At 47.2% G+C, this 57,671-nt stretch carries 49 protein-coding genes (2 of these 49 cut by a window edge); 18 read left to right on the top strand and 31 right to left on the bottom strand.

Features of this window, described 5'->3' with window-relative positions; all coding sequences use genetic code 11:
* On the top strand, positions 1–1,478 hold the 3' portion of the coding sequence (gene clpB / locus ACWIP2_RS01720; protein ID WP_448518165.1) for an ATP-dependent chaperone ClpB. It extends 1,135 nt beyond the left edge of the window; only the last 1,478 of its 2,613 coding nucleotides appear in the window; the start codon falls outside the window, past its left edge; it ends in the stop codon at positions 1,476–1,478.
* Positions 1,479–1,758: 280 nt separating this feature from the next.
* Here the strand turns inward: clpB and ACWIP2_RS01715 are convergent, their stop codons facing one another.
* The 8 genes from ACWIP2_RS01715 to ACWIP2_RS01680 form a co-directional block, all read right to left on the bottom strand.
* Complete coding sequence (locus tag ACWIP2_RS01715) at positions 1,759–1,959, bottom strand: helix-turn-helix transcriptional regulator (protein ID WP_448518164.1); 201 nt, start codon at positions 1,957–1,959, stop codon at positions 1,759–1,761.
* Entirely contained in the window at positions 1,956–2,435 is a 480-nt protein-coding gene (locus tag ACWIP2_RS01710; RefSeq protein ID WP_448518163.1) for a hypothetical protein, read from the bottom strand. Before ACWIP2_RS01710 ends, ACWIP2_RS01715 begins: the two co-directional genes overlap by 4 nt.
* Before the next feature lie 94 nt (positions 2,436–2,529).
* Entirely contained in the window at positions 2,530–4,209 is a 1,680-nt protein-coding gene (locus tag ACWIP2_RS01705) for a M61 family metallopeptidase (protein WP_448518162.1), read from the bottom strand.
* Positions 4,206–4,526, bottom strand: a complete 321-nt coding sequence (locus ACWIP2_RS01700; protein WP_448518161.1) for a hypothetical protein — start codon at positions 4,524–4,526, stop codon at positions 4,206–4,208. The genes ACWIP2_RS01705 and ACWIP2_RS01700 overlap by 4 nt, the downstream gene beginning before the upstream one ends.
* 60 nt (positions 4,527–4,586) lie before the next feature.
* On the bottom strand, positions 4,587–6,434 hold the full coding sequence (locus ACWIP2_RS01695) for a PAS domain S-box protein (protein WP_448518160.1): 1,848 nt from the start codon (positions 6,432–6,434) through the stop codon (positions 4,587–4,589).
* 15 nt (positions 6,435–6,449) lie between these two features.
* A complete protein-coding gene (locus tag ACWIP2_RS01690) occupies positions 6,450–7,520 on the bottom strand; it encodes an HU domain-containing protein (RefSeq protein WP_448518159.1) in 1,071 nt (356 codons plus the stop codon).
* Positions 7,521–7,565: 45 nt separating this feature from the next.
* On the bottom strand, positions 7,566–9,203 hold the full coding sequence (locus tag ACWIP2_RS01685) for a hypothetical protein (RefSeq protein ID WP_448518158.1): 1,638 nt from the start codon (positions 9,201–9,203) through the stop codon (positions 7,566–7,568).
* 121 nt (positions 9,204–9,324) lie between these two features.
* Positions 9,325–12,273, bottom strand: a complete 2,949-nt coding sequence (locus ACWIP2_RS01680) for a tetratricopeptide repeat protein (RefSeq protein WP_448518157.1) — start codon at positions 12,271–12,273, stop codon at positions 9,325–9,327.
* Positions 12,274–12,834: 561 nt separating this feature from the next.
* Between ACWIP2_RS01680 and ACWIP2_RS01675 the strand changes: the two genes are divergently transcribed.
* The 3 genes from ACWIP2_RS01675 (at position 12,835) to ACWIP2_RS01665 (ending at position 15,018) form a co-directional block, all read left to right on the top strand.
* Positions 12,835–13,212: a DUF3127 domain-containing protein gene (locus ACWIP2_RS01675; protein WP_448518156.1), complete on the top strand. Its 378-nt coding sequence runs from the start codon at positions 12,835–12,837 to the stop codon at positions 13,210–13,212.
* Positions 13,213–13,226: 14 nt separating this feature from the next.
* On the top strand, positions 13,227–14,372 hold the full coding sequence (locus ACWIP2_RS01670) for an aspartate aminotransferase family protein (RefSeq protein ID WP_448518155.1): 1,146 nt from the start codon (positions 13,227–13,229) through the stop codon (positions 14,370–14,372).
* Between the two features lie 70 nt (positions 14,373–14,442).
* The gene (locus ACWIP2_RS01665; protein WP_448518154.1) at positions 14,443–15,018 is read left to right on the top strand and encodes a DUF3109 family protein; all 576 of its coding nucleotides are present in this window, start codon (positions 14,443–14,445) and stop codon (positions 15,016–15,018) included.
* Between the two features lie 50 nt (positions 15,019–15,068).
* Here the strand turns inward: ACWIP2_RS01665 and ACWIP2_RS01660 are convergent, their stop codons facing one another.
* Genes ACWIP2_RS01660 through ACWIP2_RS01645 form a run of 4 tightly spaced genes read right to left on the bottom strand, consistent with a single transcriptional unit; the run spans position 15,069 to position 21,197 of the window.
* Positions 15,069–18,119 (bottom strand): efflux RND transporter permease subunit, encoded by a 3,051-nt coding sequence (locus ACWIP2_RS01660; RefSeq protein ID WP_448518153.1) that lies wholly within the window; start codon positions 18,117–18,119, stop codon positions 15,069–15,071.
* Positions 18,120–18,131: 12 nt separating this feature from the next.
* Entirely contained in the window at positions 18,132–19,175 is a 1,044-nt protein-coding gene (locus tag ACWIP2_RS01655) for an efflux RND transporter periplasmic adaptor subunit (RefSeq protein WP_448518152.1), read from the bottom strand.
* Between the two features lie 12 nt (positions 19,176–19,187).
* The gene (locus tag ACWIP2_RS01650) at positions 19,188–20,546 is read right to left on the bottom strand and encodes a TolC family protein (protein ID WP_448518151.1); all 1,359 of its coding nucleotides are present in this window, start codon (positions 20,544–20,546) and stop codon (positions 19,188–19,190) included.
* A gap of 39 nt (positions 20,547–20,585) precedes the next feature.
* Positions 20,586–21,197 (bottom strand): TetR/AcrR family transcriptional regulator, encoded by a 612-nt coding sequence (locus ACWIP2_RS01645; RefSeq protein WP_448518150.1) that lies wholly within the window; start codon positions 21,195–21,197, stop codon positions 20,586–20,588.
* Between the two features lie 231 nt (positions 21,198–21,428).
* On the opposite strand from ACWIP2_RS01645, the gene trxB reads away from it, so the two are divergent.
* From trxB to pheA, 3 genes are all read left to right on the top strand, one after another.
* Positions 21,429–22,367, top strand: coding sequence for a thioredoxin-disulfide reductase (gene trxB, locus ACWIP2_RS01640; RefSeq protein WP_448518149.1), 939 nt, complete (start codon positions 21,429–21,431; stop codon positions 22,365–22,367).
* A 71-nt stretch (positions 22,368–22,438) separates the two neighbouring features.
* Positions 22,439–23,683 carry a peptidoglycan DD-metalloendopeptidase family protein gene (locus ACWIP2_RS01635; RefSeq protein ID WP_448518148.1) on the top strand — a complete coding sequence of 415 codons (1,245 nt, stop codon included), beginning with the start codon at positions 22,439–22,441 and terminating at the stop codon, positions 23,681–23,683.
* A 27-nt stretch (positions 23,684–23,710) separates the two neighbouring features.
* A complete protein-coding gene (gene pheA / locus ACWIP2_RS01630) occupies positions 23,711–24,790 on the top strand; it encodes a prephenate dehydratase (protein ID WP_448518147.1) in 1,080 nt (359 codons plus the stop codon).
* 7 nt (positions 24,791–24,797) lie between these two features.
* Here the strand turns inward: pheA and ACWIP2_RS01625 are convergent, their stop codons facing one another.
* On the bottom strand, positions 24,798–25,433 hold the full coding sequence (locus ACWIP2_RS01625) for a MarC family protein (protein WP_448518146.1): 636 nt from the start codon (positions 25,431–25,433) through the stop codon (positions 24,798–24,800).
* 110 nt (positions 25,434–25,543) lie between these two features.
* Here ACWIP2_RS01625 and ACWIP2_RS01620 point away from each other — a divergent pair, with 110 nt between their 5' ends.
* A complete protein-coding gene (locus tag ACWIP2_RS01620; RefSeq protein WP_448518145.1) occupies positions 25,544–26,038 on the top strand; it encodes a 3-isopropylmalate dehydratase small subunit in 495 nt (164 codons plus the stop codon).
* Positions 26,019–26,531, top strand: coding sequence for a hypothetical protein (locus ACWIP2_RS01615; protein ID WP_448518144.1), 513 nt, complete (start codon positions 26,019–26,021; stop codon positions 26,529–26,531). The genes ACWIP2_RS01620 and ACWIP2_RS01615 overlap by 20 nt, the downstream gene beginning before the upstream one ends.
* A gap of 9 nt (positions 26,532–26,540) precedes the next feature.
* On the opposite strand, the gene ACWIP2_RS01610 is transcribed toward ACWIP2_RS01615, so the two are convergent.
* Positions 26,541–27,248: a deoxynucleoside kinase gene (locus tag ACWIP2_RS01610; RefSeq protein ID WP_448518143.1), complete on the bottom strand. Its 708-nt coding sequence runs from the start codon at positions 27,246–27,248 to the stop codon at positions 26,541–26,543.
* 102 nt (positions 27,249–27,350) lie between these two features.
* Entirely contained in the window at positions 27,351–27,485 is a 135-nt protein-coding gene (locus ACWIP2_RS01605; protein WP_448518142.1) for a hypothetical protein, read from the bottom strand.
* Between the two features lie 86 nt (positions 27,486–27,571).
* On the opposite strand from ACWIP2_RS01605, the gene ACWIP2_RS01600 reads away from it, so the two are divergent.
* Positions 27,572–28,696, top strand: coding sequence for a hypothetical protein (locus tag ACWIP2_RS01600; protein ID WP_448518141.1), 1,125 nt, complete (start codon positions 27,572–27,574; stop codon positions 28,694–28,696).
* A 14-nt stretch (positions 28,697–28,710) separates the two neighbouring features.
* Positions 28,711–30,402 carry a GAF domain-containing protein gene (locus tag ACWIP2_RS01595; RefSeq protein WP_448518140.1) on the top strand — a complete coding sequence of 564 codons (1,692 nt, stop codon included), beginning with the start codon at positions 28,711–28,713 and terminating at the stop codon, positions 30,400–30,402.
* Here ACWIP2_RS01595 and ACWIP2_RS01590 read toward each other — a convergent pair.
* Together ACWIP2_RS01590 and ACWIP2_RS01585 are read right to left on the bottom strand one after the other, a co-directional pair.
* Positions 30,399–30,869 carry a flavin reductase family protein gene (locus ACWIP2_RS01590; protein ID WP_448518139.1) on the bottom strand — a complete coding sequence of 157 codons (471 nt, stop codon included), beginning with the start codon at positions 30,867–30,869 and terminating at the stop codon, positions 30,399–30,401. The two genes, ACWIP2_RS01595 and ACWIP2_RS01590, sit on opposite strands and share 4 nt — an antisense overlap.
* Before the next feature lie 5 nt (positions 30,870–30,874).
* Positions 30,875–32,503, bottom strand: coding sequence for a S41 family peptidase (locus ACWIP2_RS01585; protein WP_448518138.1), 1,629 nt, complete (start codon positions 32,501–32,503; stop codon positions 30,875–30,877).
* A gap of 180 nt (positions 32,504–32,683) precedes the next feature.
* Between ACWIP2_RS01585 and uvrA the strand changes: the two genes are divergently transcribed.
* The gene (gene uvrA / locus ACWIP2_RS01580; RefSeq protein WP_448518137.1) at positions 32,684–35,566 is read left to right on the top strand and encodes an excinuclease ABC subunit UvrA; all 2,883 of its coding nucleotides are present in this window, start codon (positions 32,684–32,686) and stop codon (positions 35,564–35,566) included.
* 79 nt (positions 35,567–35,645) lie between these two features.
* Here uvrA and ACWIP2_RS01575 read toward each other — a convergent pair whose 3' ends face one another.
* The 4 genes from ACWIP2_RS01575 to ACWIP2_RS01560 all read right to left on the bottom strand — a co-directional run bounded on the left by ACWIP2_RS01575 (position 35,646) and on the right by ACWIP2_RS01560 (position 40,837).
* The gene (locus ACWIP2_RS01575; RefSeq protein ID WP_448518136.1) at positions 35,646–38,270 is read right to left on the bottom strand and encodes an AAA family ATPase; all 2,625 of its coding nucleotides are present in this window, start codon (positions 38,268–38,270) and stop codon (positions 35,646–35,648) included.
* A 75-nt stretch (positions 38,271–38,345) separates the two neighbouring features.
* Positions 38,346–38,957 (bottom strand): hypothetical protein, encoded by a 612-nt coding sequence (locus ACWIP2_RS01570; protein WP_448518135.1) that lies wholly within the window; start codon positions 38,955–38,957, stop codon positions 38,346–38,348.
* Between the two features lie 27 nt (positions 38,958–38,984).
* The gene (locus tag ACWIP2_RS01565) at positions 38,985–40,340 is read right to left on the bottom strand and encodes a M24 family metallopeptidase (RefSeq protein WP_448518134.1); all 1,356 of its coding nucleotides are present in this window, start codon (positions 40,338–40,340) and stop codon (positions 38,985–38,987) included.
* 71 nt (positions 40,341–40,411) lie between these two features.
* On the bottom strand, positions 40,412–40,837 hold the full coding sequence (locus tag ACWIP2_RS01560; RefSeq protein WP_448518133.1) for a DUF1573 domain-containing protein: 426 nt from the start codon (positions 40,835–40,837) through the stop codon (positions 40,412–40,414).
* Between the two features lie 103 nt (positions 40,838–40,940).
* Here ACWIP2_RS01560 and ACWIP2_RS01555 point away from each other — a divergent pair, with 103 nt between their 5' ends.
* Positions 40,941–42,221, top strand: a complete 1,281-nt coding sequence (locus tag ACWIP2_RS01555; RefSeq protein WP_448518132.1) for a sensor histidine kinase — start codon at positions 40,941–40,943, stop codon at positions 42,219–42,221.
* 5 nt (positions 42,222–42,226) lie between these two features.
* Positions 42,227–42,922 carry a response regulator transcription factor gene (locus ACWIP2_RS01550; RefSeq protein ID WP_448518131.1) on the top strand — a complete coding sequence of 232 codons (696 nt, stop codon included), beginning with the start codon at positions 42,227–42,229 and terminating at the stop codon, positions 42,920–42,922.
* On the opposite strand, the gene ACWIP2_RS01545 is transcribed toward ACWIP2_RS01550, so the two are convergent.
* The 9 genes from ACWIP2_RS01545 to ACWIP2_RS01505 all read right to left on the bottom strand — a co-directional run bounded on the left by ACWIP2_RS01545 (position 42,916) and on the right by ACWIP2_RS01505 (position 54,281).
* Positions 42,916–43,623, bottom strand: coding sequence for an FkbM family methyltransferase (locus ACWIP2_RS01545; protein ID WP_448518130.1), 708 nt, complete (start codon positions 43,621–43,623; stop codon positions 42,916–42,918). The genes ACWIP2_RS01550 and ACWIP2_RS01545 overlap by 7 nt on opposite strands.
* A gap of 92 nt (positions 43,624–43,715) precedes the next feature.
* On the bottom strand, positions 43,716–47,144 hold the full coding sequence (locus ACWIP2_RS01540; RefSeq protein WP_448518129.1) for an efflux RND transporter permease subunit: 3,429 nt from the start codon (positions 47,142–47,144) through the stop codon (positions 43,716–43,718).
* Between the two features lie 14 nt (positions 47,145–47,158).
* Positions 47,159–48,319 (bottom strand): efflux RND transporter periplasmic adaptor subunit, encoded by a 1,161-nt coding sequence (locus ACWIP2_RS01535; protein ID WP_448518128.1) that lies wholly within the window; start codon positions 48,317–48,319, stop codon positions 47,159–47,161.
* A 47-nt stretch (positions 48,320–48,366) separates the two neighbouring features.
* Entirely contained in the window at positions 48,367–49,749 is a 1,383-nt protein-coding gene (locus ACWIP2_RS01530) for a TolC family protein (RefSeq protein ID WP_448518127.1), read from the bottom strand.
* The gene (locus ACWIP2_RS01525) at positions 49,746–50,387 is read right to left on the bottom strand and encodes a TetR/AcrR family transcriptional regulator (RefSeq protein WP_448518126.1); all 642 of its coding nucleotides are present in this window, start codon (positions 50,385–50,387) and stop codon (positions 49,746–49,748) included. The genes ACWIP2_RS01530 and ACWIP2_RS01525 overlap by 4 nt, the downstream gene beginning before the upstream one ends.
* Before the next feature lie 62 nt (positions 50,388–50,449).
* Positions 50,450–51,025, bottom strand: a complete 576-nt coding sequence (locus ACWIP2_RS01520) for a hypothetical protein (RefSeq protein WP_448518125.1) — start codon at positions 51,023–51,025, stop codon at positions 50,450–50,452.
* 136 nt (positions 51,026–51,161) lie between these two features.
* Positions 51,162–51,896 carry a hypothetical protein gene (locus ACWIP2_RS01515; RefSeq protein WP_448518124.1) on the bottom strand — a complete coding sequence of 245 codons (735 nt, stop codon included), beginning with the start codon at positions 51,894–51,896 and terminating at the stop codon, positions 51,162–51,164.
* A gap of 24 nt (positions 51,897–51,920) precedes the next feature.
* The gene (locus ACWIP2_RS01510; RefSeq protein WP_448518123.1) at positions 51,921–53,363 is read right to left on the bottom strand and encodes a sodium:solute symporter; all 1,443 of its coding nucleotides are present in this window, start codon (positions 53,361–53,363) and stop codon (positions 51,921–51,923) included.
* Positions 53,364–53,471: 108 nt separating this feature from the next.
* Positions 53,472–54,281, bottom strand: coding sequence for a hypothetical protein (locus ACWIP2_RS01505; protein ID WP_448518122.1), 810 nt, complete (start codon positions 54,279–54,281; stop codon positions 53,472–53,474).
* Positions 54,282–54,515: 234 nt separating this feature from the next.
* On the opposite strand from ACWIP2_RS01505, the gene ACWIP2_RS01500 reads away from it, so the two are divergent.
* From ACWIP2_RS01500 to ACWIP2_RS01485, 4 genes are read left to right on the top strand one after another with little or no spacing between them, the layout of a single operon-like run.
* Entirely contained in the window at positions 54,516–55,289 is a 774-nt protein-coding gene (locus ACWIP2_RS01500; RefSeq protein WP_448518121.1) for a ParA family protein, read from the top strand.
* A gap of 3 nt (positions 55,290–55,292) precedes the next feature.
* The gene (locus tag ACWIP2_RS01495; RefSeq protein WP_448518120.1) at positions 55,293–56,210 is read left to right on the top strand and encodes a ParB/RepB/Spo0J family partition protein; all 918 of its coding nucleotides are present in this window, start codon (positions 55,293–55,295) and stop codon (positions 56,208–56,210) included.
* Between the two features lie 3 nt (positions 56,211–56,213).
* On the top strand, positions 56,214–56,891 hold the full coding sequence (locus ACWIP2_RS01490) for a DUF5683 domain-containing protein (RefSeq protein WP_448518119.1): 678 nt from the start codon (positions 56,214–56,216) through the stop codon (positions 56,889–56,891).
* Positions 56,892–56,907: 16 nt separating this feature from the next.
* Positions 56,908–57,099: a DUF6435 family protein gene (locus ACWIP2_RS01485; RefSeq protein ID WP_448518118.1), complete on the top strand. Its 192-nt coding sequence runs from the start codon at positions 56,908–56,910 to the stop codon at positions 57,097–57,099.
* On the opposite strand, the gene ACWIP2_RS01480 is transcribed toward ACWIP2_RS01485, so the two are convergent.
* Positions 57,080–57,671, bottom strand: the final stretch of a protein-coding gene (locus tag ACWIP2_RS01480; protein WP_448518117.1) for a glycosyltransferase family 4 protein. 614 nt of this gene lie beyond the right edge of the window; the window shows 592 of its 1,206 coding nt (coding positions 615–1,206); its start codon lies off the right edge, out of view; its stop codon occupies positions 57,080–57,082. The genes ACWIP2_RS01485 and ACWIP2_RS01480 overlap by 20 nt on opposite strands.

The raw sequence follows: 57,671 nt of genomic DNA, 5'->3' as shown, positions 1-57,671 counted from the left end.
ATATTTCCGACCGCTTCCTGCCCGACAAGGCGATTGACCTGATGGACGAAGCGGCAGCCCGCCTACGGATTCAAATTGACTCGCTGCCCGAAGAGTTGGACGAAGTGCAGCGCAAAATCATGCAGTTGGAAATTGAGCGCGAAGCCATCCGCCGCGAAAAAGACACCGAAAAGGAAAAAATATTGACCGCCGAAATTGCCGAACTGGAAAGCAAGCGCAACTCGATGCGCAGCCGCTGGCAGATGGAAAAAGACATCATCACAGCTATTCAGCAAGAAAAAGAGAAAATAGAAGCCTATGACAATGAGGTCAAACAGGCACAACGCGACGGCGACTATGGACGCGCTGCCGAATTGAGCTATGGACTCATTCCGGAGGCACAGAAAAAATTAGCCGCTTTGCAAAAGCAAATGGAAGAACTTTCCAAAGATAAATCGCTGCTCAAGGATGTGGTTACTTCCGAGCAAATCGCCGAAGTGGTTGCCAAATGGACAGGCATTCCCGTGAGCAAAATGCTGCAAAGCGAGCGCGAAAAACTGTTGCATTTGGAAGAAGAACTTGGCAAACGCGTGGCAGGGCAAGAGGAAGCCATTCGCGCCGTAGCCGATGCCGTGCGCCGCAGCCGCGCAGGTTTGCAAGACCCCAAGCGTCCGATTGGTTCGTTTATTTTCCTCGGCACAACGGGCGTAGGCAAAACCGAACTTGCCAAGGCCTTAGCCGAGTATCTCTTTAACGACGAAAACGCAATGGTGCGCATAGATATGAGCGAATATCAGGAGCGCCACAGCGTCAGCCGACTCATTGGAGCGCCTCCCGGCTATGTAGGCTACGATGAAGGCGGACAGCTCACCGAAGCCGTGCGCCGCAAACCGTACAGCGTGATTTTGCTGGATGAGATAGAAAAAGCGCACCCCGACGTGTTCAATATTCTCTTGCAAGTACTGGACGATGGTCGCCTGACCGACAACAAAGGCCGCGTAGCGAACTTCAAAAACACCATCATTATTATGACCAGCAACACCGGTTCGGACATTATTCGGGAACGCTTCGAGGATTTGAACGAGTTCAACGCAGAGGAAGTAACCGAACGCGCTAAGCAGGAGGTATTCCAGTTGCTCAAAGCCACTATCCGTCCAGAGTTCCTCAACCGCATTGACGAAGTGATTATGTTCCAGCCGCTCACACGCAAGCAAATGCGCAAGATTACGGACATCCAGTTCCGTCAGATTCAGCAGCGCATGAGGGAAAACGGCATCGAGATAGACGCAACTCGCGAGGCTTTGGATTACTTAGCCAACATCGGCTACGACCCGCAGTTTGGCGCAAGACCGCTCAAGCGTGCCATGCAACGCTACCTGCTCAACGAACTGAGCAAGGAAATTCTGGCCGGCAAAGTAACCAAAGAAAACCCCGTCCTCATCGAGTTGGAAGGCAACCAGCTGCGTTTTGTGAACATCACAGAAGTAGAACTAGATTAATCTGGGGCTTGTAGAAAAGCATAACGGGGCTGTCCAAAAAGGACGAATGTAGCACAGACTTCAGTCTGTAACGATTTGATTATCAAGCAACTAATAAATGACAGACTAAAGTCCGTGTTACTTTTTGGACAGCCTCTATTTATCTGTGTGTAAAATGCTAACGGGATGTAATACTAAGATGAATCATCTACCGGCAGTCTTTATCTCGTAGGGATGGCATATTGGTAGCATTGCTTGCAAGATCGGATGTTTTTTTTGCATAAGCCTTTACCGATACAAACTAATCGCTTTCTTCCAGAAAGAAAATACTTTCTACAGGCTTCTCAAAGATGCGAGCAATCTTTAGCGCCAATACGGTCGAAGGTACGTATTTCCCCGTTTCAATCGCATTGACAGTTTGCCGTGATACTCCTAACTGCTGTGCCAAATCTGCCTGCGTTATATTCTTGATGGCGCGTTCTACTTTCAATTGATTTTTCATGCCTGCGTCTCGTTTAGTTGTCGGCGTTCTTTCCAAAGCAGATACTCGAATCTGACAATGAAAATCATCAGGATTGAAAATAAATTAATCATCATTACTGTCAGAAAGGAGCTGGAATAAACGAAGATAATCGTCAGCGCTACAAAAATGGTATTCAGCAGCACACTCCAGAGCATCGCCTCCAGCCGCAAGTGTGTCGTCCACTCATCCTCGGTGCGGGTGCGGGCAAAGGCTACGAGCGACAGCCCCAGCAGCAAACCCAGACTGATCAACTCATCGGTAAAATTATTGTAGCGCAAGTCGAAAAGCCAATTGCCCGAGTCAAAGAATATGTTGTCTCCTTGCCGATAGGTCATAAAATCCCATTGCATTTCATCGGGGAAGATCAACTTCAGAACAGCCAGTACAAAAAAAGGTATCAGCAACACCCAGCCGATTATCTTGTAGCGGTTGGGCAACAAAGGAAGTGTTTTCATAAAATACAAATGTCATGTTTACTTGACAAAAGTAAGTTATTAGTTTTCAAAAGTCAAGTAAACACGACAAAAAGTTTTGAGAAGGCGACACTTGTCAAGTCCGCAACAGTCGCAGCCGCGTTCGCTCGAAATAGTGCTGTCCATCTGCCTCCAAAATCACCTGATGCACGCGCTCATCGCGATTGACAGTAAGTTTAATCACTGGCAAGTGTTCCATAATCAGCGACATCTCCGCCAAATCCTGAATAACTAAATCGTTGACTGAGAGTATTTTATCTTTGATTGCCAGCACTTTATCAGCCGGCGAATCGGGAATAACCTGTGCGACGCTCAGGTGTCCAGTTTGTTTTTGTAGGCTTAAACCGAAGCGCCTCTCCCACGCGTGCTGCGCAGGTACACGTTCAGCCTCGCAGTAGATCCAATGTGCCAGAGTGCTAATTGCATCGGCGAGGTCATCCGTTCCTTCGATGTAACGGTCAAAATACTCATCCATTGGTCGGGAGGCTACTTGGCTAACGACTTTCTTGTAGTCGTCGAGCGTGTAGCCTATGCCTTCTTTGCCATAGTTTTGCCAAAGCAAGCGCATCACATCATCGAGCGATTTTTTACCTGCTGTGGCATCGAGCAGCCACAGGTGCAACAGCAAGGCTGCAAGCGAACCTTCGTTGTAAATAGAGATTTTCCGATGAGGAATGCCTGCCGCGTAGCCGCCTGTCCAAAGGTCGAGGCTTGCATCGGCTAAAGACATAATTTTTCTGCCGAAATTTTCTGCATATTTTTTCAATTCTGCATTAATTTCTTCCAAAAAGCGCTCGAAAGTCCAGACCCCACTGCGGTAAAGCATATAGTCTCCGTAGAACGTCGTTAGCCCTTCTACAACAAATCCAGTTGGGAAATAAATTTCTTTGGTAAAATCATAAGGTGTTAGCTCTTTCGGACGGATACGAATCACGTTCCAGAAGTGAAAAAGTTCATGCGAGGCAATGCCTAAAATATGATCATAAAAATACTGCTCTTGAAAGTCTGTATCGGGCCCCAGTACAATAATGGTCGAGTTGCGATGCTCAACGCCGTGGTAAATCTGCCAAGGCGCGATAATGAATTGAAAGTGGAAATCAGTTGCCGGAAAATCGCCAAAAAGTTCGAGCTGTGCTTTTGTAAACTTCTGAAAATCAGTGATAATTTGCTGCCAGTCGGGTAAGCACTCGCCGTAGAACCAAATATGAAAGTCAGCATCCCAGCCCTCTACACGGTAGCTGCGATGCTGCAAATATGCAGATGCGAGCATGGGGGCATCAACTAATTCATAAAAATCGGCAGCATATAGCCGATGCAGAGCGGTCTGCAAAAGCCCGCAACTGATGCGGTAGTCTTCGGGCAGATGCAACTGCAACTCATAAGGCTCACTTATGCGTCCTTCCACGTAGAATACGCAGTTGATCCAGTTGATATACAGCAGTTGCTCGTCTAACCAGCTGCCGCCTGCATCCAGCTGCTTGGCGAAATAATTGTAATGCAGTGTTGCTTTTTTTGCCCCTTTAGTAGTAAGTTCCCATGTATTCCGGGCCACGCGGTGCAGCGGTAGCGGCTCTCCGGTTTCGGACACGGCGTATATCCTTTGGATATTGCGTACAAAATTTTGCAACTCATAGCGACCGGGTCGCCAAACGGGCAGTTGCAGGCGCAGCGTATCCGCCCCCTTCGTTGGGATATGAAGGGCAAAGTCTATCAGGTGCTTATGGGGTAATTGATAAGCAACGTCTAATTGCATCATGGTTTTTCGGCTTCGTAGGCAGCGCAAAACGGGAGTGTGTAGTTATCGAAAGACCCACTCTCTTCCTGCCACTGCATAATCAGTTCAAAGGTATTGTTTGAACGCTGATAATCCATGTAGCCCGACTCGGCTGTTACCCCAATGAGGCTGTTAAAAATGCGCTTTTGCTCTGCCGTCGGCTGTGCAGGCAAAAAACAGATTAGGTCGTACACGTTGTAAAGCGCAACCAATTGGTCAAATTTTTCTACCTCATAAATTTCGGCAAATGCGCGGTATTGTGCCAGCCAGTGGTCTTCGTTAGCAGGATTGTAAGCCATTTCAAAGGTGTGTTTTTGATCAGAAATTTTTTGGTGGAACACAAAAAAGCAGGGGAATGTTTAATTTCTTACAACCTCGTCGTCATAAGGAATCATCGCCGTTATGCGGCAACCGCTGCCTTGTACAGATTCTATTTGCAAAGAGCCGTTCAGCAGGCGGGTGCGTTGTGACATATTGGCAAGCCCCTGTCCGCGGCTGATCGTCTCCTCGTCGAAGCCTTTGCCGTCGTCTTCTATGATGAGCTCCAGATGGTTGCCCTCGTCGCGCAGTTCGAGATAAATGTGTTTTGCCTCGCTATGTTTGATGGCGTTGTTAAAAACCTCCTGCCCGATTCGGAAAATACAGGTTTCAATCGCGCTGTCGTAGCGCCTGTTGTTAATAAAAATACGCCGCTCTACCTCTATTGGGCTGTTCTGCTCGGTTGTATGGCACAAAAACTCTAAAGCCTCTGCCAGCCCGAAATCGTTGAGTACACTGGGCATGAGGTTGTGCGAAATACGGCGGATTTCCTGCTGCACCGCCGTAATACCGTCAATAAGCGATTGGAGGTTTTGCTGCTGCTCTGTTGATTCGGCTGTATTTCTGAGGTAGTCTGCCTGCAATCGCAGCGCGGTGAGAGATTGTCCCACGCCGTCGTGCAAGTCCATAGATAACCGTTTGCGCTCCTCCTCCTGCCCCTGAATAATTGCCAGCGAACGGATGCGTTCCTGTTCGCGTTCTTGTTCGCGCAATTGTTCCTCTATCCGGCGCTTTTCAGTAATGTCTTCTGATGTTACCAAAATACCTAAGATCTGTCTGCTGCTGTCGCGAAGAGGTACTTTGTTGCTTTGCAGCCAAAATTTATCGCCATGTATGGTAACTAACGGCTCGGTAATGGCAGGAAAAATTTTTCCACCAAGCGCCTGTAAAAACTCGCTTTGCGATTTTTTTGACCATTCAGGTGCAATCGGCAAATCCGAAAAATGCGTGCCTATGAGGTCGGATGGCTTGTCAAAATTCATCGCCTGTGCAAAATTTCGGTTGCAGCCGATGATTTCCAGCTCGCGGTTGAGCATGTAAATCCAGCCCGGAATGTTGTCAAACAGCAGATCTAAGGTTGTTTTCCACTTGTCGGCTTGCTCTTCGGCGGCAAAATAGGCGGAAATATCAGTCGCGGCAATCAGCACATCGGGCAGCTCATCGGGTTGCAGTGTAGGCAATAGGCGCATAGACAACTGCAAGGAACGCTGCCTTCCGCTACTAACGGATTGTTTTACCTCGCCTTGCCAGAATTTTTTTTGTAGTAAATCTTCGTAAATGGTTTCAAAATCAAGCCCGTAGCGGTAGTGCGTAGTAATTAGCTCTGTCCATTTTTTACCGACAGCATCTTCGGCGCTAATGCCGTATATCTGCTCAGCGGCGGCATTCCAAAACTCAACAATTAAAAGCGCGTTGATGACAATGATAGCCTCATTGGTGCTTTGCAGCAACTGCTGTAAACGTTTTTGGCTGCTGTCCTCCGCAGGAGGACTTATCTCGCGCAGAATGCCCCTGTAAATTAGGGGCTGTTTACCGACCGCATTTGCACGCAGCCCGATCCGGCGCACGGTAACTCTATCAGGAAGAAGAATGCGGTACTCGATACTCAAAGGCTCATATGAAGAAATTGCTTCTTTGAAGCGCTGCATTACCAAAGACACATCATCGGGATGAATGGTGTCGAAAAAATAGTTGCCTTGTAGATTTGTATGCACAGCAACGGATAAGCCAAACAATTGGTAAGCCTCTTCAGTCCAGCGAATTTTACGCGCCGTAAAATCAATTTCGATTGCTGCTGTGCCTGTAAGCGCCTGTAAGTCGCGCAGGGTCTGCTCTGCCGATGCCAGTTGCTGTTTCAGGCGAATGATTTCCTGCTCAGGCTGCTTCATGTGTTCGCGCTCAGATTACTGATTAGGACGAGCTACCCATGCACCCGGCACAACTTCTAACAGTTCCTCGCGTCGGCTCTTGGCAGCGCTCTCGCTCAAGCCCGTAACAGCAACTCGATATGTGTTTCGTTCACTATTGTAAATAATTTCTGTTTCAATTCCCTTTTTCGATAACTCTTTTTGCACCTTCTTGGCAGCCGACTCTTTGCTAAGGCTACCCAACACGACCATAAAGTTACCCGAAGGCGATGTAACAACAGGTCGAACAGGTTCAGGTTCGGGAGTCGGATCGGGGGCGCTGCTGTTATCAAATCCGCTGTTGAAATCAGTTTCATCTACAGCAGTTGTATTTTCATCTGTAGGGAAATTGGTGTCCACGCTTTCTTCCTGTGGCAGCACTGTTACAATTTCTTCCTGATCTTCTCCTCTGATCCATGCTCGAAACTGCAACTGTGCTGTTTCATCTACCATCAGATAAATCAGAAAAATAAATAGCATGATGAGCGGTATCATGGCTAGCCACCAGATCTTATCTGCACTCTTTGCCGCTACTTCTTCCTGCAATTCCTCTTGCCGCTCTTTTGCAGACGCCGCCAACACAGGCTGCTCGTGGGCTGTTGTTTGCTTAACAGGCTCATCTTTGATGGCTGTCCCTTTCTGTATCGGGGGATCTTGTAGCGGATGTACCGATAATTTCGGCAGTCCGTAGCTCGTATTGAGTAAGTTATAGTCGGTATTATTTTCAATAAATAGCTTACCCTCTGCATCGCGTTTCAGGAAACCAACCCCAGGTATTTCATAGATCCCATACAGACTGATTTGCTCGTTAATTTTATGAATATAGGCTTGTAAATTCGCCTCAAATTCGTCAGCGCCAATCTGTTCGGTTTTCATCACGTAGTTTTGGAAGGCATGTTCGCTGTCTTCCTGTTCTACAACATCCAATGTAACCTGTTTGCGCGGCGGCAGGATTACACCTTCCTCTTTGAGGATTTGTGCAGTAATGTGGTGGGTGGCAAATGTACCTAATTGCGGCACAGTCAGACGATTTTCTTCACTTAACAGTTGGCGAATATGGTTATCCATGTTGTTCAAAACCCGATTTCATTTTCAAATTAAGCCAAACGGCAATTAAAAAGCAATTCCGACACCACCCAATACGGTGAGTTGGCGCATGTCGTAGTTCAGGAAGCGTTGGTAGCGCTGCGAAAACAGGTTATAGCCACCCAGAAACACCGAAAACTGATTGTTGATAAAGTAATCAATTTGCAGGTTCATATCAAAAATAGGGCGCAGGTTGACTTGTGCTCCCGTGCGCGGGCTGAATGCGCGAATGCCCGCCAGATGCTGAAAGTCTGAACTTACACGCAACTTGTTCTCTATCAGGTAGGAAGCGTTGAAACCTGCTGTAAACAGCGGACGATGCCAGGGGCGTGCCAAATCTTGCGTGTTGTAGCCGAAGAAGCCCGTTCTGCCGATGAGTTTTAAGCCGCCCGTTGCATAGCTCAACTCGCCATTTACTTGAAGCACAGGTACTTTGCTTCTGTCATACAGGATGGTGAATTGGCTGGAATCGGCAGCGCTGTTGGCAAAAAAATGCAGGTTGCGGTAAACGCCGTAGCTGCCTTTGATTTGGTAGCCAACCTGCGCGGAAATATTGCCCCGCAAACCGCCCGATACCTCCCACAACTGGTTGGTATGCGCCAGCACAACGTTGGGCGCTAAAAACGGATTTTCTTCTGCCATCGTGCGGAAGGTGCGGCGGATGGTGTTGCCTTCAAAGGAAGCAAAAGCCGTGAGGCGGTCTTCCACCAAATCGGCGGAGGCATGGATAACGGGATAAAATCTGCCCTTCGGCTGGTTGGTGAGTGAGTCGCCGTCGGCAACTACGCGCACCCCTGCGCTTACAGAGAGTCCTTCCTGCCGCATTTCGTATTTGGGTGTGAAAATGAGCAGGTTACGGGTTTGTGCACCTGCTTCGTCGCGGCGGTTGATGAGGTCTAACGAGACATCGGTCGTCAGGAAAGAAGCATCGCCGAGCTTGACATCTAAGTTGCCGATTGCCTGAAAAGCGGCTTCGTTGGCTTTGTAGCGGTCGGTAAAGAGGTAAAAACCGCCTTCGCCTTTGTAGCGGAAAGCTGCATCGGGGTCGGTGCTTTCGTAGCCCGCCCTAATTTCGGTCAGCGAAAAGGTTTGGCGGATGTCGCTGCGCTCAACTGTCCCGCTCAAAGAAGGGCTGTAACCATAGAAATGCAGCCCGTCGCGGCGATAGGTTGCGCTGCCGTAGATTTTGCTGTTGTCTAAAAATTTTGCCAGTTCGCCGTGAATTTTGTTGAGGCTGTTGCCCGAATTTCTGCCATCCACCGGACCAGTGCGCGAAGAAAAATGCAGCCCGTGTACTTTGTACAGCCATTCCGAATCGCCGGGCGAGGTCAAGAACAACTCTGCATAGGGCGAGTTGTAGTTGCCAAAACCTGCTTTGGCAAGATTGCGAAAGGGATTTTCCTCCCTCCTTGCAGCGACCTGCTGGCGCATCGGCGAGGTACTGACCGCAAGCAAAGGCAGGGCATAGTTGAAGCGCGGCAGTTGGTACTGCTGTACCGTATTGCCCTCCGAAAGCTCGGTTCGGGGCATCCGTTCAAAACTGCGGGCGACTTTGGAAAGTCGCAACACACGCTCCTTTTCTATGTCAAACTTTCCGTCGTCTAACTTTTGTGCGGCTACCGAAAACGGCATAGCCAGCCACAAGATCATCAGAATTTTTTTCATACAATTAAATAATCAGGCAAATTAAATGTATCGTACCCTTTAGGGTGCGCATTAGTTAGATTCTGAATATCAATTAACTACACACCCTAAAGGGCATGTTACATCTTGCGCGTGCTTACAATCATATCTCATTCAGCCGCTTGCGGGCGCGTTGTTTGGCTGATTCGTCTTTACTGTTTTCTATGATGGAATTCAAGGTAGCGCGTGCCTGAAAGCGGTTGCTTAAGTCTATGTAGTTCTCTGCAACCAACAAAAAGGCTTCGCTGACCCACTCGGGGTGGTGGTCAAAGCGGTTGCGCACTTGCAGCAGTTCGGTGATAGAGGCGTTGTAATTCTTTTGCAGCCGCAATGTTTCGCCTGCGCGGAACTGTGCCTCTGCGCCGCTTGCATCGGTGTAGCCGCTTGCTACTTGTCGGAACTGCGCCAATGCCTGCTCTAATTGGGCGCGTTCCAGCATGATTTTACCTAAGTGCAACTCTGCCACGCCACGCGCCCCACCAGCGGAAAGATTGCGGCTGATAACCTCGTTGCAGAATCCTTCGGTTTGGTTGATTTGTCCTGCCTGAAAAGAGGAGCGAATCAGTCCTATCATCACCCGCGCCAGATTGCGGTTATCGGTTGCCTGCGGTTGCAAGCTGCGGTAGCGCGTGAATGCCGCCTGCGCATCGCCGAGTTCCAGTTCCAGCTCGGCAGCGCGTAGCCCTGAACGCAGCGCATTGCTGCCGCGCACGAGGCTGTATTGCTGAATGGCATTGCGCTTATCGCCCGTTTCATCCATTGAAAAAGCCAGCATAAAACGCGCCTCATCGGTAAATGCGGAACTTGGATAGCGCGTCAGGAAGTCGTTCAGGGTACGCAAGGCGAGCGTGTAGCTACCGTTGTCATAAGGCGCACGGGCACGGTTAAACTCTACCTGCACGGCTGCCTGACTGTTCGGGTTGTTGCGGCTGAACGCCAGCAGGTAGCGTTCCAAATCGGGTACGCGAATGCCGCGACTGTCCATTTCCTGCAAAGACTGAATGGCTTCGCCCGCCTTTGGATGCGTCGGGAATTGGTCTAATATTGCTTTGTAATCGGCTATCGCTTGGTTGTTTTGTCCCAAAATGCTTTGCGCAAGTCCGCGTTTAAAAAGCGCTTCGGGGATAAATTCGCTGTTTGGATGCTCATTGATGAGTTGCGAATAGCTGCGCACGGCGAGGTCTTTGCGGTCGGCTTCAAATTGCAATTCTGCCTTCAAAAAAGCGGCAGATGCTGCCATGCGCGAATTTCGGTTCGCTATCAGGCGGTCTAAAACCCGGATAGCATCGTCGCGGCGTTCCAGCCCGACATGGCAAAGGGCAATCTGGTAGTTGATATAGTCTATATCTGCGCCTGCACCCGTCAGCGCCTGATTGTAGAAACTAAGCGCTCCGTTAAAATCGCGGGCGATATAGCGGCAATCTCCAATGCGGGTTTGTGCATCAGCGCGGTTCTGGCGCGTATTCAGATTCAGAAATTGGCGGAACAACTCCTCTGCCTGTGCATAATTTTCGCGATCAAAGGCAATGTAGCCAAGCCCGTAAATAGCGTTCGGATATTCTTTAGCGGCGGCAGGAACGCGGTTGTAGACAATGCTCGCCGAGTCTAATTTATCCTGCCGCACGAGGCTTTCACCCATCCAGAAGTGTGCCGCGTGGACAAGTTCACCCGCCACCGGTCGCCGCAGCGACTTGTGCAGCGCAGCCACCGCCTGTGGGAATTTTTCCTCATTATATAAAATAGCTGCAAAGTTGAAGGCGATGCGCTGATAAGCCGCCTGCAATCGCTGGTTGGGATTGCGGATTTGCTCAATGTAGCGCAGCGCTCCGGCATAGTTGCCGCCGCTGATGAAGGCTTCACTTTTCAGATAATTGATTTCGTCCATGTATTCGCCTTGCGGAAACTGCTGCTCGTAGAAGGTCGCGCCGTCAATCACTTCGCCGAAATTTTTCATTTCAAAATTGACTTTGACAAAATTGTACGCGCCCAGTTCGCGGAGGCGGCGGTCAAAATTCAGGTCGCGGGCGCGTTTGAAGGCATTGGCTGCTGCCTGCTGCTGCCGCAGGTCAATATAGTTGAGCGCCATTTGGTAGGCTGCCATTTGCGCGAGTGAGTCGTTGCCGTCTGCCACTTTGCCAAAGGCATTGGCTGCCTGTTGCGGCTGTTTGTTCAGCGAGAGGCAGTGCCCGAGGCGGTAGTACATAGAGCGATCGCTGCTGCGCTGGCGAGCAAGCGCTTCCAGCAGGGGCAGCGCGCGGTCGCAGCGGTTGGTAGAGTAATAACTGTCGGCGAGAGCTGCCCGCAAGTTGTTAGGGATTTTTTTGCCCTGCCGCTCCAACTGTTCGGCAAAACTAATGACGCGGTTATAGTCGCGACGCAGGTAATAAATACTGAAAATCAGCGCATTAGCCTCATCCGCATAGCGATTGTCTAAAGCGGCGCGTTCCAAATCGGACAGCGCTTCGCTGTACTGTTTGTCTTGAAAGGCAATGTAGCCCGCGTAGTAGCTTGCCGCCGCCGCATAGCTGCTGCCGCCACTTTTCAGGCGGTTGAAAATCGCTTGTGCCAACTGAAATTTTTGTTCGGCAAAGTAGCTGTAACCTAATTTGAAGGCAACTTCAGCGTCTTCTTCCGACCTACCCGAGGGGCGATAGACCCGCTCCAAATGCTGATAGGCTTCGGTGTAAATCCCTTGGTCGTAATACGACAAGCCAATGGTGCGATACGCATTCCGCGCCATGATGTGCGTAGGGTATTTGCGCACAAAATTTTCCAGCATCAAGTTGAAATCGGGGCTATTTTCCTTCATTGCGCACATGCAGGCGTAGTATTCCGCCTCAATGTGGCGTTCGTCCTGCAAATTCATGCCGATGTAGGCTTCAAACTGCTGCCTTGCGCTGCCATAATGACCGCGCTCATACAAATCCATGCCTTTGCGAAAAGCAAGTGCGGGATCGGTAAAGTAGAGCGTTTGTTGGGCAAAGGCTGTCAAAGCAAGAAATATCCAGCTTAACAGCAATAGGTAAACACGTATTGCCGATTTTCTATACATCTGATTGTCGGGTAATTGTTGTCAAACACGGGTTTAAGTCATACAAATCTGCCTTGTTGCAAGAGTTACGTACGCACGACTGCGTCTATGCCAAAGTTGTCTAAAAGGTAATAAATACCGGCTCATTAATAGCGGTCAGATCGAGAGCCACCTAAGTCTGACCCTAAGGGTCTGACAGGGATAGCGTATTGGTTTGTACCATCTGTCGTAGTTTATGTCCGCACAAACTATTCAAAGGCTATGTCATGCCTACGGCATTTGGCGATGAGAAGATGAATTACATGCTACAAAGGTACAGCCCTACGGGCTTGCTTTGTAGCCATTTAACACCTATTCATCTGCCCTAAACGCCGTTAGGCATGGCATCTTTTCATACGATGATACAAACTGCATTACAGGTAAATCTGTGTCATGTGCGAGTCGTTGTTGCATGCAATCATTCAAAAATTGGGCAAAACTAAGAAAAGTTGCTATTTTTAAGCGATTTTTGCCCAATCAATCGCAGAATCATACATTCGCGAAATGACATCATCATACAAATCACTCAACTTATAAATCAGCATGTCGTACGAAGCTAAAGGGAAACTTACCGTTATTTATGATACACAACAGGTAACCGAAAAATTTCGCAAGCGTGAGTTCGTTTTGGAACTGCCTAACGGCGCATACAGCGAATTTATCAAATTTCAATTGACGCAAGACAAGTGTAGCCTGATAGACGGGCTGTCTGTTGGCGATGAGGTAAAAGTAAGTTTTACCTTGCGCGGCAGACCTTATACCAAAGACGGCAATACTACTTATTTTACTAATTTAGAAGCGTGGCGCATAGAAGCCGCTGCTCCTGCTGCCACCAGCGGCGGGCGCGATGTGCCGCCACCCGATGAAGATTTCGGCGGCTTTCAGTTAGTTTCCGGCGGCGATGAAGAGTTACCTTTTTAATTTGAACGATTGTCATGCACCTTTTTGACGTTTATCAACTCAACCCAATTGCGCCTGTCCGCGCTTTGGGTTCGCGCCTCTGGGATGAGGCTGGCGTTGAATACTTAGATTTGTACGGTGGTCATGCCGTCATTTCTATTGGTCATACGCATCCGCACTATGTCAAGCGCATTAGCGAACAACTAAATAAAATCGGATTTTATTCCAATTCTATCATCAATCCTGTACAGGAAGCCTTTGCCAAAAAGCTGGGCGAAATGTGCGGGCATCCCGATTTCGCGCTGTTTATGTGCAATTCGGGCGCAGAAGCCAACGAAAATGCCCTGAAAGTGGCTTCGTTTTACAACGGACGAACCAAAATTGTCGTGCTGAAAGGCTCGTTTCACGGGCGCACAGCGGGCGTAGTAGCCGCTACGGACAACCCTACCATCGTTGCGCCGATTAACTTTAACCAACACGTCGTTTTTATCCCACACAACGATATTGCAGCGCTGGAAGCGGCTGTTGACGATGAAACCTGCGCTGTTATGATTGAAGGTATGCAGGGAGTCGGTGGTGTGCATGTGGCAAGCGACGAGTTTTGGCAAACTGCCCGCCGCCTTTGCGATGCGCACAATGCCGTGCTGATTTCCGACAGCGTGCAGTGTGGCTACGGACGCTCCGGCAAGTTCTTCTCACACCAATTCAGCGGCGTAGAACCTGACCTGATTTCTGTCGCCAAAGGCATGGGTAACGGTTTCCCTGTGGCGGGCTTGCTGATTCACCCGAAATTCAAGCCCAAATACGGCATGTTGGGCACTACTTTCGGCGGCAATCATCTGGCTTGTGCGGCTGCGCTGGCAGTCTTGGAAGTTATGGAAGCCGAAAACCTGATAGCACACGCTGCCGAAATGGGCGAGTACCTCAAATCTGCCATCAGCCAAATGCCCGGCGTGGCAACAGTGCGCGGCAGAGGGCTGATGCTCGGCGTGGTGCTGGAAATCCCTTGCGGCGCTGTGCGCGACGAACTGCTCTACAAGCACCACATTTTCACAGGCTCTTCTTCCGATAAGTTTACCATGCGCCTGCTGCCGGCGCTCAACCTGAAAAAAGAGGACGCGGACGTGTTCCTTGAAAAATTCAGATTAGTGATGCAAAAACACGTGGCAACTGTGGCGTAATTTTGCTGTAAAATCATCCAAACCTGTCAGGTCTTGGAGACCTGACAGGTTTTTTTAAGCGCTACTCCTTATGTTTATCGTAGGACAAACCGTATTGAGCGACGACATCGCCGAAAAATTCTTCACATGTCACATAGAAAAATGTAAAGGCGCATGTTGCGTAGAAGGCGATGCCGGCGCGCCTTTGTCCGAAGACGAACTGCCCGTTCTGGAACAGATTTTTGACAGTGTGAAACCTTTTCTGACCGAAGAAGGCATTGCAGCCATTGAGTCGCAGGGGGCTCACGTCATAGACCAAGACGGAGAACATGCTACTCCTTTGAAACCTTCGGGAGCTTGCGCCTATGCCATCACCGACGAAAAAGGTGCGCTTAAATGCGGCATTGAGCAAGCGTACTTAGCCGGTAAAACCACTTTTCGCAAGCCGATTTCCTGCCACTTGTACCCCATTCGCGTTAGTAAGTTTGGCGACTATGACGCGCTGAACTACCATCGCTGGCACATTTGCAGCGATGCCTGCACATTAGGCGCTCAACTGGGCGTTCCTTTGTACGTTTTCCTGAAAGATGCGCTCATTCGCGCCTATGGCGAGAATTGGTATGCTGAACTTGTGCAGGCGATTCAGCAGCGGGCAGAGGTGCAGTAAGTACTTAATACATTTTGATGGATGTGAACGAAACGCCCGTGGCGTTGCACCTACCCTTCCCGCACCTGTACGCGTGGCGGTAGCAATTTGTACATCACGGGCGTAACCAATCGCGAAAGCAGCGTGGAACTGATCAAACCACCAATCAGTACCAGCGCCAAAGGAGAATACAGCGGACTAAATTCAAGCACCAACGGAGTCAGGCCGCCAATGGCAGTTAGCGAAGTCAGCACAATGGGTACAAAACGAATTTCACCTGCTTTTTGTATCGCTTCGTCTAATGGAATACCCTCTTCGCGGAGTTGATTGGTAAAATCTACCAGTAGGATGGAATTTTTGACTTCGATTCCCACAAGTGCAATCAATCCGATAACGGCAGTAAATGAAAACGTATTGCCTGTCAGCAAAAGAATCAAGATTGCGCCAATAATCCCCAATGGAATAACCGACAGCACGATAAAAGTACTCTTGAAGGTTTTAAACTCCAGTACCAGAATACCAAAAAAGCCAAAGGCAGTAATCAGGATAATTGTACCCAGCCCACCGAAACTCTTCTCTTTGTTTTCTTGCTCGCCTGCAACCATATAGGTGTAGCCCTGCGGCCAAGGATAGGCAGCCAGCTTTTGAACAAATTCGTTATTTACATTGTCCGTCAGATAGCCGGTGTTCAGGTAAGATGAAATAGTAACAAAGCGAGTCTTATTAAAGTGGCGGATCTGATTGGGCGATGTTTCCATCTGAATATCAGCGAGTTGCCGCAATGGAATAGATGTACCTTGTATGTTATTCACATACAGCCGCTCAAAAACGCTCAGATCCTGTACGCTACCCTTTCGGGCAAGAGTAACCTTGATGTTGGCTTCGTCGCCTTTGTCGTCGCGAAACTTCCCAATATTCAGCCCTGCGATACCCAGACGCACCATGCGGTCTATTTCACTGACAGGTACTCCCAAAAGTCCTGCCTTTTCTTTATTGGCAACCACACGAAAATCGGTCGGCATAGTTTTGATCGGATTATTGACATAAATTGTTCCGTCTGTAGCCAGCAGCATTCGCTCGACTTCGGCAGCAAGCATTTGCAGCGTGTCTAAGTTGTCGCCCATGATGCGGTAGGCAAGTGGGGCTTCCAGCGGTGGGCCTTGCTCAAAATCTTTTACCTCAATGCGGGCGTTGGGGTAGCTACCCAATTGCCGGCGCAGTACCTCAATCAGGGCCACTTTCTCGTCTGTGCTTTGGGTATTGAGTTGTACAAAAATCTGGGCAAAATTTTCAGCATCTTCCCGCTGAACTACATTGTAATAAATGCGCGGATTGCCTTTGCCCACATTGGTTGCAAAGTTTCTGATTTGAGGATGTGTTGCCAGTATGCTGTCCACATATTGCACGACCGTATCGGTTGCTGCCAGATTTGTCCCTACAGGCGTTTCTACGTTAATCAGAAACATGGGCTTTTCAGATTTGGGAAACAAACTGAAGCCTACAACAGGAATAAGCAGCAAACTCCCCCCAAAAATCAATGCGGCTATCAGCAGTGTCAGCGCAGGGTGTTTCAGCGCCCAGTTCAGTGCGCGGCTAAACGATCCGGAAATGATCCACTGCAAACCACGCATAAAAGGATTGCCGCTCTGACTGTGTTTTTCAGACAAGAGCCTCCCCGACAGAAAGGGTACGATGGTCAGCGATACGATTAAGGAGGCGAGTACCGTGAAAATTACCGCTGCAGGCATACTTCTGACAAAATCGCCGGCCGCTTCAGGCAAAAACATCAGCGGCATAAATGCAAAACAAAGCGTTGCTGTACAACCTACTACTGCCAGCCCGATTTGCTTAGTACCCATTACGGCTGCCTGCATACGGCTGTAGCCTTCGCGCATGTAGCGTTCAATATTTTCTACAACTACGATGCTATCATCTACCAAAATGCCGAGCGCTACGATCATCCCGACGATACTCAACTGATTGATCGTATAGCCAAACAAGTTGAGCAGGATCAGCCCGATTGACAGCGAAAGCGGAATGGAGATCATTACTACTACAGAAGCGCGGTAGCCCAAAGGCAGCAGCGTAAACAGCACCAGCCCGATCGCAATAAGAAAATCAATACCAAAACGAGAGAGGCGCTTTTCCACACTCTTGGTTTGGTCAAAAACTTTGGCAAAAGCAATGTTGGCGGGCAGCTCGCGCTCAAATTCGGCGATGATAGGCTCTACCATATCTCTGACTTTGAGGATGTTCTGTCCATCTTTCTGCGCGGTTGTTACAAAAACAGCGCGGTGCCCGTTGTAACGCGTCAGGTGCTTTTCGTCTTCATAGCCTAAGTAAACATCAGCAATGTCTTTCAGGTAAACAATCTTGCTGCCGTTGCTGCCGACAATCGTATTTTTGATTTCTTCTACCGATTCATAGTCGCCGCTCGACTTGACGTTAAACTTGCGCGTTCCGGCATTGATACTGCCGCCGGGGATGTTCAGATTTTCGCTTTGGATAGCCCCAATTACGCGCGATACGGGCAGATTTTGCTGTGCCATTTTTTCCAGATTCAGCACAATCTCTACTTCGCGCTCAGGGTAGCCCCATGTTTTCACTTTTTTGAGCGCTGTAATTTTCTCTAAGCGCTTTTCCAATTTTTCTGCCCACTCCTGCATTTGGCTGTAGGGAGCATTGGCGCTAATCAGGGCAAACTGATAAATATTTACATCGGAAGGCGATACGCGCCGAACTTCCATGCTGAAAATATCGGCGGGTAAATCTTTGCGTGCGCTTTCTACTTCGCGCACCATTTCTTGATATTTTGTATCGGGATCTTCGCTGTATAAAAACTCAACGTTGATAAGCGCTAATCCATCGTAAATGGTAGATTGAATGCGCTTCAGGTTGTCTAATTCGCTAATGCGCTTTTCTAAGGGATTGACGACCAGCTCCTCCATGTCTGCCTGACTGGTTCCGGGATAGACTACCACTACGGGGAACTGGGGGCTTTTCAGTTCGGGATCTTCGCCACGGGGCATGTTCAACAGCGTGAAAATACCTAAGGAAAAGATACCTAAAAATACAACTAAGGTAAACTGATAGTTCTTGACTGCATACTCTGAAATCTTCATGGCTGGCGCTGTTTAGGGCATGACAGAAATACGGACATTTTCGGTCAGGTAGGCAGAACCTGCTGTGATTACCTGCTCGCCGCCTTGCAAACCGCTGCTGAGGTAGGCTTCTTTATTGCGCAAAAAAGCAATTTTAACGGGTATCTTCCGCGCCTTGCCGTCTTCGGGTACAAAAACAAATGCCTCGCTGCCGCGCCCCTCGATAATTGCATCAATCGGCACAGCTACAAGCGAACTGCTTTGTGAAGGCGTAATTGTTACCGATGCAAAAAAACCGGCAACCAGCGCAGGTAAATCGGTATCGGTGAGTTTGATTTCGATCTGGTAGAGGCTGTTCATTGGGTCGGCAGCTTGCGCCAGATTGCTGACCTTTGCGCGCCACTCGCGCCCCGGATACGCATCGAAACGCACCACCGCAGGATCGCCGAGGCGCAGGCGCACCCAATCTTTGTCTGCAACGCCAACGCGGATCAGTTGGTTTTGGTTGCCTACCGCCTGAAAGAAAAGCACAGGTGTACCCGGCCCTGCAAACTCGCCTTCGTTCATCAGTTTGCGGATAATCTTACCCGATGCCGTAGCTCTGATTTCGGAATAACTCTGGTTGAAGCGCACTACCGCCAGTTGCTGTTGTGCGATATTGTAAGCAGTAGTTGCGTTTTGCAACTGTTCTAAAGTAGCTACGCTATCGCTGTAAAGGCGCGTGATGCGTTGCAAATCGCGCTCGGCCTTTGCCAAGTTTTCGGTAGCTTGTAAGGCTTGTGCATTAATTTCTGTCAGATCGAGCGATGCCAGCAATTGGCCTGCCTGTACGCTTTGCCCCTCTTCTACATAGATTTTGCGAATAATTCCGCCCGTTTTGAAGGACATCCGCGCCTCCGTTTCCGAAGCGACCAAACCTGCTGCCGCTACTGGCTCTGCGACCTCGCGGACAGTAGCCGAGGCAAGCCTTACGGGAATCACTTCACCTCTGGCAGGTACTTCGCTAACGGTGGCTTGCTTGTCTGCACAAGCCGCAGCTATGCAGGCAAGCAGCAAAAAAAAGCATATTTTTCTCATAGCCAAAAGATTTTACAAGGGATAGGTTGCCTGCGCCCGTTCAATTTCGGCAAGGCGGATTAGAATATTTTCCTGAGCGATTGATAGTTGGATTTGCGCATTTACCAATTGCGTTTGTGCGTCCAGCACCTCCAAATAGTTTGCCTGCCCCTCTTTGTAACGTTTGAACGTGTCGCCGTAGAACCTTTGGGCGGCAATCATCTGTGTTTCATTGGCTTTATAGACTGCTACTGCTGTCTTGTAATTATTAATGAGCAGTTGCAACTGCAATTTCAACTGATCCTCCACATAGCGCTGCTCTGCCTGCATGGCAGCCAGATCTTTGTCCACCTGCTTGATTTTATTGACATTTCTAAAGCCCGAAAAGATAGGAATATCAATCGTCAGGTTGAAAAGCAGGTAGCGCGTCTGGTCGTTGAAGGCGAAGTCGAAGCCCTGCGAACCCAGATCGAGTGCTACGCCCACTTTGGGCATCCAGTAGGCACGGTTGAGTTTGAGCGCCAACTGATTGATTGTAACAGCGCTTTGCAGTTTTTGCAGTTCCTCGCGTGCAGCAATTCCTACATCGGCAGCGCTAAGAACAGCCACACGGCCAACAAGCGTGGTATCCCTCAGGACTTCTGCCTCTAACTCTCTGTTGATCAGAAAGTTAAAATAGGCAATTGCATTGCGCTCATTATTGGCTGCTTCCTCTGTCTGTGCCTTTATGCGAGCAATTTCGCTGTCTATGCGCGATAGAACCGTCGCGTTGGCTACCCCATTGCGCACCAGACTTTCGTTGACGCGGCGATTTTCTGCCAGTAGCTCCAAGGCATTGCGGTAGATCGCCACCGCCTGCCCTGCCTGCAAATAGCGGTAGTAAGCAGTCTTAATATCAGCTACTAACTGCCGCTTGTACACATTAACTTCGGCTTGCTGTAGGCTGACCTGCTCTTTTTTGATCAGGTAATTGTAAGTAATTTCAGCATTAATGAGTGGCATAACTGCTCTCATGCGCACATCGTAGAAATTGCGCGGAAAAAATTGTTCGTCTACGTTGGCAATTTGAGGAAACTGGGTGCTATTTGTCAGTCGGTTGAGGGTATTGTAAACAGGGTTGAGCAGATCGCCCACCGGAAACTCAATCCGCCGGCCGCCCGTAGCCGTTGTATAGGTGCTGCCAACACTGGCCTGTGGCAGGAAGAACCCACGCGCTTCTTTGAGTGCATAGAGACTTTTTTCTAACAAAAAATTTTGTCGGCGAATAGCGTCGTTTCTCTCTAATCCTTCTCTGATATATGCCTCAAGGATACTTTCTTGCGCAGCTGCAAAAGCTGCGGGCAGCATAATCAGTCCAAGAACTAACACTGATATTTGTAACTGTCGGGTCATTGCTTACAAGGTGATAGGCAGGTTTGTCTATGGTACAAATCAGGTTTTCATCAGGTCTATCATGTTATCTAAAGATTGCTCCAGTAGCGGTCTGAGCGTTTCGGGCTGGTATATCAGAAAGCGGTCGCGAATCATCATCGAGGTAAAACCATGAATAAAAGACAGAATACTCAAAGCTGCCACATCCAGATTCATTACCTTCATCAGACCTTCGTTCATGCAGTCAATAATTGTTTTGCGCAAAAGCTCAAACGAACGCGGGCCATAGTCCCAAGCGGTGCGGTTTTCTTTTACAGCCTCCATTGGCGCACGCATAATAAACATCAGATCGTAGAGTTCAGGATTTTGAAAGGCGAAATCAATGTACAACTCGCCCATGCGCCGCAAACGCTGGATCGGGTGGCTCACTGCTTCTGCGGCTGATAAGTGCGCAAAAAATTGCTCAAACGCCCGCTCGTGAATAGCGTAAAAAAGTTCTTTCTTGTCTTTAAAATACAGATAAATCGTAGCGGGGCTGTATTCTATCCGCTCGGCAATATTGCGGATAGAGGTCTTATCGTAGCCTTCTTCTACAAACATATGCGTGGCGGTGCGCAGAATCAGATCGCGCATTTCCTGTTTTTCCCGCTCTTTTCTTTCCGAGACCCCCATCAATTAAACACTGTTGCTATTATGAACGCCGCAATTTTACTAAACGTTGTTTAGTATTGCAAATCACTATGTAAATTTTGCAGCGGAGGTATTCTTCAGCCTACTTACGATGTTTGTTTTAGTACACTATTCTTACTTTCGTTCGTTTTTATTCCAACGAAGAACTACTTTTGCAAGCATTAAATTTTCGGCTGTACAGAATGCAGTCGTCATAATTGGGAAAATAAACCTATGACCAGAGAAACTACCAAATGCCTCATTATCGGTTCGGGGCCTGCCGGATTTACTGCTGCTATTTACGCTGCCCGCGCAGGGCTAAGCCCGATTCTTTATCAGGGTGGACAGCCGGGAGGCCAACTGACGATCACTAACGAAGTGGAGAATTACCCGGGCTATCCGGACGGGATTCAGGGCCCGGAAATGATGATGGATTTCCAACGTCAGGCAGAGCGTTTCGGCACACAAGTACGCTCAGGGCTTGCTACTAAGGTTGATTTTTCCTCATATCCACACAAAGTGATCATAGATGATTCGCACATGATAGAGGCCCACAGCGTTATCATCTCCACGGGCGCTTCTGCCAAATGGCTGGGGCTTCCTTCCGAACAACGATTAAACGGGCGTGGTGTTTCTGCCTGCGCAGTTTGCGATGGTTATTTCTACAGAGGTCAAGACGTAGCCGTTGTCGGCGGTGGGGATACTGCGGCAGAAGAGGCTACTTATTTGTCCAAACTTTGCACAAAAGTATATTTGCTCGTGCGTAGAGGCGAGATGCGCGCCTCTAAGATCATGCAGGAGCGCGTATTCAAAACACCAAATATTGAGGTTTTGTGGCACACGGAAACCGTAGAAATTTTGGGCGAAAACGAGGTCGAAGCCGTGCATGTGCGCAATTTGCAAACAGGCGAAGAGCGCAAAATTCCGATCAAAGGATTCTTTGTAGCTATTGGGCATCAGCCTAATACTGATATTTTCAAAGATTTTTTGGATCTGGATGCCAACGGCTATATCAGAACCAAGCCGGGAACTACTCTTACAAACATTGAAGGCGTATTCGCCGCCGGCGATGCACAGGATCACGTGTACCGTCAGGCAGTAACCGCTGCCGGTACAGGTTGTATGGCCGCCTTAGATGCTGAGCGTTTTCTGGCTGCAAAAGGATTACACTAAAGTAATCTGTTGTCTCGAATTACCCCGATCTACAACATCTTGTGTGTGTCATTCACTACCCAACCTGCTTTATGAAAAAAAGCCTTGTACTTACTTTTTCTGTTTTGCTTTTCCTAGTAATGCCTGCGGGAATGCTGCTGGCACAGAAAAAAACGATAAGAAAAAGCAGTTCCGGCGAATTTACAGAGTTCACCATTCAGGACGGACGCTGGCGGCCCTCAGCTGAGGCCAATATCAATGGTAGGCATTCAAAAGCTACACAGGCAGGCAAGGAAACACAAACCCCATTTGATTCTCTGGTAGCCGGCGTAAGCGGCAGCCAAACGATCAACATAATGGCAACAGGTGGATCGAGCGGCATACAAGATGGCAATGCCGCGCAAACCGAACAAATGCGTCAAGCACTCAGGAGCTATCTGCAATCGAAAGGTTTTGATAATGACTCCCTGATCATCAGAGACTTATTCAACGAAAACCGCCCGCCGCTCGATTTCATAGACTTAGGTATTAAGCGCTCGATGCTGCGCGAAGACACAACCGATCTATACGACGTAGCCGAGGAAGACATCGTCATTGTTTCTGAAGAAGTAAACATAGATTCCACATGGATCACCATTAGCGACTACTACTCTATTTGGGACACAGAGGTTATCAACCCTTACCGATTCGACATCAGGCAGTTGCGTGATACTATCCCTTTGGTTTTGTTCGATTCGCTTAAAGAGCAGCGCTGGTCGCCGCCTTTGGCTACTATCAAACTCACCTCCAATTTTGGGATGCGCGGCTGGCGATGGCATCACGGCGTAGATCTGGACTTGAACACCGGCGACCCTGTCTATGCCTCCTTTGATGGTGTGGTGCGCATTAGGCGCTATGAACGCGGCGGCTATGGCAACTTTGTTGTACTACGCCACAGCAACGGATTAGAGACACTTTACGCTCACCTCAGCAAACACATGGTTCAGGTGGGAGATACGATTTCGGCAGGGCAGTTGATCGGACTTGGCGGGAGTACAGGCAGAAGTACCGGCCCACACCTACACTACGAAGTGCGCTACAATGGCTATGCCTTCGACCCAAAATACATCTATGATTTTGAACAAGGCGAAATTATCAGTAATATTTTTCACCTCAACCCTGGACACTTTCAGCACTTGCTCAATCAGCGACAAGTTGTTTCGCATATCATCAGAAATGGCGATACGCTTTCGCGTATCGCACAAAAATACCGCACCACTGTTCGCCAATTAATGCAACTCAACGGTATTTCGGCTTCTACCGTTCTACGGCCCGGTAGAAGAATCAGAGTACGCTAACCACCACTGTCCAAATGCTTAATTTTTATGGAAAAAAAGCTCGTAGCAATCAGAGAGCATATAGATGCGATTGATAACCAGATATTAGACCTACTCAACCAACGCATGAAACTTGTGCGCGAAGTAGGTCATCTGAAGCACAGCAGTAATGCAGTCATTTATCGCCCGGAGCGTGAAAAAGCAATCTTAGACCGCCTCAATAAATTCAATTGCGGGCCAATTTCCCAGCGGGCAATAGAGGCAATTTTCTTAGAAATATTTGCAGCCAGTCGAAATTTTGAACTCCCTGAGCGCGTAGCTTATTTAGGCCCTGAGGGCAGTTTTACCCACCAAGCCGCAGAAAGCCGTTTCGGCGCTATTAGCGACTACATTTCGCTAAGCACCATTCAGTCTGTTTTTGAGAGCGTGGAAACAGAGAGGGTGCGCTTTGGCGTGATTCCAATTGAAAATAACCGCGAAGGTTCGGTACACGAAACCATTGACCTGCTGATCAGCAGTGATGTGAGGATCGTGGCTGAAATCCCGATGGATATTCACTTTACCTTTGCCTCTATGGAGGACAGGCTGTCGCGAATCAAGAAAATCTACTCGAAAGACATTGCCTTCCGCCAGTGTAAGAAATTTCTCGACGAATACTTCGGAGACAGCGACGTAGAACTGATTCCTGTAGAATCTACCTCGAAAGCTGCTAAATTAGCATCGGAAGAACCGCACACAGCTGCTATTTGCGCCCATGTAGCTGCAACCATTCATAGATTGCCGCTACTATTCGAGAACATTGAAGACAGTTTTCACAATCGCACCCGCTTTCTGATCATCAGTAAAAATTTCGATAATCAGAAAGCCAACGGCTCTAAAACCAGCCTCGTTGTCAAATTGGACAATGACACAAAACCGGGTACGCTGGCCGGTTTCCTGAATGACTTCAACGAGGCAGGTATCAACCTGACTAAGATTGAAAGCCGCCCTGCCAAAGAGAAAGGCAAGTTCAACTACTGGTTTCTCATTGATTTTGACGGACACTACGCAGATGAGCACATTGCCCCCATCCTATCCAAGCACGGTGAACACATCAAACTGTTGGGTAGTTATGTAAAGTTGGTCTAAAAATCAGCTAAATCTTAAAAATTCCTTGCAAGATGGGTCGAAGTCCGCTGAAGAAAAACTCGACAGCAATAACCATCATAATCAGCCCCATCAGGCGCATGAGGATTTTATTACCCGTATCGCCGAGAGCTTTGCTGATGCCTGCCGACCCCCAGAGTATAAGAAACACAATACCATTGACAAGTGCCATAACGGCAATCAATACAGTTTTTTTTTCAAAACTGACCGCACTTTCCATTAGTACAATCGAGTTGGTGATAGCACCAGGGCCGCAGATCATCGGAATTGCCAGCGGGGTAATAGAAATATCGGTTACGTACCGTTTAACATCTTCCTCGCTTACTTTCATGCGAGAAATACGCGCCTGTAGCATCTCATAACCCATAGAGAAGAAGATAATCCCCCCCACAACCCGAAAACTATCTACAGAAATGCCAAAAAATTGAAATAACAGCTTGCCCGTAAAAGCAAAAGTAACCATCGTGATAAAAGAGGTCAGCGCCGCTTTGCGAGCGGTTTTATTTTTAGCAGTTTTGTCCAATTCTGCGGTCATAGTCATAAAAACAGGCATTACCCCAATCGGATTCAGAATTGTAAAAAACGAGGTAAAGCACAGCAAGGCAAAAGTTGCTAAGTCAGACATAGGTACGGATGGATTTTTTCGAGCCGAAATTAGACAAAAGCCCGCATACAACGGTTATTTTATTGCAAAGCCCTTAAATTTGAAAAACATTTTTTGTATCCGCGTATAAGATGACAATTCAAGGAAGAGCGCACAGCTACGGCGACAACATAGACACAGACCGAATCATTCCGGGTAAATACACCAAAACATTGGATATCAGCCAGTTGGCTGCGCATGTACTGGAAGATCTGGATCCTGAGTTTCGCCAACGCATGCAAGTTGGAGATATTATTGCCGGTGGCAACAATTTTGGTTGCGGCTCCTCGCGCGAGCAAGCGCCCATAGCTATCAAAGCAGCAGGCGTTTCGGTAGTTATTGCCCGATTCTTTGCACGCATTTTCTATCGCAATGCCATTAACATTGGCTTGCCGCTGCTCGAAGTTCCCGATCACGATATCCAAACAGGGCATATCTTAGAAATAAACCTTGCTGAGGGCAAAGTGCATAACAAAACTACAGGCAAAATGCACCACGCTGCCCCATTGCCACAGGTGATGATAGATATTCTGGCAGAAGGCGGATTAGTTAACTACCTGCGACGGCATGGGGATTATAAACTTTAGATACAAGACAGTCAGCGGACAGTTGCAACGGCAGTGGCGCTATCACTACACCTACTACTACCCGTGGTTGCAGCAGCATGAGAATACTATCTGCGACTATCATACCGACGGGGGGCAATACTTCAAGCTCACAGCCAAACGCTTGCAAATAAAAGCCAAAAATCTAAGGCGCGATTTGCCATTGCAAAAGATCAAGGCTCTTACCTTACAATTCAGGCGATTAACCCTTCCTCTGATTGTAGGTGCTGTTGTAGGATCCTTTGCCGCGCTGGCTACTTACAAGGATATATTAGACTACTGGATAGGCATATCGCTGGCAATTAGCGGCTTTACATTGGCCTACTACGGCTGGTTAGGTAGTTGGCAGATCAACGTTGAACTGGTAGGGCAGCACACCCTACGATACTTTACCGACCGCCGAACGCCTCGCTTGGACGAGTTCATCCGCACTGCTAACCGACAGTTGGCATGGTTCAAAGTAGAGCAGCTATAGTTGCAGCAACTATTGTGCTTTGCGCGCCGCCAGCCTGCCGTCAATCAGATCAAGAATGTATTGCAAATCTTCGTCACTCTTGCGCCAGTCCAGATGGTTGGCATTGATCGTGAGCAGTTCAGAAAAATTATAGTGCTTGAAATAAGTAGAGTAGTGGTAGTTGAGCGCTTCCCAATAGTCGCGTGGGACGATTTGCTCGTAGTCTCTGCCGCGTTCCTTGATGCGCGAAATGGCATTGTCGGTCGTAATTTCCAAATAGACCATCAATCTAGGCGGGCTGACATGCTCCAACATATTATTGAGCAGTTCTTCATAAAGCGCAAATTCTTCCTGCGACATATTACCGCCCAGCATCAGCAGTTTGGCGAAAATTATGTCGCCGTAGATGCTTCTGTCCATCACGCAACCGCTCAATTCTGATGCCTGCTTGATCATACGGAAGCGCTTATTGAGGAAATATACCTGTAAAGGGAAACTGTATCTTTTCTGGTCGTAGTAAAATTTGTCTAACAGCGGGTTATCGTCTACAGGCTCACGGAAAAATTCCAGCCCAAATTCGCGGGCAACAATTTCACCAAGCGTGGTTTTGCCGGCACCTACAACGCCGTCTATACAGATAATGGCTTCCATTAATTGCTTGTTTAACAGGCTCTTGCAAAAAAAATACTCGTAGTACTGCTCCATTGGGTTGGCATCAGGGGCAACAAAGGTACGCAATTATGACTGAGCTAAAAAAGCCGAACGAAACTTGCTTGTTTCCATAATTTGATTAACTTGGTTAACTAATACCATTATGAATTGCATGATGGGTAAATCACCCTAGCGGGGTTCAATATCGGTAGCATGATAATTACCCTCCTGTGTCATTGCTCGATTAAGCGCTTCACCAATTGCCAATGGAGCAGAAAAAGGGGCAGGGATGACTTCAATGCTACTGCATGGTATATGATTCATTTTAGTATAATTCTCTGTTCGAGGCAGTTTATGCCTGCTGCATCTATCGAAAAACAAGTAAGTAAGATCACTAACCTATAACAGACATGAACAAATTTTTTGCATCCGCTATGCTTGCCCTTGTTACAGTTTATCGGGCAGCAGCACAAACCAATGCCACACCTCCCCTGCCCGATACAGGAATCAGCGGTGTTTACGAGGTAATGGTAGGCACTACGCAGCCGCAATATCACATCCGATACTTTGGTGAGTTTGGATTTCGCGTAATAGACAGTGCATCGCTGACTGCAGCACAAGCCAAAGCTATCTATGGGGTAGATTCTCCGCTGAAAAGCTATCGGCTGCAGAACGGCGAGGTGGACAGCCACGGGCTTTTGCGCCTGCTTGCATGGGAAAGACCACTTGGCCCGGGCGTAGGCTACAGCGTTCCCGAAACCATCGGGCAGCGCATGGCCGTCATGATGACCAAAGATATTACCCGCATTGTGGACATTTATCAGTTGGAGCGCGCCAACGGAGAAAAATGGCTACCTATTGAACCCATTTTTGACGACCTCTACAACCTAAGCAGCGGTAAACCCGGATTTTTCAACCGCCCTGCCGGAGTGCGCGAAACTGCGATCTACGGAGAGTGGTTCGTGCATGTATTCTATCAGCGATATGGCTACCAAATTCCGGGCTATGGAACTATTAACCCTGAAGCACCGCTGCAAACCAGTGAGTTTACACACCACGACTTTATCATCAAAGGCGATATGGCAGCAGTTACGCGTTATTACAGCGAAGCACTGGGCCTACAGCCCGAAGAACCATCCCCTGTAATAGACGGCGACTGGCAAAAAGGCCCCCGTCGCGTTTTTGACATGCCTGCCGGCTACAGCCATTACTATCGCGGATTTGTTTCGCCCAATAATATCTGCGGCAAGCTCAAATTTTTTGTTCCGCGCGCCCCCAAGCCCGATCGCAGCGAAAATCAACGGATTGGAGAACTGGGCATTACGCTGCATTCACTATATACCCCCCGCCTCGGGATGGTACATGACCTGATCAGGAAACAAAACATCCGCACTTCCGGTATCCAGAAAAACGAATTTGGAGAAAACAGCTTCGTTTTTACCGGACCGGATGGTGTAGCGTGGCAAATAATTGAGAAAACAAATACTAAATTTAAGCCCGAAACCAAACGCGAGTTTAAGCCTACCGGGCAATAAAAAATAAATAATATATGCGGCAACTCATTGTACGCTTGTCTGAAGCAGGGATCAACTATTTAGAGGGCAAAGAGACAGATCTGATTACCCGCATCAAAGTTGCTAACGTGAGTATATTGCTCATCATGTCGGCTTTTTTGACGCTGGGGATAGCGAGTGTTTTCCTTGTTCCTGCCATTTCTGTTAATATTATCATACAGATTATTGGCTTGATTGCAGCATACACTCTCAACTTTGTAGGTCAGCACCTGCTCGGGCGCATTCTTTTTTGTTTTGTGTTTAGTATCGGAATGTTCTTGCTGCATGTCCAAATAGTTAATGTAGGCGAAGAGTTGCTTCCTGCTACATTGATATTCCAAATGACTTTCTGGATTATTCCGCTTAACCTTTTTCATCCTAAGCGCGAACGTCTTTGGCTCATGCTTACGTTCTTTTTAAGCGTGTTTTTGGTTGCTATTCTGCCCTATTCGCTGGGAATCATTGAAGATCCTGCGATTAATATTGAGATATTTAGATACCCCTCCTACTTTATGATCGGAACTTTTGTTTCGAGTAGCGTTATTGCTGCCTTCCTGTTGCAAAGTAACACTTTTTATCAACAGGCAAAGCAAAAGTATATCCAGTCCCAAAATAATTTAAGCGCTCAAAATCAGCAGTTGATTGCAGAAAATGATTCCTTGAAGAAGTCTCTTTCCGAGTTGAGAGTCCTGCAAGCAAGCGAGGAGATACGCAAGAAAAGCATTACGTATCAGGCAGAGCTTTCTGAAGAGTTGCGCGCACACAGTAATGATCTGAAAATGGCTTGCGACAGAGCTATCTCTCTCATTACTCGTTACATAGATGCAAACGCAGGAGCTTTATTTCTGCATGAAGGCACGGCAGACAAAGGCTACCTTGAAATGGTTGCCTGCTATGCCAACGGAAGACGCAAGTATATCAATAAAAAAATTGCATGTACCCAAGGGCTGGTTGGACAGGCCTTTATGGAAAAAGCCTATATAGTAGCCAATAATATACCCGAAGAACATATCAACATAGCCTCAGGGCTTGGTGAGGATAACCCTACGCATCTGCTACTGATGCCCATGATTCAGAACAACGAAGTGTCGGGTGTGATGGAATTTGCTTCTTTCCGCCCCTTTGACCCGCTGGTGATAGAAATGGCAGAAAAACTTGCTAATTTGACAGGCTCTATTATCGTTGCAACGCGCGTTAATCAGCGTACACAAGAGTTGCTTGCACAAAGCCAGCACCAGACAGAAGACCTACGAGCAAGAGAAGAGGAAATGCGCCAAAATATGGAAGAACTTGCCGCAACGCAAGAAGAATTAGCCAGAATCAACGACGAATTATCTAACAAAAGTATAGCTGTAAGTATTCTACTGGCAACAGTAGAGATGGGAATAGACAAGAAGATCCTCAGTTGCGACGATAATTTTGCAGAGATGATGGGCTACACAAAAGAAGAGTTATTGACGCTTACACATCCCGATCTTGTACCTTTCGATGTTTACGATCGAACCGAATATGAAATCTGGTGGGATAGCCTGATCGCGGGTAAGGTATCCCATGATAAATTCATCAGGAAGACCAAGAGCGGTAAGAAAATCACGCTTAATTGCTGCTATCGCCCTATTTTCTCAAGCGCAACCAAAGATGTTATCAGGGTTGTAAAGTACTGCTACCCTATCAATTCAGACGCTTAACGGATCAAACCTGCCTCCTTTAAATAACGATGTGTAAGCACTTCTTTGTCAGGATGTAATACGACTTGCCGCAAAATACGGCAAGTAAAAATATCGTGGTCGCCTGAGTCGGCAGTGTCGTGTACTTGGCAGGCTACATAGCCGATCGCCTCGGTCAGGTATGGGCATCCGCGTTCGTCTAAGGCATGGGGCAGGTTCTTGAACTTATCGCTGTCTCTGCCGCTTTTCCTGCCTAATTTATTAATCAGGTTCTTTTGCTCAAGGCTCAGCAGATTGATATTCAGAATACCACTTTGGCGGACAAGTTCAATCGTATAGTCAATTTTATAGAGTGCAATGCTCAGAAAAGTTCCCTTCATACCGCTCTGCATCATCCAAGTAGCGATATTGGCGTTTTTCTTTTCCTTGAAAACAGTAGTTACCGAATGGACTTCGTAGTTTTTGAACTTGAGCAACGAACGTTTCATGCAAATCAGTTATTGATACTTACAGGCTCTCCCTTTTCGATTTTCTTGGCAACCTCAAACATTGTCAGCGCTTTTTGCAGCAGTTTATCCTGATCATTCATCACTCTGTAGAAGCCTTCTTCGCCATAAATACCTCTGGCAATCATTGCTTTAAGCAAGTTTCCAAGATAGTTCTTAGACTTCGCCCATTCGACTGGGCTGTATTTAATTTTTTCCTTGACTGCCGCCTCTACAATTGTCTGCAACATGCTTTCTGTAATTGTAAACTGCGTTACAAATACAGCCACAGGCTTAGACTGCCACTGGCTTTTGTAATTAGCAATGTAATTAGCCATGAACTCGCGATGCAGGTTTGCACTCAAAATACTATTGAGATAGGCTGTTTGGAAAGAGGTATCCGCAGGCACGAATACGTCGGGCATAATGCCGCCTCCACCATAGACCGTCCGCCCGAGTGAGGTTTTGTATTTCAACTTTTCGTCAAAGTGATTGCTGTCTGCTACGAACAATTCGCCATTGGCTAAACGGCGGGAGTAATCCTGTGCGTATTGTCCCAGATTTCCTTCTTGGTAGGGCTTCTGAATTGAGCGGCCGCTTGGCGTGTAGTAGCGCGAAATAGTCAGACGCAGTTCTGAACCATCGGAAAGCATGATCGGGCGTTGTACCAGTCCTTTGCCAAAAGATCGCCTGCCTACCAGTAGCGCACGGTCGTTGTCTTGCAAGGCTCCGGCAACAATTTCGGAAGCAGAAGCGCTCTCTTCGTTGATCAATACGATGAGACCGCCTTTTTCAAATAATCCGTTCTTAGAGGCATTAAACGCTTCGTTTTGATTGCTGTCTCTGCCCTTAGTGTAAACAATTAGCTTGTCGTCGCTGATCAATTCGTCTGCAATTTTAACTGCCCGATCCATATAGCCGCCGCTATTGCCGCGAAGATCCAAAACGAGTTGTGTCATTCCCTTTGAGATCAGTTGCTCAAGTGCACTTTTGAACTCGTCATAGGCACTTTCGCCAAAGCGCGCAAGTTTGATATAGCCCACTTTTTGATCAATCATATAGGCTGCCTCGAGGCTGTATTGCGGGATTTTATCGCGTACCACCACATAGCTCAGCGTATCCGGTACACCTTTTCGCACGATAGCAAGGTGTACTTTGCTCCCCTTCTTACCGAGTAACTTTTCGTAAACCATCCGATTGGAGATACCGATGCCTGCAATACGCTCGCCATTGACATAAACGATTTTATCGCCTGCGCGAATACCTGCTGTCTCTGCCGGACCACCGGCAATCGGCAGCTCCACCTGAAGCGTATCGCGCAAGATAGAAAACTGCACCCCGATCCCTTCAAAATGGCTTTTCAGCTGGTTGCCCATGATCTTCATATCCTTTGCAGGAATGTAGGTCGTATGTGGATCTAACTTCTCCAGCATCCGCTTGATAGCATAGTCCGTCAGTTCGTTGGTATTAGCCGAATCAACGTAATATTTATCAATGTAATTAAGTACTTCGCGCAGTTTATTGGTGCTTACGACTATATCGCCCGTTGTCTTACCCGATTGCGTGCCAAACATTTTTGCACCAATAAAAATGCCCGCACAAGTAGCCAAAGCAATAAAAATAGGGATGCGTATCATAAGTTGAGAGTAACGACTATCGCTCATACAAATTTGAAATGATGAAGGATGTTTCTATAACATTAAATTTAAGCAAATGTATGTTAGCACGTGCATTTTTATCAAACAAAAAAGATGCGTACAACTTATTTTCCTCTGAATCATCGGCTACCTTTGCGATTTCAACCATCTAAGTAAGGTATGTCTGCACACAACGGTACACCTTCCTCACCAGCTAAGGAAGAACTTATTGAAATTTACGGCGCACGTGAGCACAACCTGAAAGATATTGACGTAACCATTCCCCGCAACCGATTAGTTGTATTTACAGGTATCAGCGGCAGCGGCAAGTCTTCGCTGGCTTTCGATACGATCTACGCCGAAGGACAACGCAGGTATATGGAAAGTTTTTCGGCATATGCGCGTAGCTTCATTGGCAATATGGAGCGCCCTGATGTTGATAAAATTAGCGGGCTGAGTCCTGTTATCTCCATCGAGCAAAAAACGACCTCGCGCAATCCGCGCAGTACCGTCGGCACAACTACCGAAATCTACGACTTCATGCGCTTGCTGTTTGCCCGTGCAGGCGAAGCATATTCTTATGTAACGGGTAATAAGATGATCCGACAAACGGAGGATCAGATTATTGAGCTGCTTCTGACGGAGTTTGCCGATAAAAAATTAACTATTCTTGCACCTGTAGTCAAAGGCAGAAAAGGGCATTATCGCGAGCTGTTTGTCCAGATTAGCAAAGCGGGCTACAACAAGGTGCGCATAGACGGCGAAGTGCTGGATATTGTGCCCAAAATGCAACTCAACCGCTACAAGATCCACGATATAGAAATTGTGATTGACCGCGTAATTGTGCGCGAAGCAGACCGCTTCCGCATCACGCAGTCGCTCAAAACTGCACTCAAGGAGGGCAAGGGCATCGCAATGACGCTCGATGAAAACGGCAAAACGCGCTTTTACTCCAAATATCTGATGGATCCCGAATCGGGTATTGCCTACGACGAACCTGCGCCGAATATGTTCTCGTTCAATTCGCCCTACGGTGCCTGCGAAACCTGTAACGGGCTGGGTGTGATTGAGGAGTTTACGCGCAACTCGGTAGTTCCCGATGAAAGTCTGAGCATCAGTCAAGGCGCGATCGCTCCTTTGGGCGAGTATCGCGACATCTGGATTTTCAAGCAACTGGAAAGTATTCTGAAAAAATACAAGCAAAGCATCAGCACGCCCTTCTACAAACTGCCGGAAGAAGTTGTACAAGCAATTCTCTACGGTACGGGCGAAGAAGTTCCCGTTAAGTCGGTAAAATATCCGGGACAGGACTGGTATACCAAATTCGAGGGGATTATCAACTTCCTCCAAAAACAATTGGAAAGCGGCGGGGACAGCACATCAGAGTGGGTAAAAGAATTTATGGAGTCTAAAACTTGCCCGACTTGCAACGGCGCGCGCCTGAAAATTCAATCGCTGCATTTTCGAATCGCTGATAAAAATATTGCCCAACTGGCAAATATGGATATTCGCGAACTTGCCAAGTGGTTCGCCGAATTGCCGCCGCGCCTTTCTGAACGCCAGCGAGCCATTGCCGCCGAAGTACTGAAGGAAATCAATAAGCGCATCGGTTTTTTGCTGGATGTAGGGCTTGAATACCTGACGCTCAACCGCACTATGCGCACTCTTTCCGGTGGTGAGAGTCAGCGCATCCGTTTGGCTACGCAAATAGGTACGCAGTTAGTCGGCGTACTCTACATCTTAGATGAACCCAGTATTGGACTGCACCAGCGCGACAACATGAAGCTCATCAAGGCACTAAAAGACCTTCGCGATCTGGGCAATACCGTTCTGGTGGTAGAACACGACAAGGATATGATGCTCGAATCGGACTATGTGATAGATATTGGCCCCGGCCCGGGTATTCACGGCGGGCGCATAGTGGCAGCAGGCCCCCCAAAAGAGTTTCTGACACAGAAAAGTCTGACTGCCGATTTCTTGAGCAATCGTCTGCAAATTGCCGTACCTCAAAAAAGACGCAAGGACACTAATAAGTGGTTGATACTGAGGGGGGCTAAAGGACATAACCTCAAAAATGTAACGCTCAAATTGCCGCTGGGCAAAATGATTTGCATAACAGGCGTTTCGGGCAGCGGCAAATCTTCGCTGATCCACGAAACCCTATATCCCATACTAAGTCGCCACTTTTTCAATGCTAAAAAGAATCCACTGCCATACGAAGCCATAGAAGGGCTGGAGCATATAGACAAAGTGATCGAGATAGATCAGACACCTATCGGAAGAACACCGCGCTCCAATCCTGCTACCTATACGGGGATGTTTACCGATATTCGTAGCCTATTTGCCGAACTGCCCGAAGCAAAAATCAGAGGTTACAGGCCCGGACGCTTCTCGTTCAATGTCAAAGGCGGACGATGTGAAACCTGCGAGGGTGCAGGTAAAAAAACGATCGTCATGGAGTTTCTGCCCGATGTACTTGTAACATGTGAAACCTGTAAGGGCAAGCGCTACAACCGCGAAACGCTGGAAGTACGCTTCAAAGGCAAATCTATTGCCGACGTGCTGGACATGACTGTAGAGCAGGCTGTGGAATTCTTTGAGTTTCAGCCTTCTATCCTGCGCAGAGTAAAGGCGCTCAACGATGTCGGCTTGGGCTACATTACCCTCGGACAGCACGCAACTACACTTTCCGGGGGCGAAGCGCAGCGCGTCAAACTGGCTACCGAACTTTCCAAAAAAGATACGGGCAATACGCTTTACATCCTCGACGAGCCTACCACAGGGCTACACTTTCAGGACATTCAGCACCTGCTCGATATACTCAACAAATTAGTGGACAAGGGAAATACAGTACTGGTCATCGAGCATAATATGGATGTAATCAAGATGGCGGATCACTTGATAGATATGGGCTTAGAGGGTGGCGAAAAAGGCGGCTCTATCATTTTTGAAGGTACACCTGAGGAAATTATTCACCACCCAACCAGCTACACAGGACGTTTCCTAAAAGTTGAAATAGAGCTGTCTAAAAAGGCTACATGTAGCACAAACTTCAGTCTGTAGCTGTTTGATTATCAAGCATTTGATCAATCACAGACTAAAGCGTGTGTTACTTTTTTGGACAGCCTCTGTGCGAGGTGTTCTATCTGAAACCAATTTTTCGCTGCCCTATCAGCGCCTCTTCATTGGCATTGATGTTTTGCATATCGCTAAGGATGATTGTTTGCAGGGCTTCTTCAGTACGCGCACTCCGATCGAGCGTAGTCATGCGCAGGTGCTGTTTGCGAATCACCTCACTGATGAATTTGCGCACCGAACGGGCGTTGCCGAAGTATTTGTCGCGTTTTTCGTGCATCAGTTGCAATTGCTTGCGCAAATATGCTTGGCTTTCTGCGTCCATTTGTAGATTTTCGGAAGCAAGCATCGCTGTGGCAATCTGGTACAACTCGTCAACCGAATAATCAGGAAAGATCATTGTTTTATCAAAACGCGATTTTAATCCCGGATTGGACTCGATGAACCTGTCCATATTTTCGGGATAGCCGGCTACAATGACGATAAACTCGCCACGGCGGTCTTCCATTTGTTTGAGAATCGTCTCGAGTGCTTCGTGCCCAAAGTCATTACCGATGCCGTTAGATGCAAGTGCATAGGCTTCATCTACAAACAATACACCACCAATGGCTTCATCTATTTTCTCTTTCGTTTTGAGTGCAGTCTGCCCAACGAAGCCCGCCACCAACGACTGCCGATCGCACTCGACCAGTTGCCCGCGCTCTAAGATGCCCAGCGCCTTGTAGATTTTGGCAATAATACGAGCTACCGTTGTTTTACCTGTACCCGGATTTCCCTTGAAAACTGTATGCAGTGAAAAACGGTTGAGAATGTCGCGCCCGGTTTCGCGGTAGAACCGCACGAGTTTAATCAGCTCATGGATCTGATTCTTGATTTCAGTAAGCCCTGTAAGTGCATTAAGTTCCGATAGCGCCTCTTCAAGCAATATCTCATCTTCCTGAATATCAGGCAATAAGCGAGAGTCTTGCTGGAAAATACGCTGTACATCTGCCAGTTCTACGGTTTGCAGCATATCGTGCGTTACGTCTGTATGCTCGATATTGCGCATCACGCGAAGCCCCATGTTCATCTTGGCCTCATCTACGAGGGAGTTGACCAGACGCGCATTACCAAAGGTGCGGTCGCGGCTACGGAATTTTTCGACTATTTTTCTGTAGAGAAAATCAAAAGCTTCTTTACTGAACCTGATCTGACGCTGTCCGGCAGCCAACTCGATCAGTCGCAGCATCTCCTGCGGGAGATAGTCAGGGAAGTCGAAAAACATACCAAAACGCGACTTCAGCCCCGGATTGGCCTCCAGAAAAGTATCCATTTCCTTAGGATAGCCGGCTACAACAATAGCGATATTGCCCGGCCCATCAGACATTTCCTTGACCAGCGTTTCTATGACCTCGTGTCCATAGTCTTTCGTATCTTCAGGATTGCGCACCAGCGCATAGGCTTCGTCTATGAACAGGATGCCTCCACGTGCCTTGTCAATCAACTCCTTCACCTTAGGCGCAGTCTGCCCGATGTATTGTCCTACAAGTTCGGCTCTGCCTACTTCGTGTACACGTCCATTGCTCAGCAGTCCCAGATTTTTGTAGATCTTACCCAACATTTTGGCAATCGTGGTTTTACCTGTTCCGGGATTGCCTTTAAAAACTGCATGCAGATTAATTTTCCGGCTCTCATCGAATCCGCGGCTTTTGCGCAATTGCAAAAATTTGAGGTAATGGATATAGTCGTGGATTCGGGTTTTGATCTTTTGTAGGCCCACTAAATCGTCTAAACGTCGCAAAACCACATCCATGGGCTCGTCCTGATCCTCGTCGGTAGAGGCTTGCTGGGGCGGGTGCATTTCGTTGCCGCGCAGCAGCGGGCTTTCTCCTCTCACGTAGTTTTCGCCTGTACTAAATGGCACAACTGCCACCAGATGATCCATGAAAATTACTTCAAGGGTGTACTTATCAGGATACCAAGAGCCGCGCGTATCGCTCCCCCAACCGGTCGTGATTGTTACGCTGTCTTCCTCAGGGTTAACCCTACGCAACTCTGTAGTAACACCTTTCAGTTGCGCTGCGTCGTTGTAAAAATTGAAAAACAACTCACAGTACCATGAATTGCTTTGCAGATTTTGAAAAGTGAACTCTGCCCAAATATAGCGGGTGTCTCTGGTGTCGAATTGGGTGTAGTAAATGCGTTCTTCAGCGCTAACACCTTTGCTTGGTCCTTCGTAGAGTCGTACACGCTCTAATTCAAAATAGGGATTTTCAGTATCGGAAACAGGTCCGCCGCTTTCTATGTAAAATTTCTTTTTACCTACGATTTCGTCGTCAATGCTTGCCTCCCACTGGTAGTCGCCACGCGTCCAAAAAACACCGGGCGACTGGTTGCCCCAGCCTTCGCGCACCATTACGACGTTGTCTTCTGCGGAAACGCGGTAGTTGTCTAATCTAATTTCGCAAACCATCTCGCGTTTATTTTTTTCGGTTAGCCGGTAGCAACGAATCAAAATGTTGCAATCCCAGTCTTCTTCGTCAAAGAGTTTATTGTAAAAAGAAAGTTCGCAATACAGATAAGTCGTTTCCATATTTTCAAAGACTGTGCGGTATTTCTTTTTACCGTCGGCGAGCCACTCGGTAGAGCTATATACCTTCAAGTCCTTGAACTTGTAGTTTTTATCCAATGTCTTTTTACTTCTGAAAATCATTGCCACTTGCTACTATTCAGTTTAAAATTTTTCACTGCGGAAACTTCACCGAAATGTACGCATAATATCGTTCTTTTAAAAATGGAAACCTACCCTTACTACCCATGGACTCGCATAAGGAGAACGGAACTCATTCCATGAAAAGTTGTAGAGCACCGTAAAATTGAAGGCTGCACGTTCGCTCATGCCCTGCATGTATCCTCCACCCAGAAACGTTCCCGGCACCCAGTCGCGGCGCACCTCGCCAGCTAACAGATCAAAGTAAGCCGTATTCAAACTCTCATACTCCGCATGTGCGAAAAAGGGGGAAGAAACGAAAGGGAAGAAACGCCCGAAAACACGCCCGCCGTAGATATTGTTAGCAGTGGCATTAAAGCCCCTGAAGTTGAAGCGAATATACTGGTAAGTAGCCCCTACTCCAAGTTGGAGCTGTGGGGTAGCTTGGTAAAATGCCAGCGGCGATACGTCAATAAATGTTACATTGCCAAACTGGAAGCTGAAATTTCCGCCAAAACGCACGCGATCCATAAAGCGTCCCTCATCAGAAGTTTGCACGGGCTGCCTGCGAGGAGCAAAGGTACTGTCTGTTTGCGCTTTTGCATAGCTAACGGCAAAAAACAGCAGGAGGAGAGCGATGCTGTTGCCAAAGGTTTTTTGCATAAAAACCGGAATAATTTTCATTGACATATGCATTTAAGGTTTTATGGGTTGCTGTTAAGGCTTTAGATGTTGCACTTTTCTTGGAATCAGTATCCACTCTTTCTGCCTCCCGTCTATGTAGCGCACCCGACCGCTGTCTTCCAACAGGGCAGGCTGCTCCAGCATGATGCGGATTTCTTTACCTTTCCACTCGGCAGGGGCAACTTTTACATTCAGTTCGATTGCATAAGCAGTATTGGGGCGGAGCGGATAGTCGCCTGCACCCGGCACATTGACCTGATTGTCCCACATGCCAATAGCAGGGCCTGCGGCGTGTCCGTGCATACCCAGCGGATGCGAGTAGATCTGTGCATTGATGCCTTCTTTTTTCGACTGGTCGAGCGTAAGTTTAAGCACTTCGTTGCCGGTTCTGCCTGCCTTGAAATGCCCTGTCAGAATATCCTGCGCGCGATTGCCCATTGCCAGTGCCTTTTTCAGGTATTCGGGCACGTCTGTTTCGCCGGGTTTAAGCACATAGGCCATCTGTTGCGTATCGGTATGCATAGTAATGTATTCAAAACCAAAGTCTATGCGCAAAATATCACCAGGCATAATAACGGTCTGTCCGTCGGGACGGGTTGCAAAGGAATACAAGGGCTGGTCGGGGCGCTGTACGTCCACTGTCGGATGAAACCATGCCTGTAGCTTTAGCTCTGCCATGCGCTCGCGATACCACCAGACCACCTCATCTGTAGTTGTAACGCCCGGCTGGATGACATTTTCAGAAAGCCCTTCGGCAATAATCAGGTGTGCAATGCGGCTGGCCTGTTCAAAAATCATCATTTCGGCAGCAGTGCGCGTCTCTAACCAGTTGACAGACAAGCGCTCGCCCGAAACCACATTTGCTTTGAATTTTTCGGGAAGTCTGCTCATCAGATTATCGTACTCGGTGCGGCTAATCCCATCGGCATGAGCAAAAGTTTCGGAGTAGTTCAGTGCAATGCGTTTCGGATTGCGCTCCTCAATGAGTTGTATCAGGCGTTTCCACTGGTCAGGCTCTTGCTCCGGATTCCATGCGGCTTTGAATAGATTGCCTACATTGTAGCGGGCAACGGCCAACAGCTCCAGCCCCTGCGCTTGGCCTCGATCATAGATAAACAAGATAGTCTTGCGTCGTGCTGAAATCCACGTAGAAGGTAGCATCGTACGCATGACGGGGTCTTCGTTGTATTCTTCTGCAATCAGCAGCCAGAGGTCAACACCGTTTTCGCGCATTAGTCCGGGCAGCAGGTTGGTCAAGCGATCTTCCAACAGCCGATCGCGCACTGCGGCACGCTCCTGTAATGATAAAATACGTGGCAAATCGCTTTGTGCCACCAAAACAGTCGCCCAGCAGCAGACAACTGCCAACATGTATGTTCTTCGAAGCATCGTTAAAGTAAAATTGCCGTTTGATGGCAATATATACCAACAAGCGGCAATGAACAAAATGTATAGAAGTATTATTGTTTTACTTCTACGTTGCCTTTCAGGGTCAGTACAGCAACACCGCCTTCTACGTTGGCAGTGATGCTCACTGTTTTGTTAAATGCACCAGGAGCAGCAGCGTTGAAAGTAGCTTTAATTTCCGCAGATTCGCCCGGAGCGATCGGCTCTTTTGGCCAGTTTGGTACAGTACAGCCGCACGAGCCTTGCGCGCTGGTAATTACCAATGGAACTTTGCCTGTATTCTTAAATTTAAAAGAGGCTGTAACAGGCTGATTTTGAGGAATGTTTCCAAAATCGAACGTTGTTTTGTCCCACTGGAAAGCAGCCATGTTAGTATTTTGCGCAACAGATTTATTTGCTGCATTTTGCGTATTTTGAGCAAAAGAAACAACTGATACCATTAGGGCAAATGCCAGTGTAAAGAAGACATGCTTTTTCATAGCAGATTTTAAATTTAATGATGAAACATTCTTTTTGCAAATCAACGCAAAGCCGCGCAATCTTTGCGTTAATGAATTGGTAAGGTTTGTTAATGACTTGTTAATGCAAAGAAAAACGCTCAGACGGCTGGTCATTCCTGCTACGCTAAGTATTCTTGGCATCATCATCACCCAAATTTACTGGGTAAGCAATGCTTTTAACCTCAAAGAGAAGCAATTAGATCAGCGCATCCACATTGCCTTACAAACCGTTGCTGAGCAGATTGCAGCCTACAACAAGAGTACGCTTCCCAATTCGGATGTCGTTAATCAGGTGGCTTCCGATTATTTTATTGTCAATGTGAATGATATGATTGACGTGAATATCTTAGAACTCTATCTCAAGCGAGAGTTTAGCCGCGTCAATCTGCAACTCGATTTTGAATATGGGATTTACGATTGTACAACAGACCAGATGATGTACGGCAGCTATGTCAGCAGCAAGAAGAACGATGAAAATACAATCGTTACTCGCGAACTGCCCAAATATGATAAATTTATCTACTACTTTGGGGTAAATTTCCCACAAAAAAAGCAGTACTTGCTGTATGATATGCGGTTGTGGGCTGTATCTTCGCTGTTAATTTTGGCTTTGGTTGTATTTTTTGGCTATGCGCTGTATGTAATCTTAGCACAGCGGAGGCTGGCAGAAATTCAAAAAGATTTTGTAGATAATATGACACATGAATTTCAAACCCCTATCGCTACCATTAGCATTGCCGCCGATGTTTTGCTGAATCCTGAAATTGTGAAACAACCCGACAGACTGGCGCGCTATGCGCAAATCATCAAAAAAGAAACGCAACGACTTCAAAAGCAAGTGGAAAGCATTTTGCAGGCAAACCGCGCTGAAAGAGTCGGTTTGACATTACAAAAAGAACTCATAAACCTAAACGATTTGGTACAAGAAGTTATCGGGCATTTTCAACTGCAACTCAAAGAAAAGCAAGCCGAAGCGCGCATACAACTTTCGCTCCACCCTGCCCCATTGATTGTTCATGCCGACGGCAGCCACCTGACCAATCTGATAATCAATTTATTAGACAATGCGGTTAAATATGCCGGCAATCATCCGGAGATTCATTTGCGAACTACAACCGAAAACGGGCGTATCTTGCTGCAAGTAGCCGATAACGGCCCGGGCATTCCCGCAAAATATCGCAATAAGATATTCCAAAAATTTTACCGTATTCCTACAGGCAATTTGCACAATGTCAAAGGTTTTGGCTTAGGGTTGCACTATGTAAGCAACATTGTCAAGGCGCACGGCTGGCAAATACGTCTTAACTGCCCCGAAAGCGGCGGCAGCGTTTTTGAAATTGTGATTCCCAACTTTCAAAAATAAGCGCTATGCATGCTCCGCAAATTTTGTATGTAGAAGATGATTTGAGTTTAGGGTTTGTAACCCAAGACAATCTGGAACTGCGCGGCTATGTGGTGCGCCATTGCGAAAACGGCAAAAGCGCTTTGGCTGCTTTCAAGGAACAGCGCCCCGACATTTGCGTGCTGGACGTCATGCTGCCCGACTTAGACGGCTTTTCGCTGGCGCGGGAAATCAGACAATTAGACGCTGAAATACCTATTATTTTTCTCACATCTAAATCGCAAAAAGAGGACAAACTCAACGGGCTTCGGTTGGGCGGCGACGACTACTTGACCAAACCATTCAGCATCGAAGAGTTAGACCTCAAGATTCAGGTTTTCCTCAAGCGAAGCCGCGTGAACCCGCCCGAGATAGACAAATCTATAGACCGAATCGGCGAATATTACTTTGATGCCGACAATCTGACGCTGATTCATGGCGAAAACAAACAGATACTCACCAAACGAGAGGCTGATTTGTTAGCTTTGTTTTGCAAACACAAAGGCAACATCCTGAAACGCGAAGAGATTTTACAGGAAATTTGGGGCACTGATGATTATTTTGCCGGCAGAAGTCTAGATGTGTTTATTTCGCGCTTGCGCAAATACCTCAAAGCCGATGAGCGCATTGCCATTGAAAATGTGCATGGCGTAGGTTTTAAACTAGTGGTCAATCCTCACTGACGTTTGCCCCAAAGAGCGTCTTTTACATCTGCTTTGAATCGCTTCCATGCAAGCGTCCACTCGTTGATGCGCAAATTCCAACGGTCGGCAGATGTGATGGGAAACAACCCGCGACGGATGTAAACGCTGTCGCTCTGGTCTTTGTACCAAAGTTGGTAGCCGTTTGTTTGCATCCAATTGGTAATTTCGTTGATAAACGGATTGATGTAGCGTTTTCCGTGCGTTTCAACCGAAATAACCGCCGGTCTGCTTTTCATGTATTTAAGTACGTACCACTCGCAGCCTTCAATATCTATGCTCAATAGGTCTATCGTTCCATCATCTAAACTGTCAAATCTTTTAGCAGGAACGGTAAATTTATCTGCATCTTGCTTTTGATAAGCGTCATTTGCCAAAGCCGGACTATTCTCTAATACGCTTGCGAAGGTCGAGGCTGCCCTATTCATCAATTCAATGCTGCCTTCGCTGTCGAACACAGCGACAGGATGCAGCGTAATGGGATATTTATCGCCAAAATACTCCCGAATAGCGGCTACACAGCGGGGGTCGGCTTCTACAAGCGTAGCGCGGATGCCCCGCTTGATGTAGGCCAGAATATTAGATGTTTCGGGTAAATACACGCCCACCTCGGCCACATGGGAGGGAATAAATTTTTTCCGAATCAGGCGACGATAAATCAGTTTATTTTCGGCAAGATGCATAACGTCAGCAAAATTACATAAAAAAAAGGTTGCCACATCTATCAGACGCGGCAACCTTGGGTACTAACGAAATCAGATACTACAATTATCTCTTAGCTAACCAGTTTAGCGAGCCTATAGGTCAGGCGATCGGCTAAGAAATACATCACAGGTACAACTACCAGCGTCAGGAAAGTCGAAAAGGTAAGCCCGTAAACAACCGTCCAAGCCATCGGCCCCCAAAACTCTGCATTCTGACCGCCCCAGTAAATATCAGGACTGAAATGAGAGTACAGCCCGAAGAAATCTACGTTCAAACCAATTGCCAGTGGAATCAGACCCAGTACGGTTGTGATTGCTGTCAGTAGTACCGGACGCAGACGCATGAAACCGGCTTCGATTAGGGCTTCGCGTACTTCGGTGGCATCTAACCGATTATCTTCTGACAGCCCAAGCGCTTGCTTGCGTTTGGCCATCAACTGGTTAGCGCAGTCAATGAGTACAATGGCGTTGTTTACTACCACACCTGCCAGAGAGATAATACCGATGCCGGTCATAATAACTACAAAGTCTGAACGGGTAAATGCCAACCCCAGAAATACGCCGATTAAGCTGAAAGGTACGGTTGCCATCACCAGCAGCGGCTGTGTCAAAGAGTTAAATTGCGATACCAATATCAAGAAAATTAGCGCTAAGGCTATCAGCATGGCGTTGAACAAGAAAGCTATTGACTGTGCCTGCTCCTCCTGTTCTCCGGTAAACTTGAAACTGTAGCCGGCAGGAGGGCTGTAATCTGCCAGCGCTTCTTTTACTTGGGCTACTACTTCGTTGGCATTGTAGCCTTCGGTAATGTTGGAAACCAGCGTTACGAGGCGCTCGTTGTTTTTGTGTTTGACTGCGCCAAAAGACGAGGAGTACTCCATATTGGCAACCGAAGAAATGGGAATCTGGCTGAAACGACCTTTATTGTCGCGGAAAGTAATTTTTTGGTCATTCAGGCGTGAAAGATCGTAGCGGAAGTCATCGCCAAGACGCAGGTTGATCGGATAATCATCCTTGCCGTCTTTGATCTTAGAAATTTCTTTGCCGTAGATAGCTGTTCGCATATTCATTGCGAGCATAGAGGTTGACAAACCGAGACGCTGTGCTTTTGCACGATCTATTTGCAAGAGCAGTTCAGGTTTACCAACGTCAATACCGATCTTTAAACCGTCTATGCCCGCAATGTTATTTTTCTCGATAATTTCCTTCATTTTTTCCGCCTCGCGGATGAGCGTCAGGTAATCGTCGCCAATAATCTCTATATTGATAGGCGCACCTACAGGCGGGCCGGTCCGCTGTGCATCGGTAACAATTTTCAATCCGGGAATGGTTTTAGCCATCTCGCTGAGTTTGCGTTGCGCCTCTCGCGTATCCAATCCTCCACGTTCGGAGTATTCAACAAAGTTTACTGTGATTTTACTTTTGTGAGGCGTTACAGAACCGCCTTGCGTAAAGTCATTCGGACTGCTGGTGTTTTCTCCTACGTTAGTTACGATTGCTTTTACCGCCTTTTCGAAAGGGCGCAAAACTTCATAGACCTTTTTCTCGACATTTTCAGTCAGGCGGTTGGTTGTACTTACGTCTGTACCCAGCGGTGCTTCAATGTACAAGTAAACAATCGAAGGCGCTGTGTTGGGGAAAAAATCTACCATTGGTTTGCTGCCAAAGTAAATAACAATGCCTGCAAACATCAGTACAATGCTGCCAAAGAAGAACGACAGCGGACGCACGCGACCTTTCAATGCGAAGCGAATCGTATTTTTATACACCACTTCCAATTTGGTCAGCAGCACATCCTGAAACCAGCGCGATGCGGGGCGAAAGAAAAAAACGTTGATCAGTGTAAGCACTGCCAGCGTCATCAGTATATTGCCAAGGCTGTAAGTATCGGAAACGAAATAGGCAGGAATGGACAAAGCAAAGCATACGATCGCAAATCGGATGAGAGGTTTGGGCGCAGTCTGGTCTTTTTCCAACTTCATGAAAGTTGCTGCCACCACAGGATTCACAATCAACCCGACAAACAGCGAAGAAGACAACACGACAATGAGCGTGATCGGCAGAAACTTCATAAACTCCCCTACCAGTCCGCCCCAGAACATCAGCGGCAGAAAAGCTGCCAGCGTAGTCATAGTAGAAGTGATAATGGGAACTGCAACCTCGCCTACTCCTTGCAAAGCAGCTTCTATACGGGGCTTGCCTGCCTCCATCAGTCGGTAAGTGTTTTCGATAACTACAATCGCGTTATCTACTAACATACCTAAGGCCAACACGAGTGAGAACAGGATCATGATGTTGATTGTTGCACCAATGAAACTCAGTACCACAAAAGAAAGCATCATAGAAAGCGGAATAGCAAGCCCTACAAACATTGCGTTGCGCAAGCCCATGAAAAACAGCAATACGCCCACCACCAGAATCATCCCGAAGATGATGCTGTTCTCTAAGTTGCTGATCTGAATTTTCATCTGATCTGCCTGATTGTTGGTCAGAATAATATTCAGATTCGGCGGAAGCGCGCCCGAAGATTTTGCTTTTACCAGTAGTTCCTGAATTTTGGCATCTGCGGCAATGAGGTTTTCCTTATTGCGTTTTACCACATTGAGCGAAATAACGGGCTGTCCGCCTGTCTTTAGGAAATCCTGTGTAGCAAGGCGTGCATAGCTTTTGCGCTCGATATAGCTGTCTTTTACGGTTGCTATATCTCTCAAATAAACAACGTTCTGATCTTCTGCTTTTACGATCACATCGGCAATTTCATCGGCAGTCTGAAACTCGCCTGAAATACGCATCGAGCGTCTGTAGCCGTCTGTCAGTACTTCACCGCCCGAAATAGTTACATTCTCGGCGCGCACTGCATTTTCGATATCTGCAAAAGTAACGCGGCGCGCTTCCATTTTGTAGATGTCTGCATTGATTTGAATCTCCCGATCCAACGCGCCTATAATATCTACGCGCGAAACTTCGGGCAAGGCCTCAAACATTTCCTCCAGATAGTTGGCGTATTTTTTCAACTGCGCCATCTCAAAATCGCCGGAAATATTAACCGTTACAATCGGCACTTCCGACAAGTCCACCTCCAGCACTACCGGATCTTGATCCAGATCGCTTGGCAGGTCGCGTTTAGCTTTGTCAACCGCATCTTTGACATCTTGCAAAGCCTTAGCAATTTGTACCTTTTCGGTAAACTCAATCACAACTACGGAAACATCCTGCGACGAGGTTGAGGTAACTTTTTTTACCCCTTTCAATCCTTTGATCTCTTTTTCAATCGGGCGTGTAATCAGGTTTTCGATATCTACGGGAGAGTTGCCGGGATAAACTGTATTGACATAAACCGTTGGAAATACAATTTCAGGAAAGGATTCCTTAGGCATGTTGCTGTAGGAGATCAAGCCAAACATAACAATAATGAAAGTGAGGATGAATACGCTGGTGCGGTTTTTAATTGCCAGCGTACTGAGCGCAAACCTCCGTTTGATGTCTTTAGTTTCTTCCATTGGACTACTGCCGTTTATTGTTTTTGTGCAACCTTATTGCCTTGTACTACCTCAACCTCATCGCCATTAACTACTTCGTTGTAGCCTTTGGTAATGATCTGATCGCCTATGCTCAATCCTTCTTCAACCATCGTCTGACCTGCATAAGACCTTCCGGATTTAATTACTGCGCGCTCGACAACCTGTTTACCATCTTTTTCACGCAGTACGTAGATAAATTTTTCGCCACTTGCCGATTGCTGAATCAAATACGAAGGAACTACTAAGGCATCTTTGCGGAAAAAATCGCGAATTTTGACGACAGCCAGTGAATTGGGCTTCAGCAAGCCATCGGGGTTAGCTGTCCGCATCTGAATTTTGAAAGTGCGGTTGTTGGGATTAATGAACTGTCCCACCATATTGACTTTGAGTTTCAGCTCTTTATTAACAGCAGGAAATGAGACCAGCACCTCATCACCACGGCGGATAGCCGCTGTATATACTTCGGACACGTCTGCATTAATTTCTACCTGAGAAATATTGACGATGCGCCCCATAGGCACAGCAGGGTTTGCCATTTCGCCTACGTTTTGCATCAAGTCTTCTACCATGCCGTCAATTGGTGCGCGAACCAATGATTTGCTCAACTGCGTTTTGGTAGTAGCCAGCGTTTTTTCAAGGGCTTCCATGTTGTTTTTGGCTTGCAGATACTGCACTTCCGAGCCAATCTTCTGATTCCATAGGTTTGCCTGACGCTCGTAAACAGTGCGGGCAAGTTCTAATCGGGTTTCTATTTCAGCAATACTTTTGCGGATATTTTCTGCATCTATCTCTGCAATCACTTGTCCTTTGCGAACCATATCGCCAACCTGCACATATCTTTTGATAATGACTCCGGAAATTTCAGGAGCAATCACCACGTTCTGATCAGATGCTACATTGCCTTGTACTTCTACAAAATGGGCAAAATCTTTTGCAGCAAGTGGCATAACTTCTACCAATTTTTTAACAACGGCTGCAGGATTTGCCTGTGCAATCTGCTCCTCTAACTTGGCGATTTCTGCTTTAATTTGAACTGCCTGCGCCCTTAGCTCAGCAAGGCGCTTGCGCTTACCTTCAAGTGATTCATCAGCGCTCTTGTTACATGCGGTTACTGCCATCAGAACAGCAAGGGCAAAAACATAATGTTTTGTCATTTTTTTGTGAAAAATTACGAGTAAGGAGGGATAAGTCAAGTTTTGTTCTATTTGATTAGTCTGCCTGTTGCCTTATCTACATCTACTTTGGCAATCAGCGCTTCGTAAAGCGCATTGTAATAACCTGTTTCGGCTTGTTTGTAGTCATTTTCAGCGTTAACTACCTCCAGATTAGAACCCACACCTTCTTTGTACTTGAGCCGACTGACGCGCGCTACCTCTGCGGCCAGTTCCATATTTTTGCGCTGTGTTTGCAGGTTGTCCATCGCATTGGCAAGATTGGTTTGTGCTTGTCTCAGTTCCAGATCAATACTGCGACGCAGGTTCAGCATCGTATTTTCCGTCTGAATGAGTTCCATTCGACTTTTTTGGATCAGATAATGACGGCGCATCCCGTCAAAAATCGGCACGCTAAGCGTCAGACCAACATTGCCAAAGCCAATCCAGTTAGCCCCGCGAAACAAGTTTTCCACCGATGAAGGACCTGCAAGGCTGCCATACTGAAAAGTAGCCGAGAGGCGCGGCAGGTAACCCAAACGATCGCGCTTGATGGCGAGTATATTCAGTTCGCGCTGTGTTTCCAGCAGACTGTATTCAGGGCGCAACTTGTAGTCGAAGGTTTCCTGTGCTTGTGCTTGCAAAAACATCGCATCGGGATTAATTTTTTGCAGCGACTCGCCAATGCTGATTTCATCGCTCTGTTGCAAGCCCATCTGGAACTTGAGGAAAGACTTGCTAATCTCTACCAGACGCAAAACGCGCTGCTTTTCCATTTTCAGATTGTTTAAGTTTACCTCCAACCTATCTACGTCAATTTTTTCAACAAATCCATTGGCATACATTGCCTTGGTTTCGTTTAAAAGTGCCTCTACGCGCTGTACGTTGGCATCCAGCAGTCCTATGCGCTCTTCGGAAATAAGCAGCCCGTAATATGCCTTAGTAACAGCCTCTACGACATCTATCTTGCTGCGCACCAAGTTTTTCTCTGCCAGTTTTGCATAGACAGCAGCAGCGCGCAGCCCCAGAAACCATGTAGCATCAAAAAGCATCTGATTGGCAGAGACAGCAGCATTTCCCTGAAACGGCGGCTGAAAAGGCAAACCGACAAACTCGCCCTCCGGCGCATTCGGATTAAGAAACTGCGCCGGCAAGAAGGCAACCGTTAACTTGTAGTTGTGTACGACCGATCCGCCCGCATTGATTTGCGGCAAGCCATCGGCGCGCGTGATGCCGATTTGCGCCTTGGCTATTTCTACATCGGCTTTGGCGTTAGCTACCGACGGGGAGTGATTCAGCGCATAGTCTATGCACTGCTCAAGTGTGTAGTTCTGCAAAATCACCTTTTCAGGATTGCCTGAAGAAAGCTTCCCTTGTGCAAAGGTTAGCGGCAGGATGCATGCTAATAGACTAAAAGTGAGGACTGTTCTCATAAAGGTTGGGATTGTGAAAGTTTCTCGCTTTGATGATAAACTTGACGATATTGAATGAGTTTGGAATAGCCTTTCAGCGTAACGATGCCGTGGACGAAGTGATCGAAAAACTCCCATTGCACATCCAGCACGTTGTATTTATCAAACGGAAACAACGTAGGATCGAAGCCCATTTGCACCTGTTCTACCCGCATTTTGGCGAGCACTTCTATATTGATTTCTTTGCGGAAATACCCCTCTTCTACTCCTCGCTGCATGAGCTTGATCAGCGCTCCGAGGAAGTACTGCTCCTTAAATCTTTTGTAAATGCTCCACGCGTTGGGGTGGTACTTTTGCAGGTCAAAAACAACGACCGGGTTAACCATGCGTATCATTTTTTTGATCTGCTCTGCTCCCAGAGTGATTTCCTCGACCGCGTCTCTTGCCCGTTCGCTAATCAGTTGAAAGTCGCGAATATCCTGCGAAAGCATTTCATGCACCATGACAGAGACCAGATCGTCCTTGTCTTTGTAATACTGGTAAATGGTTTTTTTGGAAACGCCCACCTTTCGCGCAATGTCATCCATGCTGACGCTGCGGATACCATAAGCGTGAAATAACTGGTCGGCTTCCTTCAAAATACGTTCTTTGAGTTCCAAAGTCTTGTGTGTTGTTTAAGAACGCACAAAACTATGGAAACTTTTAATAAACTCAAAGTTTCCTAAGGATATTTTGTTTTCCAAACCAGTACCGAGTCCATACCAAAGTAGTTGGCATAGGCGCGATTGTTGAAGTAATTGGAGATGTTTTGATCGTGAAGATCCTCGATAAAAATCAACTCATCTAATCTGTATTCGATAGGCTTCAGATAAACCACACTCTTTAAATCCAACTGCTGTATTTTATTCATCGCCTTGTAACGCGCATAGTACTGCTCTTTGTAAGCGCGGGCATTTCCCTTTAGCAATACTTTCCATGCAAGTCCTACTTTGGTATTCACCGAAAAAATCTTAGTCCCAATAAATAACATAACAGCAACGGTAAGAAAATTGGGCAGGCTTTGGAAGACGACGCCGCGCCTCAGTCGCAAGTACTGCACACAGGCAAAACACCCAAAAAAGAGCGTTGTCAGCCACCACAAATAGGCGATATTTTCAATTCGCTTGGGTATATAAGGTTCTTTGATAAAAAGCGGATAAGCGACAAGGATAGCAAGAAGAATAATCCCCCCCGATGGCGAATAATAATACGATGCTGCCGATATTGTTAAACCTGAACACTGTGTTCTTAGCGGCAATTCGGCTCATTTGAGGAAGCGGCAGAAAAAGCGCTGCCAGCAATGGCAGGTTTTTAAACCAGCCTACTACATAGGGAATAGTTATGCCTAAACCTCTGACTACAAATCCCCACGAAGGGGCGAAGTTTGCTACACTTTAGCTACGCGGCGAATCGGATAGAACGATTTGCAAAAAAATGCCGATAAAAATAGCTCCAAGGCTACATGCAACTACAATAGCAGGATATTTTCGATTTCTGAGTGAAAAAACTATCAACAGTACAGTAGCTATGATAAAAGTAGTAGCAGCAACTACCTCGTTCGTTCCTGCTTGTAAAAAGCCAAGCAATGGCAAACCGAACCATGCCCACCGATCAGGATTAGATACAAATAACTTAGGAAGTAAAGACATATAAAGCAACTGCCAACAAATGGCAATGCAATAGGTAGCGCCCGATGAGTACCAATAGAATAGATCTACCGTCGTCCGAACATATGAAAAAAAGAATATCAGAAATACAGTCCAGAGTACCAACTGTTCTGTGCCGTTAAGTAATTGTTTTGTAATCGATCGAATAAATATCCAGGCGCTTACACCAAAAAAAGACAATAAGAACAGCGCCGTCAGCCCATACAACTCAGGTAAGCGATACCCCAGCGGGTTGAACCAGTGAAAGAATGCTGCGACAAAGCGCCCATTCCATACTTTCAAATAATACGGTACAAACTGCCAGCCGTAGGCTTGTATGTGCACGGCTATTCCGTAGTCGTCTATATAGCCCGGCAGCGTGTAATAGCAAAGTAAAAAAAATGGTAATAAGGCAGCCGCACCGGCTGAGAATATCATCGTGCGAATAAATCTGCCTGAGAATAGCTCGATTGTGTTTTGCATAAAATTTCAAAGGGCACTGCCTAACTACCCGCGCCGACTAAACAAGAGCAGCCCCGTAAAAGTTAATGCGCCGTTTACTATCAACAGCTCGAAGCCGAATTTGTAGCCGTTAAACCATGCCTCAGAATTGATGTTGAGTATGTAACAGATCACAGGCGAAGACAGACAGACAAAAGGCACTGCCCAGTCGCGTACTTTGAGCCTTGTAAACAAACCAAAAGTAAAAAGTCCTAATAATGGCCCGTAGGTATAGCCCGCTACTTTGAATACTGCGTTAATAACCGCATCGTCGTTAATCCACCTGAAAATCAAAATGATAATGTAGAGCAATACAGAAAAACCAATGTGTACATAAAGTTTGAGTCGCGACTTCTCAGCCTCGTTTGTGCGCTCTTTGAAGTTCAGAAAATCTACACAGAACGCGGTGGTAAGGGAAGCCAACGCCGAATCTGCGCTGGCATAGGAAGAAGCTGTAATGCCCAGCAGGAAGAACACTGCTACCGGCACGCCAAAATGGTTCAGCGCCAGCATGGGGTACAGGCTGTCCGTTTTGGCAGGAATGTCTATGCCTTGCGTAGCTGCGTAACTGTACAACAGCGAACCTAAGGTCAGGAAAAGTAAATTGACAAAGACCAACACAACGCAGAACGAAAACATATTCTTTTGTGCTTCGCGTAAGTTCTTGCAGGTCAGGTTTTTTTGCATCAAGTCCTGATCCATACCCGTCATGGTAATGGCGATAAATGTACCTGCCAGAAACTGTTTGAAAAAATTTTTGTCATCATTCCATTCCCAGAAAAATATCTGCGAATGTGGGCTGTCCTGTACGCTCTGTACCAATCCTGAAAAATCGAGACTCAACTCATTAGAAATCAGCAATACACTGACAATCAGCGCACTGACCAAGAAAAATGTTTGCAGTGTATCAGTAAAGATGATAGTTTTGATACCGCCCTTGAACGTGTAAATCCAAATAAGCGCAATGGTGATCAGTACATTGAGTTCGAAAGGCACTCCCCAATGTTCGAAAATACCAAGTTGGAGCACCAGCGCTGCCAGATATAAGCGAAACGATGACCCAATCGAACGAGACAGAATGAAGAAAAAAGACCCCGTTTTGTATGACCAAAAGCCAAACCGCTCCTCCAGATAGGTATAAATAGACACCAGATTGAGGCGATAGTAGAGCGGCATCAGCACCAGGGCAATAAATAAATAGCCCGGCAAGTAGCCAAGCACCAACTGAAAATAGGAAAATGCCTGCTTGCCAACTGCACCGGGCACAGAAATGAACGTTACCCCGGAAAGCGATGTGCCGATCATACCGAATGCCACCAAATACCAGGGCGCAGATTTGTCGGCGGTAAAAAAAGTATCAGTAGTTGCGCCTCGTGAAGAGTACCAAGCAACAACCATGAGCAATGAAAAATAAACGACAATAATCGTTAGAACGAGTCCGGGCGACATAACAATAAAAGTTGGGGACGGTAAAACAAGCGAAAAAAATGCTCTAAAAAAACAAAATCCCAAACTTTGGACAAGTTCAGGATTTAGACACACATTGCTTCACCTTAGTCAGTGCGCTACCAGCTTGGGCAAGTGGCTCAAGCGTGATTTGTAGAATTCGATGGCATCTAACAGTGCCAGTTGCTTGTCTATTGTCAATTCGTGTTTACTCAGAATGCCCTCCAGCGCAAGTACCATCAACTCCATGCCCCGCTCGGTCATCATCAGCGACTGCGACTTGAAAAGAAAATCGGCAGCTATGGCAAATTCTTTGTTGTTATAGGCTGCTACTGCCCTATTGAAACACTGCAACGCTGCCAACTCGTGAAAAGGAATAGCCCGCATGATTTGAAACGCTGAGCGGTAATGCGTCTGCTCCTGTTCCTGATACATTGCAAAACGACGGGTGTATTCCTCTTTGCGTCGGGCAGTTACCATAGGCGACAAAATCAGTCCGTTAATCGGATCTGTCGTTTCAATCATTACTTCCTTGCCGCTGTTCAGCAGTACCGTCAAAAACACATGGATATTAGTTTCATAAACCGTAACCTGAAAACCTGCCTGCCTCAGCACGTATGCAAAAATGATCGTACCGCTCAGACAATCGTAATTGGCAGATTGCAAAACATCGGCAAGTGTGCTGCCTTGCTTGTAATTTTTAAGATACTTGTTGAAGACGCGCCTGAAAACAGTGCGAAGTTTTTTTTCTTCCTGCTCGGGCAGATCTTTGAGTACCTGTGCCGATAGATTGTTCAATTCCGCTTGCAGACGGGCAGTATCGGCAGCAGGTATTTCACAGCAAAAGAAATCGGATGCCACTTGTGCCTGCGCCACAATGGACAACCAAAAACTCAACAAGGATACGAACAGCGTTTTCAATGGTGTGTGGGGTTATCTAAGTCATAAATCGTTTTTTCGTAACACAAAATTAACAATTTTGTAACATTAGAACGTCTTAAGTCAAGGGTTGGTTACGTGTACAGACAGTTTTTTTACATGGCAATCATCGCCGCAAAGTCGCCTGCTAACTATTTAGTTTTCAGGGGATAAAATCATATATTTGCGGTGCTTACAGGCAAATCTTTTATTAACTAACTGATTATCAGACCTTACATGGGTAAAATCATCGCTATTGCCAATCAAAAGGGCGGTGTAGGTAAAACTACGACAGCCATTAACCTCGCGGCGAGTTTAGCAGCATTAGAATATAGATGTTTAGTAGTGGATGCAGATTCTCAGGCAAATTCTACTTCAGGGCTTGGTTTCAACCCCCGCGAAGTTCAGAAAAGCATTTACGACTGTATGATCAATGAAACCCCTGTACAGGAGGTCATTAAGGAAACAACCTTTGAGTATTTGGATTTGATACCTTCTCATATAGATCTGGTAGGCGCTGAAATTGAGATGATTAACATTCCCAATCGCGAAGAAAGAATGAAGTCTGCATTAGCGTCCGTACGCAATAAGTACGACTTCATTTTTGTAGATTGCTCTCCTTCGCTGGGTCTGATTACTGTCAATGCGCTGACAGCTGCCAATTCGGTCATTATCCCTGTACAGTGCGAATATTTCGCCTTGGAGGGTCTTGGCAAACTGCTCAATACGATCAAGATCATTCAAACCCGCCTCAATACCGAATTGGAGTTAGAGGGCATTCTGCTGACCATGTACGATGTGCGTCTCAAACTCTCCAACCAAGTGGTTGAAGAGGTCAATACACATTTCAAAAATCTGGTATTCCAGACAATGATCCCGCGCAACATCCGCCTGAGCGAAGCGCCGAGCTACGGTATGCCCGCCATCGCACACGACGCAGAAAGCAAGGGCGCATTGAGCTACCTGAACCTCGCACGTGAAATTTTAAACAAAAACGGTATTACGAAATAGTACATGTCCGACAAACCTCAATTAAAAAAGCGCACCGGTCTGGGTAAAGGTCTGAGCGCTCTGCTGGAAGATAATACGACAGAACACAATCTCTCGACCGATGCGATCGCCGACGTTATTTCAGCAAGCCGTATCCACGAAATTCCTTTGGAGCAGATTGAAGTGAATCCCTTTCAGCCGCGCACCGAGTTCGACCGCACTGCGCTGGAGGAGCTTGCCGAGTCTATCCGCGTACAAGGTATCATACAGCCGATTACCGTGCGCCAGTTAGATACAAACAGCTACCAGTTGATTTCAGGCGAGCGCCGTTTGAAAGCCTCCAAATTAGCCGGACTGACACAAATACCTGCCTACGTACGCACTGCCAACGACCAGCAAATGCTGGAGATGGCGCTGATTGAAAATATACAGCGCGAAGAATTAAATGCTATAGAAATTGCACTCAGCTACCAGCGGCTACTTACCGAGTGTAATCTTAAGCAAGAAGAACTGGGCGAGAGGGTCGGCAAAAATCGCAGCACTGTTACCAACTACCTGCGCCTACTGAAACTCCCCCCCAATATTCAGGCCGGGGTGCGCGATCGCAAAATCAGCATGGGGCATGCCCGCGCACTAATTAACATTGATAATATTGATGCGCAGCTCGCTATTTTTGCCAAAATCATCTCTGAAGAATGGTCGGTGCGAAAAACTGAAGAAGCTGTGCGCGCAATGCTTACCAAACCGGAAGCGGCAGATAAAAACAAAAAACCTGCACGTATCCTAAACCCTGAAGTAGTACAGTTGCAAAACAGGCTTTCCAACCGCTATGGTACGCGGGTACAAATCAGCCGCAATGAACAAGGCAAAGGCGAAATTAAGATCCCATTTTTCTCTGACGAAGACCTGAACCGCCTGCTGGAATTATTGGAAAACTCATAGTAGATGAAGTGGCTTTTTTGTTTTTTATGGATGGCTTTTGCGGGCATCTGCCAATTTGCGCAAGCGCAGCAGGTAGTAGTTAGCCCTGTGAACAACGATATTGGCATGGATACGGTCGCGCTAAAGCGGCGCTTAGACTCGCTCGATCGTCTGATACAAGCTCCTAAACCTATTTCTGAGCCTACCAAAGCTGCTCTGCTTTCCGCAGTGTTACCCGGCTTGGGGCAGTACTATAACAAGAGTTTCTGGTATCTCAAAGTGCCAGCCATTTATGGTGCGGCCGCAGCCCTCGCGCTGACGCTCAACTTCAATCAACGCAACTACACAGGCTTTAGAGATGCCTATGTGTACAGGCTCGACCAAAATCCATTTACAACACCTCGCCCGCTGTTCGACTCAGGCACAGATGATGGCATTCGCTCGCAGCGCGATCGCTTTCGCCGCGAACGCGACTATACCATCTTGTTGAGCATCGGGCTGTATCTGCTACAAGTTGCTGAAGCAGCTACTACCGCCCACCTCAAAACTTTTGATGTTTCCGATGACCTTTCGATGCGATTCAAGCCCAGTATTGAACCCCTGCCGATGCCGGGTATGCACGTAATTGGTGTAGGTGTTGCTTTTCGTATAGACAGGCCCGCATGGAAATTAGAACAAAACGGCTTGCAGAAGGTTAAGTAAGAAAACCTGTAAAGCCATGTTTGGACTGTTTTCAAAAAAAAATACACCTGAAAAGGAGATCGCCCGTCTGACAAAATTGTATGCCCAACTTTCTGAGGAAGCTATGCAATTGCAACGCAAAGGCGACATTAAGTCTTTTGCCGTAAAAACAGCAGAGGCAGAAGAAATTATGAAAAAAATAGAAGCGCTCAAACAGTCAGGCAGTTAGCAGGCGATAGCGTGGCTGTCAGCAGTTTGTTCTGGATGTCTAAATGAAATTGCCGGCACGCAAATGCCTGTCCGGCAGTTCCTAAACTAATGAGCGTAGCATCTGAGGCTGCCGCAAATTCGCTGATGTAATGTTTGAGTTTTTCGGTATCTCCTGCCGGTGCTGTCCATCCGCAAGCAGCCTCTTGTACCAATTTTGCAGCTTCGCCTTCACCTGAAAATATAATTGGCAGTCCTGCAGCCATTGCTTCGTACAGTTTAGAAGGCACTGTGCCGTAGAGTTGCTGTTGTTGGGGGATGAGCGCTCCGTCAAAATTTGAAAGTAGCGCCGGGATTTGTGTGTAATCCACAGCATCATGCAAGCGACAAACTGCCTCGTTGGGCGCGCCTTTCAGAGATGCGGCTAATTTGTCGCGCATAGGCCCGTCTCCGAAGATATGCAACTCTACCCCCAAGGCAGCAAAAGGAATCTCGCGGCAAATCACTTCCAGCCCTTGCGCCATGCCAATCAAACCGAAATAAATCAGACGACGCGGTGCGCCCGACCGGTGCGGATGATGCTTGTAGCGATCG

It is taken from the genome of Rhodoflexus sp., from assembly GCF_053489755.1.
Note: the sequence above shows the minus strand (reverse complement) of the source record. Positions and strands in the feature narration are given on the sequence as shown.

Bases quoted from the DNA above. Each gene is read 5' to 3' on its own strand.
- ACWIP2_RS01625 (WP_448518146.1), bottom strand. From the start codon at position 25,433: ATGTCTGACTTAGCAACTTTTGCCTTGCTGTGCTTTACCTCGTTTTTT.
- ACWIP2_RS01595 (WP_448518140.1), top strand. From the start codon at position 28,711: ATGCGGCAACTCATTGTACGCTTGTCTGAAGCAGGGATCAACTATTTA.
- ACWIP2_RS01665 (WP_448518154.1), top strand. From the start codon at position 14,443: ATGTTTATCGTAGGACAAACCGTATTGAGCGACGACATCGCCGAAAAA.
- ACWIP2_RS01675 (WP_448518156.1), top strand. From the start codon at position 12,835: ATGTCGTACGAAGCTAAAGGGAAACTTACCGTTATTTATGATACACAA.
- ACWIP2_RS01515 (WP_448518124.1), bottom strand. From the start codon at position 51,896: ATGCAAAACACAATCGAGCTATTCTCAGGCAGATTTATTCGCACGATG.
- ACWIP2_RS01660 (WP_448518153.1), bottom strand. From the start codon at position 18,119: ATGAAGATTTCAGAGTATGCAGTCAAGAACTATCAGTTTACCTTAGTT.
- ACWIP2_RS01650 (WP_448518151.1), bottom strand. From the start codon at position 20,546: ATGACCCGACAGTTACAAATATCAGTGTTAGTTCTTGGACTGATTATG.
- pheA (WP_448518147.1), top strand. From the start codon at position 23,711: ATGGAAAAAAAGCTCGTAGCAATCAGAGAGCATATAGATGCGATTGAT.
- ACWIP2_RS01645 (WP_448518150.1), bottom strand. From the start codon at position 21,197: ATGGGGGTCTCGGAAAGAAAAGAGCGGGAAAAACAGGAAATGCGCGAT.
- ACWIP2_RS01575 (WP_448518136.1), bottom strand. From the start codon at position 38,270: ATGATTTTCAGAAGTAAAAAGACATTGGATAAAAACTACAAGTTCAAG.
- ACWIP2_RS01555 (WP_448518132.1), top strand. From the start codon at position 40,941: ATGCAAAGAAAAACGCTCAGACGGCTGGTCATTCCTGCTACGCTAAGT.
- ACWIP2_RS01605 (WP_448518142.1), bottom strand. From the start codon at position 27,485: ATGAATCATATACCATGCAGTAGCATTGAAGTCATCCCTGCCCCTTTT.
- ACWIP2_RS01485 (WP_448518118.1), top strand. From the start codon at position 56,908: ATGTTTGGACTGTTTTCAAAAAAAAATACACCTGAAAAGGAGATCGCC.
- ACWIP2_RS01685 (WP_448518158.1), bottom strand. From the start codon at position 9,203: ATGAAAAAAATTCTGATGATCTTGTGGCTGGCTATGCCGTTTTCGGTA.
- ACWIP2_RS01700 (WP_448518161.1), bottom strand. From the start codon at position 4,526: ATGGCTTACAATCCTGCTAACGAAGACCACTGGCTGGCACAATACCGC.
- ACWIP2_RS01680 (WP_448518157.1), bottom strand. From the start codon at position 12,273: ATGTATAGAAAATCGGCAATACGTGTTTACCTATTGCTGTTAAGCTGG.
- ACWIP2_RS01550 (WP_448518131.1), top strand. From the start codon at position 42,227: ATGCATGCTCCGCAAATTTTGTATGTAGAAGATGATTTGAGTTTAGGG.
- ACWIP2_RS01540 (WP_448518129.1), bottom strand. From the start codon at position 47,144: ATGGAAGAAACTAAAGACATCAAACGGAGGTTTGCGCTCAGTACGCTG.
- ACWIP2_RS01565 (WP_448518134.1), bottom strand. From the start codon at position 40,340: ATGCTTCGAAGAACATACATGTTGGCAGTTGTCTGCTGCTGGGCGACT.
- ACWIP2_RS01715 (WP_448518164.1), bottom strand. From the start codon at position 1,959: ATGAAAAATCAATTGAAAGTAGAACGCGCCATCAAGAATATAACGCAG.
- ACWIP2_RS01690 (WP_448518159.1), bottom strand. From the start codon at position 7,520: ATGGATAACCATATTCGCCAACTGTTAAGTGAAGAAAATCGTCTGACT.
- ACWIP2_RS01655 (WP_448518152.1), bottom strand. From the start codon at position 19,175: ATGAGAAAAATATGCTTTTTTTTGCTGCTTGCCTGCATAGCTGCGGCT.
- ACWIP2_RS01695 (WP_448518160.1), bottom strand. From the start codon at position 6,434: ATGAAGCAGCCTGAGCAGGAAATCATTCGCCTGAAACAGCAACTGGCA.
- trxB (WP_448518149.1), top strand. From the start codon at position 21,429: ATGACCAGAGAAACTACCAAATGCCTCATTATCGGTTCGGGGCCTGCC.
- ACWIP2_RS01545 (WP_448518130.1), bottom strand. From the start codon at position 43,623: ATGCATCTTGCCGAAAATAAACTGATTTATCGTCGCCTGATTCGGAAA.
- ACWIP2_RS01570 (WP_448518135.1), bottom strand. From the start codon at position 38,957: ATGTCAATGAAAATTATTCCGGTTTTTATGCAAAAAACCTTTGGCAAC.
- ACWIP2_RS01535 (WP_448518128.1), bottom strand. From the start codon at position 48,319: ATGACAAAACATTATGTTTTTGCCCTTGCTGTTCTGATGGCAGTAACC.
- ACWIP2_RS01560 (WP_448518133.1), bottom strand. From the start codon at position 40,837: ATGAAAAAGCATGTCTTCTTTACACTGGCATTTGCCCTAATGGTATCA.
- ACWIP2_RS01620 (WP_448518145.1), top strand. From the start codon at position 25,544: ATGACAATTCAAGGAAGAGCGCACAGCTACGGCGACAACATAGACACA.
- ACWIP2_RS01500 (WP_448518121.1), top strand. From the start codon at position 54,516: ATGGGTAAAATCATCGCTATTGCCAATCAAAAGGGCGGTGTAGGTAAA.
- ACWIP2_RS01615 (WP_448518144.1), top strand. From the start codon at position 26,019: ATGGGGATTATAAACTTTAGATACAAGACAGTCAGCGGACAGTTGCAA.
- ACWIP2_RS01635 (WP_448518148.1), top strand. From the start codon at position 22,439: ATGAAAAAAAGCCTTGTACTTACTTTTTCTGTTTTGCTTTTCCTAGTA.
- ACWIP2_RS01530 (WP_448518127.1), bottom strand. From the start codon at position 49,749: ATGAGAACAGTCCTCACTTTTAGTCTATTAGCATGCATCCTGCCGCTA.
- ACWIP2_RS01490 (WP_448518119.1), top strand. From the start codon at position 56,214: ATGAAGTGGCTTTTTTGTTTTTTATGGATGGCTTTTGCGGGCATCTGC.
- ACWIP2_RS01495 (WP_448518120.1), top strand. From the start codon at position 55,293: ATGTCCGACAAACCTCAATTAAAAAAGCGCACCGGTCTGGGTAAAGGT.
- ACWIP2_RS01600 (WP_448518141.1), top strand. From the start codon at position 27,572: ATGAACAAATTTTTTGCATCCGCTATGCTTGCCCTTGTTACAGTTTAT.
- uvrA (WP_448518137.1), top strand. From the start codon at position 32,684: ATGTCTGCACACAACGGTACACCTTCCTCACCAGCTAAGGAAGAACTT.
- ACWIP2_RS01590 (WP_448518139.1), bottom strand. From the start codon at position 30,869: ATGAAACGTTCGTTGCTCAAGTTCAAAAACTACGAAGTCCATTCGGTA.
- ACWIP2_RS01585 (WP_448518138.1), bottom strand. From the start codon at position 32,503: ATGATACGCATCCCTATTTTTATTGCTTTGGCTACTTGTGCGGGCATT.
- ACWIP2_RS01670 (WP_448518155.1), top strand. From the start codon at position 13,227: ATGCACCTTTTTGACGTTTATCAACTCAACCCAATTGCGCCTGTCCGC.
- ACWIP2_RS01710 (WP_448518163.1), bottom strand. From the start codon at position 2,435: ATGAAAACACTTCCTTTGTTGCCCAACCGCTACAAGATAATCGGCTGG.
- ACWIP2_RS01705 (WP_448518162.1), bottom strand. From the start codon at position 4,209: ATGATGCAATTAGACGTTGCTTATCAATTACCCCATAAGCACCTGATA.
- ACWIP2_RS01510 (WP_448518123.1), bottom strand. From the start codon at position 53,363: ATGTCGCCCGGACTCGTTCTAACGATTATTGTCGTTTATTTTTCATTG.